Annotated in this window: 49 protein-coding genes (2 of these 49 cut by a window edge); 38 read left to right on the plus strand and 11 right to left on the minus strand. The window is 61.1% G+C overall.

The features are described from left to right. The 3 genes from BW978_RS20570 to BW978_RS20580 form a co-directional block, all read right to left on the minus strand. Positions 1 to 1,946, minus strand: the 5' portion of a protein-coding gene (locus BW978_RS20570) for a TonB-dependent siderophore receptor (protein WP_076397709.1). 541 nt of this gene lie to the left of the window's left edge; 1,946 of the gene's 2,487 nt are visible here — the first part of the coding sequence; the start codon lies at positions 1,944 to 1,946; its stop codon lies beyond the left edge, outside the window. A 139-nt stretch (positions 1,947 to 2,085) separates the two neighbouring features. Next, entirely contained in the window at positions 2,086 to 3,048 is a 963-nt protein-coding gene (locus BW978_RS20575) for a FecR family protein (protein ID WP_076397710.1), read from the minus strand. A 91-nt stretch (positions 3,049 to 3,139) separates the two neighbouring features. Beyond that, positions 3,140 to 3,643, minus strand: coding sequence for a sigma-70 family RNA polymerase sigma factor (locus BW978_RS20580; RefSeq protein WP_076397711.1), 504 nt, complete (start codon positions 3,641 to 3,643; stop codon positions 3,140 to 3,142). Positions 3,644 to 4,070: 427 nt separating this feature from the next. On the opposite strand from BW978_RS20580, the gene paoA reads away from it, so the two are divergent. From paoA to BW978_RS20660, 16 genes are all read left to right on the plus strand, one after another. Beyond that, positions 4,071 to 4,589 carry an aldehyde dehydrogenase iron-sulfur subunit PaoA gene (gene paoA, locus BW978_RS20585; protein WP_076397712.1) on the plus strand — a complete coding sequence of 173 codons (519 nt, stop codon included), beginning with the start codon at positions 4,071 to 4,073 and terminating at the stop codon, positions 4,587 to 4,589. Continuing rightward, the gene (locus tag BW978_RS20590; protein ID WP_076397713.1) at positions 4,586 to 5,536 is read left to right on the plus strand and encodes an FAD binding domain-containing protein; all 951 of its coding nucleotides are present in this window, start codon (positions 4,586 to 4,588) and stop codon (positions 5,534 to 5,536) included. Before paoA ends, BW978_RS20590 begins: the two co-directional genes overlap by 4 nt. A 5-nt stretch (positions 5,537 to 5,541) precedes the next feature. After that, positions 5,542 to 7,740 carry an aldehyde oxidoreductase molybdenum-binding subunit PaoC gene (gene paoC, locus BW978_RS20595; RefSeq protein WP_076397714.1) on the plus strand — a complete coding sequence of 733 codons (2,199 nt, stop codon included), beginning with the start codon at positions 5,542 to 5,544 and terminating at the stop codon, positions 7,738 to 7,740. Between the two features lie 356 nt (positions 7,741 to 8,096). Further along, a complete protein-coding gene (locus tag BW978_RS20600) occupies positions 8,097 to 8,804 on the plus strand; it encodes a L,D-transpeptidase (protein ID WP_083697665.1) in 708 nt (235 codons plus the stop codon). A 183-nt stretch (positions 8,805 to 8,987) separates the two neighbouring features. Beyond that, positions 8,988 to 10,268, plus strand: a complete 1,281-nt coding sequence (locus BW978_RS20605) for a glycerate kinase type-2 family protein (protein WP_076397830.1) — start codon at positions 8,988 to 8,990, stop codon at positions 10,266 to 10,268. A gap of 177 nt (positions 10,269 to 10,445) precedes the next feature. Further along, entirely contained in the window at positions 10,446 to 12,011 is a 1,566-nt protein-coding gene (locus BW978_RS20610) for an ABC transporter substrate-binding protein (RefSeq protein WP_076397715.1), read from the plus strand. Positions 12,012 to 12,081: 70 nt separating this feature from the next. Further along, a complete protein-coding gene (locus tag BW978_RS20615) occupies positions 12,082 to 13,029 on the plus strand; it encodes an ABC transporter permease (protein WP_076397716.1) in 948 nt (315 codons plus the stop codon). Continuing rightward, on the plus strand, positions 13,026 to 14,825 hold the full coding sequence (locus BW978_RS20620; protein WP_076397717.1) for a dipeptide/oligopeptide/nickel ABC transporter permease/ATP-binding protein: 1,800 nt from the start codon (positions 13,026 to 13,028) through the stop codon (positions 14,823 to 14,825). Before BW978_RS20615 ends, BW978_RS20620 begins: the two co-directional genes overlap by 4 nt. Further along, entirely contained in the window at positions 14,822 to 15,619 is a 798-nt protein-coding gene (locus BW978_RS20625; RefSeq protein ID WP_076397718.1) for an ATP-binding cassette domain-containing protein, read from the plus strand. Before BW978_RS20620 ends, BW978_RS20625 begins: the two co-directional genes overlap by 4 nt. Before the next feature lie 6 nt (positions 15,620 to 15,625). Further along, on the plus strand, positions 15,626 to 16,408 hold the full coding sequence (locus tag BW978_RS20630) for a FadR/GntR family transcriptional regulator (protein ID WP_076397719.1): 783 nt from the start codon (positions 15,626 to 15,628) through the stop codon (positions 16,406 to 16,408). Positions 16,409 to 16,627: 219 nt separating this feature from the next. After that, positions 16,628 to 18,409: an SLC13 family permease gene (locus tag BW978_RS20635; RefSeq protein ID WP_076397720.1), complete on the plus strand. Its 1,782-nt coding sequence runs from the start codon at positions 16,628 to 16,630 to the stop codon at positions 18,407 to 18,409. Positions 18,410 to 18,420: 11 nt separating this feature from the next. Beyond that, positions 18,421 to 19,884 (plus strand): alanine/glycine:cation symporter family protein, encoded by a 1,464-nt coding sequence (locus BW978_RS20640; protein ID WP_076397721.1) that lies wholly within the window; start codon positions 18,421 to 18,423, stop codon positions 19,882 to 19,884. A 208-nt stretch (positions 19,885 to 20,092) separates the two neighbouring features. Beyond that, positions 20,093 to 20,917: a class I fructose-bisphosphate aldolase gene (locus BW978_RS20645; RefSeq protein ID WP_076397722.1), complete on the plus strand. Its 825-nt coding sequence runs from the start codon at positions 20,093 to 20,095 to the stop codon at positions 20,915 to 20,917. Positions 20,918 to 20,942: 25 nt separating this feature from the next. Continuing rightward, entirely contained in the window at positions 20,943 to 22,082 is a 1,140-nt protein-coding gene (locus BW978_RS20650) for a Gfo/Idh/MocA family protein (RefSeq protein ID WP_076397723.1), read from the plus strand. A gap of 9 nt (positions 22,083 to 22,091) precedes the next feature. Next, on the plus strand, positions 22,092 to 22,763 hold the full coding sequence (locus BW978_RS20655) for a D-lyxose/D-mannose family sugar isomerase (protein ID WP_076397724.1): 672 nt from the start codon (positions 22,092 to 22,094) through the stop codon (positions 22,761 to 22,763). Continuing rightward, positions 22,763 to 23,800 (plus strand): carbohydrate kinase family protein, encoded by a 1,038-nt coding sequence (locus tag BW978_RS20660; protein ID WP_076397725.1) that lies wholly within the window; start codon positions 22,763 to 22,765, stop codon positions 23,798 to 23,800. The genes BW978_RS20655 and BW978_RS20660 overlap by 1 nt, the downstream gene beginning before the upstream one ends. 10 nt (positions 23,801 to 23,810) lie before the next feature. Here BW978_RS20660 and BW978_RS20665 read toward each other — a convergent pair whose 3' ends face one another. After that, positions 23,811 to 24,836 carry a LacI family DNA-binding transcriptional regulator gene (locus BW978_RS20665; RefSeq protein ID WP_076397726.1) on the minus strand — a complete coding sequence of 342 codons (1,026 nt, stop codon included), beginning with the start codon at positions 24,834 to 24,836 and terminating at the stop codon, positions 23,811 to 23,813. A gap of 324 nt (positions 24,837 to 25,160) precedes the next feature. On the opposite strand from BW978_RS20665, the gene BW978_RS20670 reads away from it, so the two are divergent. From BW978_RS20670 to BW978_RS20725, 12 genes are all read left to right on the plus strand, one after another. Next, positions 25,161 to 26,336 carry a GNAT family N-acetyltransferase gene (locus tag BW978_RS20670; RefSeq protein ID WP_076397727.1) on the plus strand — a complete coding sequence of 392 codons (1,176 nt, stop codon included), beginning with the start codon at positions 25,161 to 25,163 and terminating at the stop codon, positions 26,334 to 26,336. Next, positions 26,333 to 27,220: a hypothetical protein gene (locus BW978_RS20675; protein ID WP_076397728.1), complete on the plus strand. Its 888-nt coding sequence runs from the start codon at positions 26,333 to 26,335 to the stop codon at positions 27,218 to 27,220. The genes BW978_RS20670 and BW978_RS20675 overlap by 4 nt, the downstream gene beginning before the upstream one ends. Before the next feature lie 80 nt (positions 27,221 to 27,300). Continuing rightward, on the plus strand, positions 27,301 to 28,869 hold the full coding sequence (locus tag BW978_RS20680) for an AMP-binding protein (protein WP_076397729.1): 1,569 nt from the start codon (positions 27,301 to 27,303) through the stop codon (positions 28,867 to 28,869). Continuing rightward, on the plus strand, positions 28,866 to 30,350 hold the full coding sequence (locus tag BW978_RS20685; RefSeq protein WP_076397730.1) for a hypothetical protein: 1,485 nt from the start codon (positions 28,866 to 28,868) through the stop codon (positions 30,348 to 30,350). The genes BW978_RS20680 and BW978_RS20685 overlap by 4 nt, the downstream gene beginning before the upstream one ends. Before the next feature lie 6 nt (positions 30,351 to 30,356). Continuing rightward, entirely contained in the window at positions 30,357 to 30,608 is a 252-nt protein-coding gene (locus BW978_RS20690; protein WP_076397731.1) for an acyl carrier protein, read from the plus strand. Between the two features lie 183 nt (positions 30,609 to 30,791). Next, complete coding sequence (locus BW978_RS20695) at positions 30,792 to 31,862, plus strand: LacI family DNA-binding transcriptional regulator (protein WP_076397831.1); 1,071 nt, start codon at positions 30,792 to 30,794, stop codon at positions 31,860 to 31,862. Between the two features lie 153 nt (positions 31,863 to 32,015). Further along, positions 32,016 to 33,284, plus strand: coding sequence for an ABC transporter substrate-binding protein (locus tag BW978_RS20700; protein WP_076397732.1), 1,269 nt, complete (start codon positions 32,016 to 32,018; stop codon positions 33,282 to 33,284). Between the two features lie 129 nt (positions 33,285 to 33,413). Continuing rightward, a complete protein-coding gene (locus BW978_RS20705) occupies positions 33,414 to 34,310 on the plus strand; it encodes a carbohydrate ABC transporter permease (protein WP_076397733.1) in 897 nt (298 codons plus the stop codon). Continuing rightward, complete coding sequence (locus BW978_RS20710) at positions 34,307 to 35,128, plus strand: carbohydrate ABC transporter permease (RefSeq protein ID WP_083697668.1); 822 nt, start codon at positions 34,307 to 34,309, stop codon at positions 35,126 to 35,128. Before BW978_RS20705 ends, BW978_RS20710 begins: the two co-directional genes overlap by 4 nt. Positions 35,129 to 35,137: 9 nt before the next feature. Further along, on the plus strand, positions 35,138 to 37,381 hold the full coding sequence (locus tag BW978_RS20715; RefSeq protein ID WP_076397734.1) for a glycoside hydrolase family 2 protein: 2,244 nt from the start codon (positions 35,138 to 35,140) through the stop codon (positions 37,379 to 37,381). Positions 37,382 to 37,392: 11 nt separating this feature from the next. Then, positions 37,393 to 38,484, plus strand: a complete 1,092-nt coding sequence (gene ugpC / locus BW978_RS20720) for an ABC transporter ATP-binding protein (RefSeq protein ID WP_076397735.1) — start codon at positions 37,393 to 37,395, stop codon at positions 38,482 to 38,484. Between the two features lie 88 nt (positions 38,485 to 38,572). Next, entirely contained in the window at positions 38,573 to 38,962 is a 390-nt protein-coding gene (locus tag BW978_RS20725; protein WP_076397736.1) for a RidA family protein, read from the plus strand. A 13-nt stretch (positions 38,963 to 38,975) separates the two neighbouring features. Here BW978_RS20725 and BW978_RS20730 read toward each other — a convergent pair whose 3' ends face one another. The 6 genes from BW978_RS20730 to BW978_RS20755 form a co-directional block, all read right to left on the minus strand. Beyond that, the gene (locus BW978_RS20730) at positions 38,976 to 39,557 is read right to left on the minus strand and encodes an NAD(P)H-dependent oxidoreductase (RefSeq protein WP_076397737.1); all 582 of its coding nucleotides are present in this window, start codon (positions 39,555 to 39,557) and stop codon (positions 38,976 to 38,978) included. Positions 39,558 to 39,791: 234 nt separating this feature from the next. Then, positions 39,792 to 41,201 (minus strand): FAD-binding oxidoreductase, encoded by a 1,410-nt coding sequence (locus BW978_RS20735; protein ID WP_076397738.1) that lies wholly within the window; start codon positions 41,199 to 41,201, stop codon positions 39,792 to 39,794. Between the two features lie 2 nt (positions 41,202 to 41,203). Continuing rightward, on the minus strand, positions 41,204 to 42,517 hold the full coding sequence (locus BW978_RS20740; RefSeq protein ID WP_076397739.1) for a cytosine deaminase: 1,314 nt from the start codon (positions 42,515 to 42,517) through the stop codon (positions 41,204 to 41,206). Next, complete coding sequence (locus tag BW978_RS20745; protein ID WP_076397740.1) at positions 42,517 to 43,311, minus strand: ABC transporter permease; 795 nt, start codon at positions 43,309 to 43,311, stop codon at positions 42,517 to 42,519. Before BW978_RS20745 ends, BW978_RS20740 begins: the two co-directional genes overlap by 1 nt. Further along, complete coding sequence (locus BW978_RS20750; protein ID WP_076397741.1) at positions 43,311 to 44,141, minus strand: ABC transporter ATP-binding protein; 831 nt, start codon at positions 44,139 to 44,141, stop codon at positions 43,311 to 43,313. Before BW978_RS20750 ends, BW978_RS20745 begins: the two co-directional genes overlap by 1 nt. 261 nt (positions 44,142 to 44,402) lie before the next feature. Further along, the gene (locus BW978_RS20755; RefSeq protein WP_076397742.1) at positions 44,403 to 45,419 is read right to left on the minus strand and encodes an ABC transporter substrate-binding protein; all 1,017 of its coding nucleotides are present in this window, start codon (positions 45,417 to 45,419) and stop codon (positions 44,403 to 44,405) included. Positions 45,420 to 45,597: 178 nt separating this feature from the next. Here BW978_RS20755 and BW978_RS20760 point away from each other — a divergent pair, with 178 nt between their 5' ends. Further along, entirely contained in the window at positions 45,598 to 46,551 is a 954-nt protein-coding gene (locus BW978_RS20760) for a LysR family transcriptional regulator (protein ID WP_076397743.1), read from the plus strand. Positions 46,552 to 46,566: 15 nt separating this feature from the next. Here BW978_RS20760 and BW978_RS20765 read toward each other — a convergent pair whose 3' ends face one another. Further along, positions 46,567 to 47,367, minus strand: a complete 801-nt coding sequence (locus BW978_RS20765; protein WP_076397833.1) for a creatininase family protein — start codon at positions 47,365 to 47,367, stop codon at positions 46,567 to 46,569. 238 nt (positions 47,368 to 47,605) lie between these two features. Here BW978_RS20765 and BW978_RS20770 point away from each other — a divergent pair, with 238 nt between their 5' ends. The 9 genes from BW978_RS20770 to BW978_RS20810 all read left to right on the plus strand — a co-directional run. After that, complete coding sequence (locus tag BW978_RS20770; protein WP_076397744.1) at positions 47,606 to 47,968, plus strand: thiol-disulfide oxidoreductase DCC family protein; 363 nt, start codon at positions 47,606 to 47,608, stop codon at positions 47,966 to 47,968. A gap of 308 nt (positions 47,969 to 48,276) precedes the next feature. After that, positions 48,277 to 48,537, plus strand: a complete 261-nt coding sequence (locus tag BW978_RS20775; RefSeq protein WP_076397745.1) for a DUF4212 domain-containing protein — start codon at positions 48,277 to 48,279, stop codon at positions 48,535 to 48,537. A gap of 12 nt (positions 48,538 to 48,549) precedes the next feature. After that, complete coding sequence (locus BW978_RS20780) at positions 48,550 to 50,316, plus strand: sodium:solute symporter family protein (RefSeq protein ID WP_076397746.1); 1,767 nt, start codon at positions 48,550 to 48,552, stop codon at positions 50,314 to 50,316. Positions 50,317 to 50,403: 87 nt separating this feature from the next. After that, complete coding sequence (locus tag BW978_RS20785; RefSeq protein ID WP_076397747.1) at positions 50,404 to 52,230, plus strand: DUF294 nucleotidyltransferase-like domain-containing protein; 1,827 nt, start codon at positions 50,404 to 50,406, stop codon at positions 52,228 to 52,230. A gap of 11 nt (positions 52,231 to 52,241) precedes the next feature. Further along, positions 52,242 to 52,763 carry a hypothetical protein gene (locus tag BW978_RS20790; RefSeq protein ID WP_076397748.1) on the plus strand — a complete coding sequence of 174 codons (522 nt, stop codon included), beginning with the start codon at positions 52,242 to 52,244 and terminating at the stop codon, positions 52,761 to 52,763. 7 nt (positions 52,764 to 52,770) lie between these two features. Continuing rightward, positions 52,771 to 54,840, plus strand: coding sequence for a 3'-5' exonuclease (locus BW978_RS20795; RefSeq protein WP_076397749.1), 2,070 nt, complete (start codon positions 52,771 to 52,773; stop codon positions 54,838 to 54,840). Between the two features lie 258 nt (positions 54,841 to 55,098). Next, entirely contained in the window at positions 55,099 to 56,043 is a 945-nt protein-coding gene (locus BW978_RS20800; protein ID WP_076397750.1) for a Bug family tripartite tricarboxylate transporter substrate binding protein, read from the plus strand. A gap of 2 nt (positions 56,044 to 56,045) precedes the next feature. Further along, positions 56,046 to 56,534 (plus strand): tripartite tricarboxylate transporter TctB family protein, encoded by a 489-nt coding sequence (locus BW978_RS20805; protein ID WP_175616925.1) that lies wholly within the window; start codon positions 56,046 to 56,048, stop codon positions 56,532 to 56,534. A 10-nt stretch (positions 56,535 to 56,544) separates the two neighbouring features. Beyond that, positions 56,545 to 57,671 carry the 5' portion of a tripartite tricarboxylate transporter permease gene (locus BW978_RS20810; RefSeq protein WP_076397752.1) on the plus strand. Its footprint extends 391 nt past the window's final position, so the window shows 1,127 of its 1,518 coding nt (coding positions 1-1,127); it begins with the start codon at positions 56,545 to 56,547; its stop codon lies off the right edge, out of view.

Consider the following 57,671-nt stretch of genomic DNA (forward strand, 5'->3'; position numbering starts at 1 on the left):
GTCAGCTGGTAGGCCGACAGGGAAATGAAGCTGTTCATGCCTTCGGGCTGGTACCTCAGGCCGACTTCGAACTGCTCGCCGGTGGTTGGATCGAACGGGACGGCCAGCCTGCTCGTACCGCTCGCCGGATTGAACGAGGTCGAATAACTCGCATAGGGAGAGAAACCGTTGTCGAAATTGTAGACAAGACCTGTTCTCCAGGTGAACTTGCCATCCTTCTGCTCGACGGTCGCATCTTTGCTGCTGGTACGTTCGCGCGTTTCCGTGTTGGCCCAGTCATAGCGGCCGCCCAGCGAAAAGACTGCATTGCCCCATTCGATCTGGTCTTGCGCGTAAAGGCCTGCCTGTGAACGATCCTGGTCGATGCGGAGCGATGTTGCAGGCCGCGTGATGCTGGTTGCACCGTAAACCGGATCGTAGACGTTGAAGGGCCGCGTGATCACCGACAGGGCCGACTCTTCGAAGCGGCTATCCTCGAAGGAATAGTCCAGGCCGAAGATCGCCGTATGGGATACCTCACCAGTCGAGAAACGGGCAATCGCCTGATTGTCGACGGTGAAGAGGCGCGAAGTTTCCGGGAAGGCCCAGGCGTAGCGCAACAGAGACGACGGGTTGCACGACGCAGCGGAGGCGCAATAGGCCTGAACGCGCTGGGTGTCGGTGTCGACATAGCCGTAGCGCAGGTTCTGTTTGAAGGTCCATGTCTCGTCGAATTCATGGGCGAACTCGTAACCGACGAAGGCCTGTTTGCTCCTGAAGCGGTCGTAGCCGGGTTCTCCGAGGAAGGCATCGCGCGGCAGTTCGGCGTAGCCATTCAGGTTGAGCGTACCGTTCGCGGTCAGCGCCGGGGCGCCACCGCCACCGGGAGAATCGATGTTCTGGTATTCGCCGAGGATGGTTAGCGACGTTCCTTCATCGGACTGGAAGGTAAACGACGGCGCAATGTAGCCCTTACGCTCTTCGACATAGTCGTATTGCGTGTCGCTCAGCCGGCCGACGCCGACCATGCGATAGAGCAACGTTCCTTCTTCATCGAGCTTTCCGCCGACATCAAAGGCTGCCTGGAAGCGATCATGACTGCCATATTGTAGTTCGACTTCCCGGATTTCCTCGTTTCGAGGACGCTTGCTCACCATGTTGAGCATACCGCCTGGCAGGCCCTGACCGTAAAGCACGGAAGCCGGGCCCTTCAGGATCTCGGTACGCTCCAGACCATAGGGCTCGATCTTCGGCTGGGAGTATCCGCGTGCACCGAAGGGAAGCCGCAATCCATCGCGGTATCGGCCCGGCACGAAACCGCGAACGGTCAACCAGTCATGCCGAACATCTGTATCAGAATACTGCGCCACGACGCCCGGGGTGTAGCGCAAGACCTGGGTGACGGTCGATGCACCCTGCGCCTCCATCTGCTCTCGGGTCACCACGTTGACGGCCTGCGGCGTGTTCTTCAGCGGTGTGCCGGTCTTCGTGCCGGTCGCACTTTGGGTGGCCACGATGCCATCTACGGGCCCCCAGGCGTTTTCTCCCTGGACCTCGATCGTGTTCAACTGCGTCGAGCCGTCAGCTGCAACATTGCCAGCACCTGACGCCGGTGCCGAAATTGCCACCGTGCCGGCATTCGGGAAGGAATAGATGAGGCCGGAGCCAGCAAGGATCTCGGCAAGCGCCTGTTCGCGCGTTGCCGCGCCGGAAAAACCGGGAGACGTCTTGCCCGTCGCTGCGGCCGACAGATAGGTGACCTGCAAGCCAGCCTGCCGACCGAAGACGGTCAAGGCATTGTGCAGCGGACCGGCCGGTACGGAAAAAGACGACTGCGCGCTGCTTTGCGCGAAGGCCTGATTGGCCGGGGCGGTCAGACCTGCACCGATTGCCGTCGAAACCAGAAGCGCGGTCGCCAGCGCCCTTACCTTGCCTTTGAAAACTTGACGACGAATCCCGTGCCCCATAGCCTTTAGACCTCTCCAATTCTGCAACGCTTGTGCAGGGACAGGCCGTGCCTGAGCATTATCCGATTTCTGTCCCTGAGACTGTTACAGTCGGGCTCCAGAAATTTTCACTCTTTTTCTCAAGTTTTTTCGGGCGGCTTCACAGTGGCGAGATCACCGTGACAAAGGACGTGACCTGCCGAACACGCGAGCCCGTCGGATGCACCACTGCTTCGAGTGTGCGAAGCGGGTCTGTGAGGTCGAAAATGCCGCTGACGCGTTGGGCGCCGACGGAGGGATCGGCGATGACAATGCGTCCCGGTATCCAGCGGCCGATGCGCGAGACGAGCGCGTCGACCCTTTCTTCTTCTGCAATGATCAAGTTGTCGCGCCATGTGGCGATCTGACCGCTTTCCTTTTGGCCACGATCGATCCGGCCTGAGTCCGCATCCATGGTCAGCCATTGCCCGTCTTCGAGCTGGACACCGGCTTGGAGCAGCGCATTCGAGGTCTGCACATCCACGAGGCCATGATCCACGGCAACCGTCACGCTGTCATTGTCGTTCGAGACGTCGAAGGCGGTCCCAAGAGCCGTGGCGCGCAAATCTGCGCAGACGACCGAAAACGGTCGGTTCAACTCCCTGGCCACCTCAAAAAAGCACATGCCGGCCAAGAGTTCGATCTCGCGCCGCTCTGCGCCAAAGTTCACGGCGATGGCGCTTTCGGGACCGAGTGTCGCAATGCTGCCGTCGGGAAGTGTGACGCGGCGGATTTCTCCCTTGTCGCTCCTGTGGTCCGCACGGGCTTCCATCAGCATGCCGGGGGCGAAGGAATAGGCGGCCGATCCGAGCCCCAGGATGGTCAGGCCGCCAACCATGAAATTACGGCGTGTCAGGCCGAGGCTCTCGCTGCGGTCGATGCGTCGCTTTTCATTCAGAAGCGTGCCAGATGCGCCATGAACCCGGGACACGCGCGCCCAGATATCCTGATGGTGCGGGCTGCGGCCGCGCCACGCCCGGATCAACTCCTCGGAAACGGGATTGTCCGGATCGTTTTGCTGACGGATGATCAGATCGATCGCTTCATCCAGCAATCGTTGCTGATCGGGTATCGTCTCGGTCATCTGATCTCTTCCGCCGGGCGTGGCAGTCTCGGCCGCCTCTGATACTCAATACAATCGAGCATTGCGAATTTTCCGCCTTTTGGTCGAGAAATCAGAGCACGTCCACGCGAAGGACGAGATGACGGTAGGCGTCGCGGATCAGGGACCAGGCTCTTGTCGTCGATATGCCGAGTTCTTCTGCCACTTCGGCGATCGTCCTTTCGCCAAGCCGGTGCATCTCGAAGGCCTGTCGGGTCCGTTCCGGCAATTCGGACAGTGCCTGATGCGTTTGCACGAGGCATTGACGAGAATAGACTATTCTCTCCGGGGACGGGGCCGGATCGGCAATGTTGATTGCCTCTTCGTCATCGAGTGGCACCGTCTGGATCAGTGCTTCGCGTCGCTTGTGGTTGATCCCGAGATTGCGGGCCGCTCGGTAAAGATAGGCGCCCGGATTGTGGTTTTCCGCAGCTTGCCCGGGTGGCTTTGCGATCACGCGCACGAAGGCGTCCTGCGTCAGATCCGCCGCGATATCAGGATTGATACCGTTGCGCTGCAACGATCTGGTCATTCCCGGCGCGTGACGCCGAAACAGATTGTGGATGTCCCAAGTCAATTGCTGCCTGCCTTTCGCAACGATGCATTTCGACAGAGGCGGGACACGGCATCATGGCGGCTGCACACCCGCCCGTAATCCTGGCGCGGGTTCAGCATCGGTCGGAGGACAAGCGAGGTGGTTGGAAGAGGCACGGGACAACACTCATGGCAGTGCGGATCGCAAAGAAACATGTCTTGAAAACTCATGTTAAACTTTTGTGGCCGCTGCATGCAAGCACAAAGCCCAAGCCGCGAGCCGGTATCGCCCAAAGGGGTTAGCGTGAGCCATTGTCGATACTCTGGCAAGCAGACAGCGAACGCCCAGCAGGATCTGATATCGGTTGGAACAAAGTCGGGTCGGTTGGCTTTTGCAAACTTGGCGCGGGCAACAGATGGTCGAATGTTGGTCGCATTCCGGCGGCTGTGTTCGAGAACGAGGTGAGTTGATGAATGAGACTAGCAAGGTTCGCCTGACGGTGAACCGGACATCCCGCGAGATCGACGTCGACAACCGAACCACATTGCTCGACCTCTTGCGAGAAAACCTGCAGCTCACGGGCACCAAGAAAGGCTGCGACCATGGCCAGTGCGGCGCCTGCACCGTGATCATCGACGGACGTCGGGTCAATTCGTGCCTGACGCTTGCCGTCATGAACGAGGGCTCTGAGGTCACCACGATCGAGGGGCTGGGCGCACCCGGCGATCTGCACCCGATGCAGGCCGCTTTCGTCAAGCATGACGGTTTTCAGTGCGGTTACTGCACGCCCGGCCAGATCTGTTCCTCCGTCGCGATGCTCGAGGAGATCGCGGCCGACATCCCCAGCCACGTTACCGATGACCTGATGAACAAGGCACGACCGACCGCCGAGGAGATCCGCGAGCGGATGAGCGGCAATATCTGTCGCTGCGGTGCCTATTCCAACATCGTCGATGCCATTACCGAGGTCGCGGAAACACGCTCATGAAAGCCTTCACCTATGAACGCGCGGCCTCGGCCGAAGCGGCAGCGCAAATTGCCGCGTCAAATCCGCATGCAAAGTTTATTGCAGGCGGTACCAATCTTCTTGATCTGATGAAGCTCCAAATCGAGACGCCGACCCATCTGATCGATGTCAACGGACTCGGGTTTAACGAGATCGAACCGACGGCCGAAGGAGGCCTGCGGATCGGCGCCATGGTGCGCAATACCGATCTGGCCGCCCATGAGATTGTCCGTCGAGACTATCCGCTGCTTGCGCGGGCGCTGCTTTCCGGTGCGTCCGGGCAATTGCGCAACCGCGCCACGACCGGCGGAAACCTGCTGCAGCGAACCCGCTGTCCCTACTTCTACGACACCAATCAACCCTGCAACAAGCGGCAGCCGGGCAGCGGATGTTCGGCCATCGGCGGCTTCAGTCGGCAGCATGCGGTCCTCGGGGTGAGCGACGCCTGCATCGCGACCCATCCGAGCGACATGGCCGTTGCCATGCGCGCGCTTGATGCCGTCGTCGAGACTGTGAAGGCCGATGGCAGCCGTCGCGCCATTCCACTCGCCGACTTTCACCGTCTGCCGGGAGACACGCCGCATATCGAAACGGTGCTGGAGCAGGGCGAGATCATCACGGCGGTCTGTCTGCCGCCGCCGATCGGCGGTACCCAGATCTATCGCAAGGTTCGCGACCGCGCATCCTATGCCTTCGCGCTTGTCTCTGTCGCAGCCGTGATCCAGCCGGATGGGTCTGGGCGGATTGCACTGGGAGGCGTTGCGCACAAGCCCTGGCGGAGCGAGGACGCGGAGGCGCAATTGCCCAACGGTGCTCAAGCGACGGCGGCAGTACTGCTCGCTGACGCCCGACCGACGGATCAGAACCGTTTCAAGCTCGCTCTCGTGGAGCGCTTGCTGAGCGCCGTCATTGCGCAAGCCAAGGATTAAAGCTCATGAAGTTCGACAGGCCAGAAACCACCAATCCCATCGACAATCTGAAGGTGATCGGCCGCCCGACGCACCGGATCGACGGCGAGCTCAAGACGACGGGTCGCGCCAACTATGCCTATGAGCATTGGGATCTCGGTCTCAAGATCGCCTATGGCTATCCGGTGGCTGCCGGCATTGCCAAGGGGCGCATCATCGAGATCGACAGCGAGAGCGCCCGGCAGGCACCCGGCGTTCTTGCGGTGGTCACCACACTTGACGTTGGAAACCGCGAGAAGGGCGAACACAATACGGCGACCCTCTTTGGCGGAGATGTCGTGCAGCATTATCATCAGGCAATCGCCCTTGTCGTTGCCGAGACATTCGAACAGGCGCGGGCGGCGGCTTCGCTGATCGATGTGTCCTACGAGCGCGAGGACGGCTCCTTCGACCTGTCCAAGGCCATGAAAACGGCAGAAAAGCCTTCGGAAGATGAGAAGCCCGACACGGCCTTCGGCGACTTCGATGATGCCTATGCTCGGGCGTCTGTGACGCTCGATGCCGATTACAGCACGCCAGACCAGTCGCATGCGGCGATGGAGCCGCATGCCTCAATGGCATTCTGGGACGGCGATGAACTGAAGATCTGGACCTCGAGCCAGATGATCGACTGGTGGCGGACGGATCTTGCGACCTTCCTTGGCATGGACAAGGAGAAGATCCGGCTGATGTCGCCCTTCATCGGCGGTGGATTCGGCGGCAAGCTGTTCCTCAGGGCGGATGCGGTGCTTGCCGCGCTGGGTGCCAAGGCTGCTCGATGCGCGGTCAAGGTGACCTTGCCGAGGCCGGTGATCATGAACAATACCACCCATCGGCCGGCGACGATCCAGCGTGTCCGGATCGGTGCCGATACAGATGGCAAGATCGAAGCGATCGCACATGAGAGCTGGTCCGGCAACTTGCCGGAGGGAAGCCTCGAAACGGCGGTCAACCAGACGCGCCTTCTCTACGCGGGCGCCAACCGCATGACCGCCATGCGCCTGGCCTCGCTCGACCTGCCCGAGGGCAATGCGATGCGCGCGCCGGGCGAGGCGCCGGGCCTTATGGCGCTCGAAATTGCCATGGACGAGATGGCCGAAAAGCTTGGTATCGATCCTGTCGACTTCAGGATCATCAACGACACGCAGGTCGATCCGGAGAACCCGGATCGACCCTTCTCGAAACGCGACCTGATCGGTTGTCTACGGCTCGGTGCGGAACGCTTCGGATGGAGCGATCGAGGCCAGCCGGGAGCCCGGCGTGACGGCAACTGGCTTGTCGGAACCGGTGTGGCCGCTGCCTATCGCGACAACTTGCTCGTTGAGTCCGGTGCCCGTGTCCGTCTCGAAAGCAATGGTCGGATTACTGTCGAGACTGACATGACCGATATCGGCACGGGCAGTTACACCATCATCGCGCAGACCGCTGCCGAAATGCTGGGGGTAACGTTGGAGGACGTCGACGTCCGGCTCGGCGATTCCAGCTTTCCGGTATCCGCCGGCTCCGGCGGTCAGTTCGGCGCCAATTGTTCGACAGCTGGCGTCTATGCCGCCTGCGTCAAGCTGCGCGAGGCCGTTATCCAGAAACTCGGTCTCAATGCTCAGGACGTTCGATTCGATGGCGGTCAGGTCCGCTCGGGCAATCATGCGATCCCGCTGTCGGATGCCGTCCGTGCTGATGCTCTGATCGGCGAGGACACGATCGAATGGGGTGATCTCTCCAAGACCCATCAGCAATCGACCTTCGGCGCGCATTTCGTCGAAGTGGGTGTGGATGTCGTCACCGGAGAATGCCGCGTTCGCCGTATGTTGGCCGTGTGTGCCGCCGGTCGCATTCTTAACCCGATCACTGCCCGGAGCCAGGTGATCGGTGCGATGACCATGGGCATTGGGGCTGCGCTTTCGGAAGAACTTTTCGTCGATACGAAGAAGGGCTTTTTCGTCAACCACGACCTCGCCGGATATGAAGTGCCGGTGCATGCTGATATCCCGAGCCAAGACGTGATCTTCCTGGACGAAACGGATCCGATGTCTTCACCGATGAAGGCCAAGGGTGTCGGCGAACTGGGCCTGTGTGGCGTGTCGGCTGCGATTGCCAATGCCATCTACAACGCCACGGGTGCTCGCGTCCGCGACTACCCGGTTACGCTGGACAAGCTGATCGAACATCTGCCGGACGATTTCTGATCTCGGATCTCTAAAGGGTGGGCGCGGCATCAATGTCGGGCACGTCTTCACGGGCGTGTCTATTGTGGCGCCGTTGACCAGGTCGGAAGGCTTGGTGAATGGCGTTGCTGCACGATGACGTTGCGTCCATCACTTCCGATTGCCGCCTCCTTAGCCCCCATTTTCCCAACCAGAAACACTGTCATCACGCCTCCGTGAGAAAATGTCGTTTTATGGCCTCGTCCGGCCAGCTTAAGGCTTGCCGGAAATGCGGCTCTGAAAGGGGCGCGGCCAAAACCCAGTGCGGTGAGATTTCGCGCGAGGCGTTTCATATTGCCATCGCCAGATCGCTCCCGCAGACAAGGACCAACAAGTCGATGAGATTTATCAACGTGATGCCGGCAGTCCGGATCCTGAAACGCCTATGCGCGGCAGCGGGCCTCGCATTGCTGCTGACCGCCTGCTCGCAAACCTCGGGTGTGCAGCGCCAGCCGGCTGCGCCGCCGGTCGACCCCGCGCTGCAGGCGATGTATGCCGAGGTGCAGGATGGTGGACAGATCATTCCGGCGGTCGATGTATCGAAGATGGATCCCCGGAATGTCCGCCAGGTCGTCAATTATCGGACATCCTATCTGCCTGGCACGATCGTGGTCGATCCGCATGCTCGCTTCCTCTATCTCGTCATGGAGGGCGACAAGGCGATGCGCTACGGCATCGGTGTCGCCAAGGCCGGTCTGGAATTCCAGGGCGTAGGCGATATCAATCGCAAGGCTCGCTGGCCGGGGTGGGTGCCGACGCAGAACATGATTGCTCGCGAGCCTGATCGTTACGGTCCGCTCGCGCAGGGTCTGCCGGGTGGTATCGACAATCCGCTCGGTGCGCGCGCCCTCTATCTCTACCAGAACGGACGGGACACGCTCTACCGGATTCATGGGACCAATGAGGCGTGGTCGATCGGTCAATCCGTCTCGTCGGGATGTATTCGCCTGCTCAACCAGGACATCATCGATCTCCACGCTCGTGTTCCGGTCGGATCGCAGATGGTGGTCCTGCCTCTCGAAGAATCCGGTAGAGGCGAGTTCTGATCAGCTAAAACCTTCTCCGTCTTATGGCGTGGTCTGTGACAGACGGAGCGTTGCGACAAGACGGAGTTTGGCGGTAGCATCGCAGCCATAGAACCGGCGTGCTTCATAACGGTACGCCGGCAGACGGCGATGCCGACGTTGCGGGACCGCTTTGTCGGGAATGACTTCGAGAGGGCCAAGTGCATGATCGAAAGACCAGAACTTTTCCTGCGCCAGCTGTTCGACCGTGCCGTCGAGGTGGCGGACCCGATGCGGACGCTCAAGGATTTCCTGCCTGAAAAGCCAAAGGGTCGGGTGATCGTCGTCGGTGCGGGCAAGGCGAGTGCGCGGATGGCGGAAGCGGTCGAGGCGGCATGGGGTCCCTGCGAAGGTATCGTCATCACGCGCTATGGTTATGGCCGGCCATGTCGCGGTATCGAGATCGTCGAGGCGGCCCATCCGGTTCCCGACGAGGCGGGCCTGAAAGCGACGGCGCGTCTGCTGGCTCTCGTTGAAAGTGCCGGCGAAGGCGATTTCGTGCTGGCGCTGATCTCGGGGGGAGCCTCGGCGCTGCTGGTCCAGCCGGTGCCGGGCGTCTCGCTTGCAGAGAAGCAGGCGGTCAATCAAGCGCTGCTCGCGTCAGGCGCGCCGATCGACCGGATGAATACGGTCCGAAAACATCTCAGCCGGGTGAAGGGTGGACAACTGGCCGCCGCAGCCTGGCCGGCTGAGCTCCTCGCCTTGATGATCTCGGATGTGCCGGGAGACGATCCGGCCTTTATCGGCTCCGGTCCGACGGTTGGCGATCCGTCGAGCCCGGACGACGCTCTGGCCGTGATCGATCAATGGAAGATCGCGCTTCCTGGTGGGGTTCGCGAGGCATTGGCACGGGGCTCCGGGGTCGTCAGACCCGGCGACCCGCGCCTCGCCCGCGTGCGCAACGTCATCTACGCTGCACCCCGGCAATCGCTGGAGGCCGCTGCGGAGCTGGCCCGAGAGGCCGGTTGCGACGCGCGCGTTCTCGGTGATGACCTGGAAGGCGAGGCGAGGGTTGTCGCTGAGACCCAGGCGAGAGAGGCGCTTGCCGTGCAGCACTCCCTGCGCGCCGAGGATCCGCCGATCCTTCTCCTCTCCGGCGGCGAGTTGACGGTTACCCGACGCGGCGATGGCATCGGCGGACCCAATGCCGAATTCTGCCTCGCGCTTGCAGTGGCTCTGGATGGCGCTGAAGGTATCCATGCGCTTTCTTGCGACACGGATGGCGTCGATGGTGCAGCCGAAGTCGCCGGCGCCGTCATCGGTCCCGAACTTCTGAAGAAGGCTGCCGAACTGCGTTGCGACCCAGAGGTCGCTCTGCAACGAAACGACGCTCATTCGTTCTTCGCAGCGTTGGACGCGCAGGTTGTCGCCGGCCCCACCCTGACCAACGTCAACGATTTCCGCGCGATCCTCGTGCAGCCGCGTCCGACCCCATCAAGGCATTAGCCGAAATTTCCGTTCACTGACGAAACCCGACACGTGATGGGGGGGCTGGTGCTCGCTGCATTGGTGTGCCTGCGAGAAATCCTGTGGTTGATATCTATCATGATAAATTATTGCATTCGAGTTATCTATGTGAATTAATGGCGCGCATACAGGATGCCAAATCGAAAGGATTTCCCCATGAAGAGGCTGTTCCGGAGCGCATTTGCTGCTGCCGCCTTGAGTGCCGCCATGATCGCCGCCCAGCCAGCGAGCGCGCAGACCCCGCCCAATGTTCTTGTCGTCGGGCAGATCGCCGAACCCAAGTCTCTCGATCCGCATACGGTCACCGCCACCAATGATTTCCGCATTCTGGTGAACGTCTACGATGGTCTTGTGCGCTTCAAGGACGGCACGCTGGAGATCGAGCCGGCACTTGCCGAGAGCTGGGATATTTCTGAGGACGGCAAGACCTATACGTTCAAGCTGCGTCAGGGCGTGAAGTTTCACGACGGTTCGGACTTCACCGCCGAGGCCGTCAAGTTCAACTTCGACCGGATGCTGAAAGAGGACCACCCATTCTACAATACCGGCCCTTTTCCCCTGTCGTTTAACTTCGCCTCTGTCGAGGCCGTCAACGTGATTGACGGCCAGACTGTCGAGTTCAAGCTGAGCGAGGCTTTTGCGCCCTTCCTGTCCAATCTCGCTTATCCCACGGGGCTGATCGTTTCCCCGGCTGCCGTGGAGCAGCATGGCGCCGACTATGGCCGGAACCCGTCGGGCACCGGACCCTTCAAGTTTGCCGAATGGCTGTCCAACCAACGTGTGGTCGTCGAGCGCAACCCGGACTACTGGGGTGAGGCTGCGGCCCTCGAAGCCGTCGTCTTTCGACCAGTGACGGATGCAAACACGCGTGTGGCCGAAATGCTTTCCGGAGGCATCGACGTAATGGTCGAGGTGCCGCCGGACAATCTCACCACATTTCAGCAGGATGCCGCGTTTTCCGTTGCCGAGCAGGCAGGACCGCATGTCTGGTTCGGCATCCTGAACACGAAGAGTGGTCCGTTCGCCGACAAGCGCGTTCGTCAGGCCGCCAACTACGCCGTCAACAAGGAAACGCTGGTCAACGATGTGCTTCAAGGCACGGCAACCGTGGCCGCTGGTCCGATCCCGCCTGCCTTCAACTGGGTGGAAAGCTCGGTCGAGCCCTATGCCTACGATCCAGAGAAGGCCAAGGCCTTGCTGGCCGAGGCAGGTGTCGAGGCGCCGGAACTGACATTCTATGTCACTGAAGGCGGTTCGGGTATGCTCGATCCGGTGACGATGGGCGCGGCCATCCAGGCCGATCTGCAGGCCGTCGGCTTCAATGTGAAGATCGAGACCTATGAGTGGAATACCTTCCTCGGCCGCGTCAACCAGGGTCTCGACGGTCAGGCTGATATGGCCGAAATGGCCTGGATGACGAATGATCCCGACACCGTGCCCTATCTCACGCTGCGCAGCGATGCGATGCCGGACAAAGGTGGCTTCAACTCGGGCTATTATTCCAACCCTGAGGTCGACGCGTTGCTGGAGAAGGCACGCACATCGACCGATCAGGCTGAACGCGGCAAGCTTTACGCCCAGGTCCAGGAGATCGTGCATGACGATGCCCCCTGGCTATTTGTCGCCAACTGGAAGCAGAACGCGGTCACGACGGCCAATGTCCAGGGCTTCAAGCTGCAGCCCTCGTTCCTTCTCAACCTGCACGGTGTGACGAAGCAGTAATCCTCCTGCGGCTGACGCCGGCGGGTAATCCGCTCGCCGACGTCAGCCTTGGACGCTCCTGGAGGTTGCCATGCCGGCCTATATTCTCAAACGTCTGATCGCGGTCGTGCCCGTGCTGTTCGGCCTGTCGATCATCGTCTTTCTGGTGATGGCCCTCATTCCCGGGGATACGGCGACCGCCATTCTCGGCGCCTATGCAACGCCTGAAAACGTTGAGCGGATCAATCGTGACCTCGGTCTCGACCAGCCTCTTATTCAGCAATACGTGGTCTGGATCGGCAATGTGCTGCAGGGTGATTTCGGTCGCTCTTATGCCCTGAACCGACCCGTTCTGGACGAGGTCCTCGAGCGTTTCGGCGCCACCCTCATCCTTGCCGGCGTCTCTCTCGTCCTGTGTACGGTCATCGGCCTTCTCGCCGGTGTTGTCTCCGCTGTCCGGCAATTCGGATGGGCGGACCGTGCGATCACCTTCTTCGTGCTGGCCGGGATATCCATGCCCTCCTTCTGGCTGGGGCTCCTTCTCATCTACCTCTTCGCGGTCAAGTGGCGCATGCTTCCGGCCTCGGGCATGTATGCCGTCTATGGGGGAGGGGACCTTAAGGACCTTCTGCTCCATCTGGTGCTGCCCGCCGTCACGCTGTCGGTCGTCGCGGCAGGCGTGGTCGCGCGTCTCACGCGGGGCGCCATGCTCGAAGTGCTTCGGCAGGACTTTGTCCGCACAGCCCGCGCCAAGGGACTTTCGGAACGGCGGGTCATTTATGGTCACGCGTTTCGGTCGGCATTGGTCAGCATCATTCCGGTGATCGGCATCCAGTCCGGCTTCGTGCTCGGTGGCGCCGTCTATATCGAGACCGTGTTCCAGTGGCCGGGCGTCGGCGCCATGCTGGTACAGGCCATCTCCAGCCGTGACATCCTGCTGGTCCAGGGTGGTGTGCTCGTCGTTGCCGCGAGCTACGTGCTCTTCAACCTCGTCGCCGATGTTCTCCAATCCATGCTCGACCCGAGGATCCGCACGTGAGTACTGTTTCTGCTGTTGCCCAGCCCAAGGTCGCGTCGGGGCGGATCACGTCCTGGCGGCTGCTTCTCAACAACCGTCTCGCGGCAGCAGGTCTCCTGCTGATCGGGTTGATCGCTCTTTTGATCCTGCTCGTGCCGATCTTGCCTCTGCCCGATCCCGATGCCACCGCGCCCGCAGATCGGCTGAAGCCGGTTCTGACGGCCGGACACCTTCTCGGTACGGATCAGCTTGGCCGCGATATCCTGAGCCGGCTTTTGTGGGGCGCGCGTCTGTCCGTTACGGTTGGCTTCACGGCGACGCTGATCGCCGCGCTGATCGGGTCGGTCATCGGCATCGTCGCCGGCTATGTCGGGGGACGTACGGACAATGCCATCATGCGTGGCATCGACATGCTGATGGCCTTTCCCTACATCCTGCTGGCGCTGGCGATCGTTGCCGCTCTCGGGCCAGGCCTGATGAATGCGCTCTATGCCATCGCCATCGTCAACATCCCCTTCTTTGCACGCAATGTGCGCGGCGTGACGCTTGGATACGCCCATCGCGAATTCGTCGATGCTGCGCGCCTCTCCGGCAAGGGGCACCTGTCCGTCATGTTCACAGAGGTCTTGCCGAATGTGGCGCCGGTCATCGTCATCACGATGTCGACGACAGCCGGCTGGATGATCCTGGAAACGGCGGGCCTCAGCTTCCTCGGCCTCGGCGCCCAGCCGCCTCAAGCCGATCTCGGGTCGATGCTGGGTGAGGGACGGGCGCAACTCTTCACCGCTCCGCATGTTTCGATCGTGCCGGGCGTCATGATCTTTCTCATCGTCATCAGCCTCAATGTGCTGGGTGACGGCATTCGCGACGTTCTCGATCCGCGCCTGCGCTCCGGGGCGCTGGCGCGCCCGGGGCCTGTCACGGAAATTGCGACCGATCGAAGCGTTCCGGAGAACTCAGCCCAGGACTCTGCTCATTCCATCGAAGGTCTGGAGACCGGTTTCCGCAGCGGAGACAACATCATTCCGGCCGTGCGTGGGGTTTCCCTGCATGTGAAGCGCGGCGAATGCCTCGGGCTGATCGGTGAAAGCGGGTCAGGGAAGAGCGTTACGGCACTATCTGTGATGGGGCTCGTTGCTTCCCCACCGGGCATCATCCAGAACGGCGCCATCTATGTGGGCAATGAAGACGTGCTGGCGATGCCGCAGACACGACTGATCTCCCTGCGAGGCAGCCGCGTCGCCTATGTGTTTCAGGATCCCCTGACCACCCTGCACCCCATGTATCCCGTCGGACGGCAAGTCGAGGAAGCGATCGCCGCGCATCAGTCGCTCGGTGCACGTGAGCGACGTGAACGGGCGATCGCGCTGCTCGAAAAGGTTGGCATACCGGAGGCCCGGGAAAGGGCGAAACACTATCCGCATCAGCTCTCGGGCGGTCAGCGCCAGCGTATCGGCATTGCCATGGCGCTTGCTAACGATCCTGATGTGATCATTGCCGACGAACCGACAACCGCTCTCGACGTGACCGTGCAGGCCCGCATCCTGGAGCTCCTGCGTGATCTGCAGCGTGAGCGCGGGATGGCGCTTCTCTTCATCACCCATGATTTCGGCGTCGTATCGGAGATCTGTGACCGCGTCGCGGTGATGAAGGACGGTCAGATCGTCGAGACCGGTGAAACGCGCGCGGTTCTCGCCAACCCGCAGCATGACTACACGAAGCGGCTGATCGCCTGTGTGCCCGAACTCGGGACCGGGGCGCAATTCCTGGAGCGTGTCGCCCGGCTCTTCCCTAAGCAGAACGCGGAGGTGTCATGACGAAGTCTGCGATCCAGATCCGAGATCTTACCAAGTCCTTCGGTGGCGGGCGCAGCCTGTTCGGCAAGGAACGGCACGAGGTCAAGGCCGTGAAATCCGTGTCGCTGGATCTGATGCGCGGTGAAACGCTTGCCGTGGTCGGGGAAAGCGGATCGGGAAAGAGCACGCTTGCCCGCATGCTGGTCGGGCTCGAGACGCCTACCTCCGGCAGTATGCTGATCGGGGGCAAGGATGCGGAGGCGCTTCGGCGGGAAGGGCCGCGCGCCTTTGGCAAGACGATCCAGTATGTCTTTCAGGACCCTGTTGCCTCGCTGAACCCGCGCAAGACAATCAGCAGCATCCTCGAGACCCCGCTCAAGCTGCTGTGTGGATACGAGGCGCCCAAGCGGCGCGAACGGATGAAGGAACTGCTGGACGCGGTCCAGATGCCGGAGAACACGCTCTCGCGCTATCCGCACGAATTCTCCGGCGGTCAGGCGCAACGGATTGCGATCGCCCGGGCACTCGCCGCAGAAGCGGAGATCCTGGTGTTCGACGAGCCGGTGAGCGCGCTTGACGTCGGGGTTCAGGCGCAGGTCCTATTGCTTCTCAGCGATCTCAAAGCGCGGTTTGACTTGTCCTATCTGTTCATCAGTCATGACCTTGCTGTCGTCGAGGCGATCTGTGACCGCGTCGCTGTCATGTATTTCGGTGAGATTGTCGAGCTGGCACCCGCTGCAAGGCTTTTTGCCGATCCTGAACACGCCTATACAAGGCGGCTCGTGGCCAGTGCGCCCCGCATCAGGAGAGAATGACGCGCGATGACCGATACTGAGGAGAGGGAGAAAACAGGTAGCGAAGACGGCAAGCGCCTGTTCACCCCGGCGGGAAAGCCGAAGCGCCGACCTGATGCCATCGCTGATCTGATGAAGGACTTCATCCGTTCGCAGGGTCTCCAGCCCGGCGATCGCCTGCCGCAGGAACGCGAGTTGATGGACCGCTTCAAGGCCGCCAAGGGGACGGTGCGCGAGGCGATGAAGGCGCTGGAAACCCAGGGCCTGATCTTTACGCGCAGCGGCCCCGGCGGCGGTGCCTTCGTCGCCGCGCCTTCCGCCCGGCACGCCATGGAGCTCTTGTCCACGCACTTCTTCTTCAACACGCCGACCCTCTCCGACATCTATGCAATCCGCAAGGCGCTGGAGCCTGAGGTTGCCGTTTCGCTTGCGGGACGGATTTCGGGCCAGCAACTGGCGCTGCTCGAACGGACGATCCGCCTCTACGATCACCCTCCGGTCGATCCGGACGATCAATACCGTCAACGCGTTGCCGAACTCGATTTCCACTCGCAGCTGGCTCAGTTCTGTCCCAACCCGCTTCTCGGGTTTCTCTGCGGCCTGATGCACAATCTGTTGCGTGATCTGCCTCTGGCCCGGCAGATCTATGCCGACCCTGCGCCCAGCTCGCGAGAGGAGGGGCTTTCCTACCAGTACCGGCTCATGGCGGCCATGAAGGATGGACGGACAGAGGATGCGCGCTCGATCGCGGCCGAACATATGGCATTCGCCGAGGCCTATATGCTCGCGCGGGCACAGACGATCGGATGATCGAGGCGGCACAATCGAGTGTCGGTTCGAGATCTGCATCGCCTTGTCTGCCGATATCGGATAGTGGCGGGGCAGGCGAGGAGATCAGGCTATGGTTTGTGCGTGTCACATGCAAAGTGCAGTGAGTCTCTTCGCCTTCGATATTTTTGCGAGCCGGTGGAGCCAGATCGCGTGTCGCGCGTTTATTCCCGCGGTCAGTCGGGGGCTTTTCGAAATAACATGATGCAATTCTTCTCGGGCTACGAGGCTCAGATCGCTCTGGGTCTGGTGATCTTGCTGTTTGGCCTGTTCGTTTGGGAGAAATATCCCGCTGAGGTGACCGCATCCGCGGGGGCTGCAGTCTTCATCGTGCTCGGATTCGTGCCGACCGACAAGGCGATGGCAGTGTTTTCCAATTCCGCGCCGCTGACGATTGGCGCGATGTTCGTTCTCACCGGTGCCCTGGTGCGCACGGGGGTCCTCGAACGCGTGGCAGCCGTGGTTCTCGAGAGGTCGAAGAAGCGGCCGCAACTGGCGCTTGCCGTGTTCCTGCTGACGGCGCTTGTCGCGTCGGCCTTCATGAACAACACGCCGGTGGTGCTTGTCCTGATACCGATCGTGATCCGGCTCGCCGCCTCGCTCGACATCGCCGCGACACGGCTTCTCATTCCGGTGTCCTACGCCGCCATTCTGGGCGGAACCTTGACGCTGATCGGGACGTCGACAAACCTGCTCGTTGATGGCGTCGCGCGCGGGCAGGGCCTTGAGCCCTTTTCGCTTTTCGAGATCACACCGATTGGTCTTGCGGCAGCAATCACCGGCGTGCTCACCATGCTCGTGCTCGGAAAGTTTCTTTTGCCGGATCGCCGCGAGGAAGGTGGCGAGCTGGATGACCAGGAGGACGCCGAATTTCTCTCTGAGATCACCGTGCTCGCGGATGGTCCCTTCACTGAAAAGGCCATCGGCGACATTGCGGAATTCAAGCAGCCGGGGCTGCGCATCGTCGGTTTGCACGTCAATGGCGAGGTGATCCGCAAGGATATCGAGACCATGACCCTGAAGAAGGGCGACGGGCTTATCATTCTCGCAAGATCGGCCGATCTCTTGACCCTGAACGACAAGGAAGGGTTGCGTGTCGGCCAGAGACGCGGAGCCGCCCCCAAGGGCGACGTCATCGTGGTCGAGGCGGTCGTTGCGCCCGGGCGCTACGGCTATCGGACGCGTCTTTCCAGCCTGACTCTCGGGCGCCGCTTTGGCGTGCGCATCATCGGTGCCCATCGACATCGGCATGTGCCGGGTCCTGACCTCGACAATGTCCGTCTTCGGCCGGCAGACAAGCTGCTCATCGAGGGGACCGCCGAGGCGCTGGACGAACTCTCGCAGCAGAATGAGCTGATATCCGTCACCCGTTCGTCCGCCCGTGCCTTCAGGCCGACCAAGGCGCCTTTGGCGTTGCTTGCTCTCGGTCTCGTGGTGGTGCTTGCCGCATTCAATGTCATGGACATCGGTATTCTGGCGATGATCGCCGTGCCGGCTATCCTGATCTTGCGCTGTATCGACGCCGATGAAGCCTGGGGCTCGATCGAAGGTGGTATTCTGATTCTGATCTTTGCGATGCTGATTGTGGGGCAAGGATTGCAGGAAACCGGAGCTGTTGCACTCGTTGTTGAGACGGCAATGCCTCTGATGTCGACCGTCTCTCCCTTTGTGCTGGTCCTCCTGGTCTACACGCTGTCGTCGACGCTCACCGAATGCGTGACCAACAACGCGGTGGCGGTCATCCTGACGCCAATCGTCATCGGTCTCGGTCAGCAATTGGGTATTGATCCTAGGGCCCTTGTGGTGGCGGTCATGTTTGGTGCAAGTGCAAGCTTCGCCACGCCCATCGGCTATCAGACAAACACGCTGGTCTATGGTGCCGGGAATTACCGCTTCAGCGATTTCGTCAAGATCGGCTTGCCGATGAACATCATCGTGGGCTTGGCGTCCTGTTACGCTATCTATCTTTATTATGGTCTTTGAGGAGTAGACGCATGGATATCATCACCGGATTTTTCGGACTGGTCGAGGATCTCACATGGGGATGGGCTTTGATCCCGATGCTCGTTGTCTTCGGCGTGTTCATCACGGTGATGACCGGGTTCGTGCAGATTAGGTTCTTCAAGCGCATGTTCCGCGTGCTTTTTGCGAAGAACCAGACCGGCGATCCGAATGCGATCAGCGCACGCGAGGCTCTGCTCGTGTCGGTCGGTGGACGCGTCGGTGGCGGTAACATTGCAGGTGTTGCGGTCGCGATCACGCTCGGAGGGCCGGGTGCCGTCTTCTGGATGTGGGCGATTGCAATCATCGGCATGGCGACGAGCTTGGTCGAATCGACGCTTGCCCAGCTTTACAAGCGTTCCAACGGCGACGGCACCTATCAGGGCGGGCCTGCCGGCTACATCATCTATGGGCTCGGTGCGAAGCACAAATGGCTGGCCGTGGTCTATGCCGTCTGCCTGATGCTGGCATTCGCTTTTGGTTTCAACGCCTTCCAGGGCAATACCTTTGCCGGTGCCGTCTATGACAGCCTCGGCGTCGAGCGTGTCTGGAGCGGCATCGGTCTTGCGATCATCACCGGCTTCATCGTCTATGGCGGCATCCGCCGTATCGCGAAGGTCGCGGACGTGATCATTCCGATCATGGCCTTCATCTATATCGGCCTGACACTGCTGGTGATCCTGTCCAATATCACGGAGATTCCGGGCGTCATCTGGTCGATCATTGCCAATGCCTTTGGCCTGGAAGAGGTTGTCGGCGGCGGCTTCGGCGCTGCCCTGGCGCAAGGACTTCGCCGCGGACTGTTCTCAAACGAGGCGGGCCTCGGCTCCACCCCGAACGTGGCGGCGACGGCCGATGTCCGCCACCCGATCAGCCAAGGCATCACTCAGTCCTTCTCGGTGTTCATCGACACCATCGTGATCTGCACCTGCACGGCCTTCATCATCCTGCTCAGCCCCGTCTATCAGCCGGGCGTGGAAGGCATCGACGGCATCGTGCTCACCCAGCAATCGCTGGTCAGCCAGGTCGGCGAGTGGTCGCAGTATTTCCTGACTTTCGCCATCCTGCTCTTCGCCTTCAGTTCGATCATTTACAACTACTATCTCGGTGAGACGGCCCTGAAGGTCATGACCTCACGGCCGGGCGCCTTGCATGTGTTGCGGTTTGCCATCGTCATCGTCGTCTTCTTAGGCGCAACGGCTCCGGGCGCAACGGCGGTCTTCTTCTTCTCCGATCCGCTGATGGGCGTGCTCGCGGTGGTCAACCTCACCGTCATCCTGATGCTCTTCCCCGTCGCCTTGCGGATCCTCGACGATTTCCGCGCGCAGCTGAAGGCCGGTGTGGAGCGGCCGGTCTTTGAACCGACGGCGTTTCCCGATCTCGATCTTGATCACTCCGCCTGGCCGCATGCGCAAAGCGTGGCAGGGCCGAACGGGGGCGCTCTCGCCAAGGCTTGAGCGTGTTTGTGGGGCGGCGCTAAAGCGGCCCAAGTAAACATCTCGAAGCGATTGATGACATTGTCGGCTGATTGATGCCGCCTCGGTTTTCCGGGGCGGCATTTTTGTGCTCGCCTCGCTAGGGGAGCGTCCCCATCATTTCCGTTGACACGCTATGGGCACGCTACTAGCCTGTGTGGAAACGTTACCACATCGGGAGGAGATAACCATGAAACAGGCGCGGTTGAACCGCCTTTTCGGCACGTCTGGAAACTGCTTCGACGTGGCCATCGATCATGGCATGTTCAATGAACGCACGTTTCTCGCCGGTATCGAGAACATGCGCAAAGCCATCGAGGTCATCGCTGCGGCAGGCCCTGATGCGATCCAACTGCCGCCGGGTACGGCGCCCATGCTGCAGTCGATCCCGGGCAAGGCTCGCCCCGCCCTCGTGCTGCGTACCGATATTGCCAACATCTATGGCAACCCGCTGCCGAGTGCGCTGTTCTCCGAGGTGATCGATCGTCCGGTCGAGCAGGCAATCGCGCTTGATGCCGCCTGTGTCGTGGTCAATCTGCTGATGCTGCCCAACCAGCCCGAGGTCTATCGGGCCTGCGTGCGCAACGTGAACAGCCTCAAACGCGAATGCGAGATCTACGGCATGCCGCTGATGGTGGAGCCGCTGGTCATGCAGGACAATTCCAAGGGCGCCTATATGGTTGATGGCGCAATCGACAAGATCCTGCCGCTGGTCCGCCAGGCCGCCGAACTCGGCGCCGACATCATCAAGGCCGACCCCTGCGACGACGTTGCGGAATATCATCGGGTGATCGAGATCGCTCAAGGGTTGCCGGTGCTCGTGCGCGGCGGGGGCAGGGTCTCCGATGAGGAAATTCTATCGCGTACCAAAGTACTGATGGAACAGGGAGCCCGCGGCATCGTCTACGGCCGCAATGTCATCCAGCATGCCAATCCGGGCGGCATGACGCGGGCGCTGATGGCGATCGTGCATGACGGCGTAACGGCGGAGGAAGCGTCGCGCCATCTCGCCTGAGATTGCGTGACGGGAGGAGGAACCCATGAAGACCTTTCGTTTCGGCGTCATCGGCTGCGGCCTGATGGGACGCGAATTTGCCAGCGCCGCTGCGCGCTGGATGCATCTGACTGACGCCAAGGCTAGGCCAGAGATCGTCGCCGTCTGTGACACCAATACGGAACTGATGGCGTGGTTCCAGACCCACGTTCCCTCCGTTCGACAGGCAACCACTGACTACCGCGAACTTCTCGCCAATCCGGAAGTCGACGCCATCTACTGCGCCGTTCCGCATGTCCTGCACGCCGACTTCTACACGGACATTCTCAAGGCCGGAAAACATCTGCTGGGTGAAAAGCCTTTCGGGATGGATCTGGCACAGAACAGGGCGATCATGGCTGTTCTTGCCGAGCATCCGGAACTCATCGTCCGCTGCTCGTCAGAAATGCCTTTCTTCCCCGGCGCGCAGAAGGTCATTGCCATGGCGGCGAGTGGCGAGATGGGCGACATTCTCGAGGTCGAAGCCGGCTTTCTGCATTCCTCCGACATCGACCCCAACAAGCCGATCAACTGGAAGCGCATGGAGCATGTCAACGGCGCCTATGGCTGCATGGGGGATCTGGGCATGCATGTCCTGCATGTTCCCTTGCGGCTTGGCTGGCGGCCGGACACGTTGCATGCCAATCTCGTCAAGCGGATCACCGAGCGCCCGGATGGCAAGGGCAACCGGGTGCCTTGCACGACCTGGGACAATGCGACGATCAGCAGCCGCGTGCGCACCGCCGACCAGGATTTTCCTCTGGTTCTCAAGACCTGGCGCATCGCACCCGGCGAATCCAACACCTGGTACATCCGTATCCTCGGCATGAAGAAGAGCGCCTTCTTTTCGACCAAGCAGCCGCGCCAGTGGCAGTGGATGGATTACCAGGGCAGCACCCAGTCCTGGAACACGGAAGACCTTGGCTATGGCTCGGTCTTCCCCGCCATCACCGGCAAGATCTTCGAATTCGGCTTCGCCGATGCAATCCAGCAAATGTGGGCGGCCTTCGTCGACGAACTGGCGGGTGGTACGGCGAACGGCTTCCCCTGTGCAAGCCCCGCAGAAGCGGCTGCCCACCACGCCGTGCTGACGGCGGCGCTGCAATCCGGTCTGGAAAACCGGGTCGTTTCTGTCGACTATGATTGAGGCGGGGCCATGAGACGCTCCGAGATCAACGAAGCCCTGCAGTTCGCCATCGGAATGCTCGAGACTTGGCGCTGGTCCCTGCCCGTCTGGGGGCAGTGGGGCGCTGCCGACTTTGCAGCCCATCCCGAGGCCTCGCGCTATCTGGCCAGCCGACAGCTCGGCTGGGACGTTACCGACTTTGGCTCCGGCCGCTTTGTCGAGCAGGGGCTCGTGCTCTTTTGCCTGCGCAATGGCATCCTCGGTATGGAGGGCGAGCGCAGCTATGCGGAAAAGCTGCTCTTCATCCAGGAAGGCCAGTTGACCCCGGCCCATCTGCACAAGGCGAAGCAAGAGGACATCATCAACCGGGCGGGTGGCGATCTCGTCATCGAATTCTGTGCGGCTGATGCGACGGGCAAGGTCACCGAATCCGAGGTCTCTGTCTTGGTCGACGGCATCGAGCAGCGTCTCCAGACCTGGGAGCCTCTGGGTCTGTGTCCTGGCCAGAGCGTCACCATTCCCACGGGTCTCTACCACCGCTTCTATGGCGCCACGGGCAAGGGCCCGGTGCTGGTCGGCGAGGTCAGCCAGGTCAACGACGACAGGACCGACAACTACTTCCTCGAACCCATCGGCCGTTTCGCCGAGATCGAGGAGGATGAGCCAGCGTTCAGACCTCTCTGGAACGAGGGGACTGTCTGATGAGAGCCGGGGAGGAGGTTCAAATCAGACAAGACACCGGAACGGCTGGTGGCATCGTCTGCGTCGGCAACTTCATCGTCGATCGTATCCACACTTTGTCCTACTGGCCGGAACAGGGCAGCCTTGCGCATATTCTGCACCAGGACATGGGCGTCGGCGGCGGTGCGGCCAATGTGGTGACCGACCTCGCTTCGCTTGGGTTCAAGGGACGACTTTCGGTGGCGGGTGCCTTGGGAGACGATCGGGACGGCGCGTATGTCCGGGATCGTCATGCGGCCCTCGGCATCGACATTGCCGGTCTCCGTGTTCTCGATGGCCAGGCGACTGCACATACCCATGTCATGAACGTGCCGGGCCAAAGCCGCACCTTCTTCTATCACGGCGGCTCCAACGACCTGCTGACGGACGATCTCATCGACCCTGCCGCTTTTGCAGCCAGTGGACACAGGATCTTCTATCTCGGCTATCTCATGCTCCTGCCGGCTCTCGACCGGAAGGATGCAAGCGGCTCTTCCGGGGCGGCGCGGCTTTTGAAGGCGGCACGCGAAGCGGGGCTGACGACTTGCGTCGATTTCGTCTCCAGCGAGGATCCCGCCTTTGCCGACCAGGTCGCCGTTGCACTGCCCCATTGCGATTATGTGATCGTCAACGAGACCGAAGCCGGACGCGCAACGGGTGTGGCCGTCCGCGACAAGTCGGGCACTCTGCTGCTGTCAGCTGTGGAAGAGGCCGGTCAGCGGCTTCTGGACGGCGGGGTGGCGCAAGGTGTTGTCATTCATGCACCGGAGCTCTCCATCTGGCTTTCGCCCGACAAGGCTCCGGTTGTTACCCCCGCACTTGCCGTCGATCCGGCCGCCATCGTCAGCCCCGTCGGGGCGGGAGATGCCTTCTGCGCGGCGGTCCTTTACGGTCTGCACGAGGGCTGGCCGATTGAGACCATTCCTGCTGTCGCCCATCGCGCGGCGGTCCATTGTCTCGGCGGCGCGTCCGCCACCGACGGCATACCCGACATGTCGGTCCTGCTCGCAGAAATCTGAACGCCTGATATCACCTGTCTGCAGAGGCTGGCCCGGTCGATTCCCGGATGACCAGGTCAACGGGCATGCGCGTGAGCGATGCGGGCCGGCGTTCCAGATCCTGCCTATGGTCCTGCAGGCGTTCTTCGAGCCTGCGGGTCGCTTCGAGTGCGACAGCGCGGATCGGCTGAGCCACCGTTGTCAGCTGCGGCAGGACATAGGCTGCCTCCGGCAGGTCGTCGAAGCCGATGACAGAGCAATCGTTCGGTACCTTGCGGCCGCTGTCACGCACGGCGTGGATCGCTGCGATTGCTGCAATATCCGTGGTTCCTATGATCGCGGTGATGTCGGCGTGATCTAGCAGAACGGATTGCGCCAGCGCGTAGGTGGCGGCGAAGCTGTGATCCTCGCCGATCGCTTCGATGGCCGGTGCAAGTCTATGTTCGCGCAGCACGGCCCGAATGCCTTCCATGCGAAGCCGGATCGGCTGGCTGTGTCCCGGCGCCCCGACAACGGCGATCTTCTGATGGCCGAGATCCACGAGGTGCCGGGTCATCATGCGTCCGCCTTCGACATGGTCGGCCATCACGGTATCGTCCGATATGCCGACGAGTTCGCGGTCGATCGCGATCACGGGGATCCCGGAACTGACCAGCGGCTGGAGATGCGCGGTGCCGCCATAGGCGCTGGCGACAATGACACCCTCCACCCTTTGCGCGCGCAGCATCGCGACATAGCGGGCCTCGTGCTCTTCGTTTTCCGCCGAACTGCAGATCAGGGTGTGATAGCCGCGTTCGAAAAGTTCGCGCTCGATGGTGTTTGCAAGAATGCCGAAGAAGGGGACATCGATGGAGGGCAGCATAAGGCCGATCATCCGGCTCGCTTCGCCGCGCAGCATGCGAGCGCCCTTGCTGGGCGCATAGTTGAGGTCCCTGATCGCGGCTTCCACGCGCTGGCGCACCTCTGGGGAGACATAGCCACTGTTGTTCAGGACGCGCGAGACTGATGATACCGACGTTTCGGCAACCTTCGCGATCGTCCTGATACTGGCAGCCATTCCGGTATTCCCGCATCCGTTATGGTGATCGGAGTACGCAGAATTGCGGGCCCCGGCAAGTCGCGATTGTATCATCGGCCAAGACTAGCGGAGAGGGGCGCTCGCCTCGTCTTCGAGTATGCTGTCTCTTCAGCTATCGCTTGGGCGCCGCACCAGTGTCTCGAAGAGCGTTTGCCTGATCATTCGCTTGCGGCCGCGTGCTCTCACGCTATGTCGTCCCGTTGCTTTGCAAAGAGAGGTGCATTTTACTTAAGATTCACGATAATTCCGAACGTTCGCTTGCCGTTAATCTGCCTTTCGTGGCTGTTTGATAGGGATCGGTGCATGGTTATTGCAAGCGATCCACGTCTGACTGAGGCAGGCCACGCCTATACGGGGGCAGAAACGTCGTTCGTCGTCGAGGCCGTGACGGAAGCCTTCTTCCAGTCTGCCGACTATGCGGCACTGCATGCGCGCTCGAATGCGTCGGCTTTCCAGCATCCGCTCTGGCTCCAGGCCTTCCACCGTCATCTTGCCCCGGCGCGGCGCGCGCGATGCGTGACGCTCGTCGGACGGCCGGGGCCTGGCGAGCCTCCGTGTTTCGTCCTTCCGATGATTGCCCGGAAGCTCTCCGGCGTGACGATCCTTGAAAGTGCGGATCTCGGCGTTAGTGACTATGCGGCGCCGGTGGTTGATCCCGACTGGTGGGAGAGGCAGAATGATCATGCTGCGCTCCGCGCATGTGTTGCCGCTGCCTTGCCATCACATGACATCTTGCGGGTGAAACCGATCCGCGATGAGCATCTTGCGCTATGGCAGGCGTTCCTGCCGGGCAGCACGAAGACACTCGGCTTTTCGGCGCATGCCACGGCACTCCTGGCGCCGATGGAGCAGTGGCGAGAAGAGGCGCTGACCGACAGTTTCGCGCGCTATCTTGCCCGCAAACGCAAGCGCTTCTTCAAGACGGAAGGGGCAAGGCTTGTTGTCGTTCAGGGAGCGCAGGCGATCGCCCGCGCGATGGAGCGGCTGGCTCAGCTGCGCGAGGGCCGTTTCGAGCAGGACGTGATTGCCGCGCCCGCAGCGCAAGCTTTCTACAGCGCCGTTGCGCAATCCGGGGAGCAGGCAGGTTTTGCCCGAGTCTATGCGCTCGAACTCGGCCGCGAGGCGATCGGTTATACCTTCTGTCTCGCGTTTGGCGGACGGCTCCACTACCTGCTGATCGGCTGCGATTACCAGACCCATGGGCGCCATTCGCCGGGCCTGCTGCTCTATGATGGGATGATCGGCGACTGGATCGAGGCCGGTGGCGAGATCTTCGACTTCACCATTGGCGATGAGCCCTTCAAGGCAGATTTCGGCACGGTGGCCACCCCCCTTCATGTGTTGACCCATACGCCGACCGTGCGCGGCGCATTGGCGTTGGCCGCGATGCGTTGGCGCGAGCGGTGGCGCGAGGCTTCTGCTGCCACAACCACGACACCTTTTGCCCGCCGCCAGACATCCGGGGAGGACATTGGATGAACGCGCGCCCAGCATTCCTCGAGAATTCGGTCATCGTTGCGGCGCATCCGGACGATGAACTGCTGTGGTTCAATGCCATTCTGCACGACGTCGATGAGGTGATCATCGTCTACAGGGATTTCTGGGCCCAGCCGGGACTCGGCGAAAAGCGAGCTGCCGCTCTTGACGATTTTCCCCGCGCGGGCGTCAGCTGCCTCAATATCGCGGAATCCGGTGCTGCCGGCTGCGCCAACTGGGATGACCCGCGAGAAAGCCCGGATGGTCTCGTCCTCAGCTTCGAAAGCCAGCGACGGGAACTGACGCGCATGTCGCGCCTTGCGCTTGGCAAGGTCGGCATGGGTGAGCGGCGCGTGGCCGAATATAGTGTGCTGACGGCCTATCAGAACAACTTCGTGAAGATACAAACCTTGCTGCGTGAGCGCCTGCGTCCGGGCATGAATGTTTTCACCCATAATCCCTGGGGCGAATACGGACATGAGGAACATGTCCAGCTCTTCCGCGTGCTCCAAGGGCTGAGGGATGAGATCGGCTTCAATCTCTGGATGTCGAATTATTGCACCAATCGGTCGCTGCCTCTGGCGATGCGATACTTCCAGACATCGCCCGGACAGCCGATCCGTCTGCCGACCAACAAAGCATTCGCGGAAGAGGTGGCCTCTGTCTACAAGCGGCATGATTGCTGGACCTGGGCGGATGATTGGCAGTGGTTCGATGACGAGTGGTATCTGCCGGCACCCCGTCAGGGCGCGACGCCACAGCCACATCAGCACCTGTTTCCGCTCAATCTTTTCACCATCGATGTCGCGCAGAAGCGACCCTGGCTCTCGATGGCCGTCGGCTCGGCTGCGGCGGCCTCGGCGCTCATGGTTGCCGCCGACTTCTAGCTGTGCGCGGAAGGGTAACGATCAACGCCGGCAGAATAACAAACGTCAGTGACACGGGCTTAATCTTGAACGGTGTTCCAGTGCAAACAACGCATGAAAACTTCAACATCGCCGCACCCTTCTGGCAAGGCGCGCATGCTCATCCCGGTGCGACTGCCCTGGTCGTTGCGCGGCGCGAGTTTACCTATGAGGCCCTCGCGCAAAAGGTTGCGCGCCTCGCCGGCCATCTGGCGCCGCGTTTGAAGCAACGGCGCGTCGGGATTTTCGCCACCCGAAGCCTCGAGGGTTATGTCGGCATACTCGGCGCCTGCATGGCGGGTGCGACCTATGTGCCGCTTAACCAGAAATGGCCGCCGGAGCGGCTGGTCACGCTGCTGGGGCTGCTCGAGCTCGATGCGCTGATCGTCGATCGCAATGGGATCGGCCTTCTGACGCCGGAGGTCCTGGCTGCCGCGCCCGCCATCATCATCGGACCGGAGCAGGCCGATATGCCGGCAACGGCGGATGCCGCGATCACGCCGCTCGACGCCCTGACTGACCCGCCGCTTGGCGAACCCGCGATAGTGGGGCCGGATCATGAGGCCTATATCATCTTCACCTCCGGCACGACCGGGCTTCCCAAGGGCGTGGTGATCTCGGCCGCTTCTCTTGCGTCCTATCTGGTGCAGGCGCGCCCATGGACGACGCTTGGGAAAGAAGACCGGGTCGCCGAAGCGCATGACCTTACCTTCGACCTCAGTGTCCACAATCTGTTCCTGACACTGGAATCGGGCGCCGCACTGCATGTGATGTCGGCGCTTGAGCTATCGGCACCGCAGCATTTCATTCGCAGCCATGGCATCACGGCCTGGATGTCGGTGCCGACGATCGTCAACATGATGCGTACGGCGGGTTCACTGAAGCCCGGACTGTTCGAGACGATTCGCCTGTCGGTCTTTTGCGGTGAGCCGCTGCCGGGCATGACGGTCGAGGCCTGGAAGGTTGCCGCGCCAAACAGCGCCGTCGAGAATATCTATGGGCCAACGGAATGCACCGTCGTCATGCTCAGGCAAAGCGTGGGTGCCGAGATGCCGCTGACGCCAGAGCGCGGGGTGGTGGCGATTGGAACCCCCTTCAGCGACGGCAAGATCGCCATCCTCGGTCCTGACCTGCAGCCGGTGGCCCCGGGTATGCCGGGAGAAATCGCGCTGGGCGGGCCGCAAGTCGGTATTGGTTATTTTGCGTCGCCGGAACAGACGGCGGACCGTTTCCGCGACATGAATGGTGAGCGCTGGTACCTGACGGGGGACCTCGGCCTGTGCGATGCCGAGGGCATCTACCACCATCTTGGCCGGACGGATAACCAGGTCAAGGTCAAGGGTAACCGGATCGAGCTGGAAGAGGTCGAGGCGCATCTGCGGCTGGCGGCGGACAGCACGGTCGTTGCGGTCGTGGCCTGGCCCCATGTCGATGGCGCTGCCACCGGGCTGGTCGGATTCGTCGCCGGCAGTGATGAAACGGCTGCATCGATCCAGGCGAAGATGTTGCGGTCGCTGCCGCGCTACATGGTTCCGGAAGCCATTCATCTCCAGGATACGCTACCCGTCAACATCAACGGCAAGGTGGATCGGCGCGCATTGCGTGACTTCCTCGAAGGGGGCGCGTCTTGAGCATCGTTTTCGAGCAGGAGCCACTCCGCCCGTTCAGCCGCCTCATGCAGTGGCGGCGTGCCTGGTTGACGATCGACGTCAATCCGGCAGCGCGCAGCTTTGCCGGGACCATCCGCGGGCTGGTTCTTATCCATGCACTCTTCCTTGCGGCTCTTGCCGTGAGCCTGCAGATCAGTCTGTCGGCACTTGCACTGATCGGATTGACCCTTCTTGCTGCCGCGCGCTGGCCCGAGCGCCGGCTCACCATTCTGATCACGTCGAGCCTGGTCTTCCTGTTGCTGCGGCCTTTCCGAACGGCCGACATGAACACGCTGGTCGTTGACTTGGCGGCAGCGGTCGGTAACGGCGTGTCCGTGCCTCCGCTCGCCCTCCAGGTGGCCGGTGTCGTCCTTTTCCTCGGTTTTGCGCAGCTGATGATCGCAGGCCAGCGGAAGAGCCGCGGCATCTGGTCCCGCCGTCCTGTGTTGGTGCAGCTTGTCGGCTTCCTCGCGGTGCTTGCTGTTGCCGCCTTTGTGCCGCCGGGGGACTACGGGCATGCCATGCTCTGGGCTTTCCTCGCTGTCTGGGCATCCTGCTTCTGGTTTCTCGCCTATGCGGCCGTTGACCTGAAGGCCAAGGCTGCAGCACCGGACGGCGTGCGGGCGCTCTACATGCGTCCGGTCTGGGGCGGTGATGTCGCGCCGTTCGGCAAGGGCCTGTCCTTCCTCAAGCGCTTCGAGGCGAAGGATGATGAAGCCCTGGCGGTGACGCGTCTGAAGGCACTGAAACTCGCCGTCTGGACGGCTATCCTCAGCTGGACCGCGCTTGCGGCCACGACACTGTTTCATGAGATGCTGGGTGTGCCGAAACTCGGCTTCATGATCCTTAATCCCGAAGATACGGCGGCCATGCCCCTTGGCCTGCAATGGGCAGGTTTGATCGTCAATTACGGTGTGGATCTGCTGATCATTGCCGCTTGGGGGCATGCGATCGTCGCTGTGGCGCGCATGATGGGCTACAACATTCCGCGCAATACGGTGAACCCGCTGGCATCCCGCTCGATCGCCGAGTTCTGGAACCGCTACTACTATTACTTCAAGGAGGTTCTGGTCGATTTCTTCTTCTATCCGGCCTTCATGCGCTGGTTCAAGACGTCGCCACGCCTCCGGATCGCGTTCGCGACCTTCTGTGCGGCCGGGTTCGGCAATTTCCTCTACCACCTGATCTTCGTCTCCCATGTCTTCGCAGACGGGACGCCGTTCGACGAACTCGATCGTTTTGTGACGCTGGCCTTTTATGTCGGTCTGCTCTCGGCGGGTCTGATCATCTCGCAGATCTGGGGCCGCAAGACCTCGCCGGCGGATGGTCTCTGGCGTCACGAGGTTCTGCCCCGGATCAATGTGGCGCTGTTCTTCTGCTTTCTGAAAATCTTCGACAGCGTCTGGCTCGAAGGCCAGCTGTCGCATCGCTTCCACTTCCTGTTTGGCCTGTTTGGAGTTTGACCTGCCATGACCACCGACAAGATTGCATCCATCCGTGCTCGTGTTCAGGGACTGCTCGAAGAGCGCGGCGACAGGCAGCCGCTTCTGGATACGGATTCGCTCTTCTTCAGCGGACGGCTGGATTCGCTCGCGGCCACGCATCTGATGATGCTGCTCGAGGAGACTTTCGGGATCGATCTGGCTGCCGCCGATTTCGACGTGACCCGTCTCGACAGTCTCGCCGAGATCGAAGCCTTTGTCAGCGAGGCGCAAGGATAAGGCTTCACGGCGGATCAGATTTCCCGGCAATCCACTTCGTCGTGTCTCGTCAGGACGGCGCTCTACGTAGGTCCGGTCCGTCTTCAAGGAAGTGCTTGTATCGATCTCCGCAGTGGCCTAGTAAATATTTTCCTGAGGTTTACCAATTTCCTCGGGAAACAGGTGGAGGAGGGACAGGCCGCCGTGGTGACGATCAAGGAAATCGCGAAGGCCGTCGGCGTTTCGTCGGGGACCGTCTCCCGTGTCTTGAACTACGACCAGACGCTGTCGGTCTCCGAGGCCAAGCGGCAGGCGATCATCGAAACGGCCGAAGCGCTGAACTATGCAACGCCACGCGCGCGCAAGAGCGCTCATCTTCCTCCGCTCAATATTCCGATGGCCAGCCATGCGGACGTGTCGGCGCATGTCGCCATCGTTCACTTCCTGGCGCCGCAGGAGGAGCTCGTCGATCCCTATTATGTCGGTGTGCGGCTCGGCATCGAGGCCCGCTGCCGCGAGTACAAGATCGAGATCGCACGGGTGTTCAATCCCGATGTGCCCGTCGATCTTGCGATGTTGACGGGCATCTCCGCAGCGATCGTGGTCGGGCATCATCCCAAGGCCGAGATCGAGGCGATGGCCAAGGTCTGTCCGCATCTGATCATGGCCGACTACAATCCCCGTATGCCGCAATTCGACTGCGTTCGCGCCGATTTGGGCGAGGCGACGACCATTATCCTCGACAGTCTGGAACAGGCGGGATATCGCCGGATCGGCTTTGTCGGCGGCTACGAGCTGATGGACAATGATGCACTGATGCATGGAGAGCAGCGCTGCAAGGCCTTTATCGAATGGCACGAGGCGCGCGGGAGCTACCAGCCCGAGCTCATGGCGCTTGGGCAAAGCGAGCGCTTCGGCCAGAACCTCCGGCTTGAGACCGGCTATCAGCAGGCGAGATCGCTGCTGGCACTCGATACGCCCCCTGATGCCATCGTGGCGGCAAACGACAATATGGCGATCGGTACCTACAGGGCCATCCAGGAGGCTGGGATGTCCATACCGGATGATGTCGCGGTGGTGGCCTTCAACGACATTCCTGTGGCGCAATTTCTCAACCCGCCGCTGTCGACCATGCGCATTCCCGGCGAGCTGATCGGCGAAGTGGCTGTCGACCTGCTTGTCGAGCGGCTGAACGGGCGCGACTATTCCAAGCATGTCACCCTGCCGACCGAAATGGTCTGGCGCGGCAGCGCGAGAAAGCCCGCGCGCACTTAACTCTTCGTGGAAAGGTTGTGAGATCCTCGTGACTTACTGCAGTGCACAAAATATTTAGTAAAAATTTTCTTGGCTGTCTTCCGATTTTCAGGGATAGTGACCGTCAGGCAGGGGATGGAGCTGCCGCGTTCAACGAGATCTTGGGAGGAAGACATGGATTATTCTCGCGCATTCAAGCGCTCGATTTCGGCCACAGTCGCCGGCGCAGCACTTCTTTGCAGCACGGCCGCCTTTGCCGGTGAAGTCACCATCTGGTGCTGGGACCCGAACTTCAACGTCGCGATCATGAAGGAAGCCGCAGCGCGCTATACCGCGAAGAACCCCGACACGACCTTCAACATCGTCGACTTCGCAAAGGCCGATGTCGAGCAGAAGCTGCAGACCGGTCTGGCCTCCGGCATGACCGACACGCTGCCGGATATCGTTCTCATCGAGGATTACGGCGCGCAGAAATATCTGCAGTCCTTCCCCGGCTCCTTTGCCGCGCTGACTGACAAGATCGACTATTCCGGCTTTGCCAAATACAAGGTCGACCTGATGACGCTCGAGGGCGAGGTCTATGGCGTGCCCTTCGATTCCGGTGTCACCGGCCTTTACTATCGCACGGATTATCTGGAGCAGGCCGGCTACAAGCCTTCCGACATGGAGAACCTGACCTGGGACCGCTTCATCGAGATCGGCAAGGACGTGAAGGCCAAGACCGGCCATGAGATGATGGCGCTCGACAGTAATGACGGCGGCCTGATCCGCATCATGATGCAGTCCGGCGGCCAGTGGTATTTCAATGAGGACGGCAGTCTCAACATCACGGGTAACGCCGCGCTGAAGGCAGCACTCGAAACCCAGGCCCGGATCGTCAACGAAGGTGTGGCCAAGCCGACCAGCGGCTGGAATGACGGTATCAGCGCGCTGACATCGGGCGATGTTGCCTCGGTGCTGATGGGCGTGTGGATCACCGGAACGGTCAAGTCGCAGGCCGACCAGGCCGGAAAATGGGCGCTGACGGCGATCCCGAAGCTCAATATCGAGGGTGCGACAGCTGCATCGAACCTCGGTGGTTCAAGCTGGTATGTGCTGGAAGCGTCCGCCGAGAAGGATGAAGCGATCGACTTCCTCAATGAGGTCTATGCCAAGGATCTCGACTTCTACCAGAAGATCCTGACCGAACGCGGCGCCGTCGGTTCGCTGCTCGCTGCCCGCACCGGTGAAGCCTATCAGAAGCCGGATGATTTCTTCAGTGGTCAGACGGTTTGGCAGAATTTCGCCGACTGGCTCGAGCAGGTGCCGGCTGTGAATTACGGCATCTTCACCAATGAGCTCGATACGGCTGTCACCGCCAATTTCCCCGCGCTGCTCAAGGGAACACCGGTCGATGATGTCCTGAAGGCGATTGAAAGCCAGGCCGCCACTCAGATCCAGTAAGCTATCCCGCAGGGGTTTTCTCTCAGGAGCGGACCCCTGTCCTCCCGGAGACGCGCGGCGGAAACGTCGCGCGGCTTCCCTTCGCATAACAAGGTTCAGTGACCACTGATCGGGTTCGGGGATAACCGCATGGCCACCACATCCAGATCCAGCTTGAAGCGCTATTACGACGTCAACGGATGGCTGTTCGTGGCGCCCGCCATCGCGCTGATCTCGCTCTTCATGCTCTATCCGATTGCCCGCTCGCTCGTTCTCTCCCTGTATTCGGGACGTGGAATGATGCTGAAGTTCTCCGGCACGGGTAACCTCGTGCGTCTCTGGAACGATCCCGTCTTCTGGCAGGCGCTGCAAAACACTGTCATCTTCTTCATCATTCAGGTGCCGATCATGATCACCATGGCGCTGATCCTGGCGGCCATGTTGAACAATCCGAAGCTGCGCTTTTCCGGCCTCTTCCGGACGATGATCTTCCTGCCCTGCGTTGCCTCGCTGGTCGCCTATTCCATCCTGTTCAAGAGCATGTTTTCGCTCGACGGCGTGGTGAATAACACGCTGCTCGCCATCGGCATCATCGGGGAGCCTATCGGCTGGCTCACCGACCCCTTCTGGGCCAAGGTGCTGATCATCATCGCCATTACCTGGCGCTGGACCGGCTACAACATGATCTTCTATCTGGCCGCACTTCAGAATATCGACCGCTCGATCTATGAGGCGGCGAAGATCGACGGCGTGCCGTCCTGGGGGCGCTTTGCGTTTCTCACCGTGCCGATGCTGAAACCGGTGATCCTGTTCACCACCATCACGTCAACGATCGGCACGCTGCAGCTGTTCGACGAGGTCTACAACTTCACCGAAGGCACGGGCGGGCCGGCCAATTCGACGCTGACCTTGTCGCTTTACATCTACAATCTGACCTTCCGCTTCATGCCGAGCTTCGGTTATGCGGCGACCGTCTCCTATGTCATCGTGCTGATGGTGGCGGTGCTCTCTTTCCTGCAATTCTATGCCGCGAGGGAACGTCGATGATGACAACACTTCGCCGCCGCCTGCCCGACATCGTGCAGTATAGCGTGTTGTCGCTTGCCGCCTTCCTTTCGATCTTCCCCTTCATCTGGATGGTGATCGGGGCGACCAATACGACGAGCCAAATCATCCGGGGCAAAGTTACCTTCGGCACGGCGCTCTTCGATAACATCGCGTCCTTCTTCGCGCAGGTGGATGTGCCGCTGGTGTTCTGGAACTCAGTAAAGATCGCGCTTGTTGGAACGGCGCTGACGCTGCTCGTCTCGTCGCTGGCCGGTTACGGTTTCGAAATGTTCCGCTCCAAGCTGCGGGAGCGCGTCTATACCGTGATCCTGCTGACGCTGATGGTGCCGTTTGCTGCGCTGATGATCCCGCTCTTCATGCTGATGGGGCAGGCGGGGCTGTTGAATACCCATATCGCCATCATGCTGCCGATGATCGCGTCTGCCTTCATCATCTTCTACTTCCGCCAGGCCTCAAAAGCCTTTCCGACCGAGCTTCGCGATGCGGCCAAGGTGGATGGGCTGAAGGAGTGGCAGATCTTCTTCTACATCTATGTGCCGGTCATGCGCTCCACCTATGCGGCAGCCTTCGTCATCGTCTTCATGCTGAACTGGAATAACTACCTCTGGCCGCTGATCGTGCTGCAGTCGAACGACACCAAGACGATCACGCTGGTGGTCTCGTCGCTCGCTTCCGCCTATTCGCCCGAATACGGCACCGTGATGATCGGCACGATCCTCGCCACCCTTCCAACCCTCCTCGTCTTCTTCGCCATGCAACGACAATTCGTTCAGGGCATGCTCGGCTCCGTGAAATAGGACTTTGAAATGCGCATTATCGAGAATTTCAACCGAGACTGGACTTTTCGCGCCGGATTCGAACCGGCTTTCGCCTCGGCTTCGCAGCCGGGTGAAGAGGTCCAGCTTCCCCATACGGCGGTAGAGCTCCCCTACAACTATTTCGATGAGAAGAGCTATCAGAAGGCCTTTACCTATCAGAAGATCGTGGCTTGGGATCCGCGTTTCGAGGGTCGTGAAGTCTCGCTGGTTTTCGATGCGGCCATGGCGGACAGCGTTGTCTATCTGAACGGTGCGGAAATCACCGCGCACAAGGATGGCTACACGCCGTTCGAAGCCCGGCTCACGCCGCATCTGGAGGCCGGCGACAACCTGCTGACGGTGAAGATCGACGGTTCGGAAAATCCTGAAATCCCGCCCTTTGGCGGCGTGATCGACTATCTCACCTATGCCGGGATCTATCGTGATGTCTGGCTCAAGGTGACGGCGCCGGTTTCGATCAAGAATGTGAAGATCGAGACGCCGGATGTGTTCGCCGAGACCAAGCAGGTGACGGCGAAAGTCTGGATTTCCAATCCGAACGATCAGTCGCTTTCCGGCAAGGTCACGGCGGTTCTGAAGGATGGTGCAGGTCAGCAGATAGCGCGGACCGAGGCGACCGTGTCAGGTGCAGAGGTGTCGCTCGGCCTCTCCGGGCTGAAGGGCATCACGCTCTGGGATATCGACAATCCTGCTCTGTATCACCTCACCGTTACGCTTGAGACCGCTGCCGGTACCGATGAGACGACGAGCCGCTTCGGCTTTCGCTCTGCCGAGTACACGATTGAGGGCTTCAAGCTGAACGGTCGCGTCGTGAAGCTGCGCGGCCTCAACCGCCATCAGGCCTGGCCGCATCTTGGCTATGCCATGGGCCGTCGCGGTCAGGAGAAGGATGCCGATATCCTGAAGTTCGATCTGGCCTGCAACATCGCCCGCACCTCGCATTATCCGCAATCGAAATACTTCCTCGACCGCTGCGACGAGATCGGTCTTTTGGTCTTCGAGGAAATTCCCGGCTGGCAGCATATCGGCGGTGATGCCTGGAAGGCGGAGAGCGTTCAAAATGTTCGCCGGATGATCGAGCGCGACTGGAACCATCCCTCGATCATTATCTGGGGTGTGCGTATCAACGAGAGCCAGGACGATCACGACTTCTATGTCGCGACCAATGCCATGGCGCGTTCGCTCGACACGACCCGCCAGACCGGCGGCGTGCGCTACATCACCGAAAGCGAGCTGCTCGAAGACGTTTACACCATGAACGACTTCATTCTCGGCATGGAGGAATTGCCGGGCCACAATCGCGAGCGGCTGGTGCTGCGCGACCAGCGCGAGGTGACAGGGCTCGACCGCAAGGTGCCCTACATGATCACCGAATATGGCGGGCACATGTATCCGACCAAGCGCTTCGACCAGGAGCAGCGGCAGGCCGAGCATGTCGGCCGGCATCTGGCGATCCTGAATGCGGCCGCAGGCGACCCGTCGATCTCGGGCTCCACCGGCTGGTGCATGTTCGACTACAACACCCACAAGGATTTCGGCTCCGGCGATCGCATCTGCTATCACGGCGTCACCGACATGTATCGCGAGCCGAAATTCGCCGGTTACGCCTATGCCTCGCAGGGCGATCCTAAGGATGGCGTGGTCTTGCAGCCGGTGAGTTTCTGGGCGCGTGGCGAGCGCAATATCGGCGGCGTGCTGCCGCTGATATTGCTCACCAATTGTGACTATGTCGAAATCCGCATGGACCAGATCGTCAAGCGGATCGAGCCTGACAGGAAGACCTATCCGCATCTGCCGCATCCGCCCTGCATTCTCGACCACAGCATGGTCACGCCGGAAGAATTCGGCGAATGGGGCATGACCTGGCGGGATGGAGAACTCGTCGGCTTCATCAACGGCGAGGAAGTAGTCCGCCGCCATCTGCCGGCCGATCCGCTGCCGACCACGCTGGAAATCGCGGCTGACGACACCGAGCTTAGGGCAGGCGAGAAGGACACGGTGCGCGTGATCCTGCGGGCGCTCGACCAGGGTGGCAATGTCATGGGCTTCTTTGATGATCCGGTCGAGGTCAGCTTGCAAGGTCCGGGCCGCATCGTCGGACCCTCGCTTCTCTCCTTCAAGGGTGGCGCCGTGGGCGTCTATGTTGAAGCCGGAAACGAAGCCGGTCACTTGACGCTGACTGCGACTTGCCGTCCCTTCGGGACCAAGCGCATCACCTTGAACGTCACCTGAGCGAGGCTTAAATGGCAGAGGTCCGGCTCACCGATATCCGTAAGTCCTACGGCTCGCTCGAGGTCATCAAGGGGGTTAATCTCGAGGTTTCCTCAGGGGAATTCGTTGTCTTCGTCGGCCCTTCCGGCTGCGGCAAGTCCACGCTGCTCCGGATGATCGCGGGGCTCGAGGACATTTCCGTAGGCGAGCTGACGATCGGCGGCAGCGTGATGAACGATGTCGATCCATCCAAGCGCGGGATTGCCATGGTGTTCCAGACCTACGCGCTCTACCCGCATATGACAGTGAGGGAAAACATGGGGTTTGCGCTTCGGTTTGCCGGCATGGCGAAGGACGAGATCAAGCAGCGCGTCAATGCCGCGGCAAAGATCCTTGAACTCGATGCGCTGATGGACCGCAAGCCGAAAGCCTTGTCGGGCGGCCAGCGCCAGCGCGTCGCCATCGGCCGCGCCATCGTGCGCCAGCCTGATGTATTCCTGTTCGATGAGCCGTTGTCGAACCTCGATGCGGAGCTGCGCGTGCACATGCGCGTCGAGATCGCCCGGCTGCACAAGGAACTGAACGCCACCATTGTCTATGTCACGCATGACCAGGTCGAGGCGATGACGCTGGCCGACAAGATCGTCGTCATGCGCGGCGGCATTGTCGAGCAGGTCGGTGCGCCGCTTGCCCTATATGATGACCCCGACAACATGTTTGTCGCCGGCTTTATCGGCTCGCCTCGAATGAACTTTCTGCCGGCCACGGTCGTCGCTCAGGCGCAGGGTGGACAGGTGACGGTGGCGCTGAAGGCGCGGCCGGATACGCAGCTGACGGTTGCCTGCGGGACCCCGCCAAAGGTCGGTGATGCCGTGACGGTCGGGGTGCGCCCCGAGCATTTCCTGCCTGATGGCAGCGGGGATACGCAGATGATGGCGCATGTCGATGTTGTCGAACATCTCGGCAATACCAGCTATGTCTACGCCCATACGGTGCCCGGCGAGCAGATCATCATCGAACAGGAAGAGCGGCGTCATGGGGCGCGCTACGGCGACGAGATCGCGGTGGGGATTTCTGCGAAAACCAGTTTTCTCTTCGATGCCTCGGGGCGGCGTATTCGCTAAACGGCAGGGCCCGATTTGCGGCGGCAAAAGGCGTGTCACACAATGCTTTGCGCTTCCTCAGCCGGCATCGTCGCGCTAGGCTAGGCCCATGAAAAAGGTCTTCAATCCCCCCTCCGTCCGCCGTCCTTTCGGGCATTACAATCACGGTCTGCTTGTGCCCCCGGGTGCGAGCCTGCTCGTCACGTCCGGTCAGCTTGGCATCCGTCCAGACGACACGATCCCGCCTGATGTGACCGGCCAGGCGGAGCTGTGCTTCGAGGCGATCAAGGGGATCCTGGAAGAGGCTGACATGACGTTCGCGGATGTGATCCGCGTCTCCGGCTTCGTGACGCGGCGGGAGGATTTTCCTGACTATATGGCGGTGCGAGATCGCTACACGCTCGATCCGAAGCCGGTCTCGACGCTGCTCGTCGTCGGCGGCTTCACGCGGCCGGAATTCCTGGTCGAAGTCGAGGTGACGGCGGCCAAGGTGGTCTGACCTCCGGCTTCTCTCAGAAGCTTTCCATCTCGCGGCGCACCTTGGCCATGAAGGTAGCGCGGGTTTCCTCCGTGCAGTTGTTCATGTCGTAATGGGCGAGGTATTTCACCGGTGCGCCGATCTTGATCTGGGCGCGGAGTACGCGATTGACGATCTTCTTCGGCGGGTTGCCAACAAGGAAGGCGCGCATCGGGGTCGCGCCATAGGTCATCACGGCGGCGAGCTTCCTGATGTGGCGCAGTGTCGGGGTGAGCTTGCCGTCCACCAGATCGAAGGAAACGCCGGGCAGCCAGACGCGGTCGAAATAGCCCTTCAGCATGGCCGGAAAGCCGAAGTTCCAGACGGGTGTGACGATGACCAGGCCCTCCGCCTTCTTTAGGCGGTCAACATAGGGCTGCACCAGCGAGAGGTTGTCGGGGATGTCGTGATAGACGCGGCGGTCATGGGCCGAGAGCACCGGGTCGAAACCCTCCTCGTAGAGATTGCAGCCGTCGACTTCGTGGCCGGCCTTTTCCAGGCTTTCGCAGGTAAGCTTGTAAAGCGCCCGGCCGAAGCTTTCATCGAGGGGGTGGGAGTGGAGAACGAGTACGCGCATGTGAAAGCTCCAGGTCGTTGCCCGCCGCTTTCGCAGTCGGGGTCCAGTTGAAAACTTCCGCGCCGTTTGTCCCAGCATCCCTGTCCTTCGCCGCCTGATGCCGAGGGATGGGGGATGCCATGTCTGATGTCGCATGGGCCGGCGAGCCGGCCGGGAGTACCTTCGGAATAAGTTCGTTCCGGCGGTTCTTCGTTGCGGCTCCGGAACGGGAAGCCGCAACGCATCTGGTGAGCCTTATGACGCTTCTGTAAATACCTCCAGGCCCGGGAACAGGTAGTTCTTGCCGGCAGAGAAATCGAAGTCCGGGTTCTCCCAGGCGATCATCTTGCCGGGGTTCAACAATCCCTTCGGATCGGTTTCCTTCTTGAAGGCGAGCTGGACCTGGTCGGTCTGCTTCATGCCGCCTTCTTCGAGCGTGTAACGGTGCGGGTTGAAGATCGGGCAGCCGTTTTCCTCGTGGATGCGGATGATCTCTTCCAGCCGCTCCTTGGTCGTGTAGCGCACCAGGGGCAGGCCGGCGCACTGGATCTGGCCGTCGAACTTGATGAATTCGAGATGGCCGATGACCTCGTCGGGGAAGAGCTCGGTCATCACGCGAACCTTCTCGACATGGTCGGGGCCGGGATACTGGACCTGGAGATAGGTGATGTTGGTGTCGAGCTTCAGCGCCCGTAGCGTCGTGTGGTTCCAGGTCAGCTCATAGGCATGCGGGATGCCCTTCATGCTTTCGACCATGTCTGAGCGGAAGCGCACATCGCCCTTCATCTTGTCGGCAAGTGCAAGGAAGGGCTCCATGGAATGCGGCGCCACCATCAGCACGACGACCGACTGGCCGTCCTTCAGCCAGGGCTTGTGGCGGGTGAAGTAGTCGTAAGGGATCGGGGCCGCGATGGGGGCAACTTCCTTCAGGAGGATGCCGTTCTTGTGGGAGAGCGCGTCGGCGAATTTCACCGCATCCATGAAGTCGTCATAGCCGACGATGACATCGACCCAGTCATAAGCAGGTGCCAGCGGCATCTCGACTTCGGTGATAATGCCGTTGGTGCCATAGGCGTGGGAAACCTTCTGCAGGTCCCAGGCGGAGAGTTCGAGAACACGCGGCTCGGCTTCCATGGTGACGACGCGCAGGCGCAGGATATTGCCGAGATCCCGCAGTCCGCCCCAGGTGATCGAGCCGACGCCGCCGGAGCCGCCGGCGATGAAGCCGGCGACGCTCGCCGTCTGCTTGGTTGACGGATGAAAGCGCAATTCCTGGCCGGAATGTTCCTTGGTCTGGCGGTCAAGCTCTGAGATGATGATGCCGGGCTCGCAGATGACGCGGCCGGGCAGGATCTCCTTCACCTTGTTCATGTTGATGAGGTTCAAGACGATGCCGCCCGAGAGCGGCATGGCCTGGCCGTAATTGCCGGTGCCGCCGCCACGCGGGGTGACCGGCACACCATGCGCATAGGCAACCTTAAGCGTTCGGATGACCTCTTCTTCCGTCGTCGGGGAAACGACGAGGTCACCGACGACATTGTCGAGTTCTTCCTTCAGGATCGGCGAATACCAGTAGAAATCGCGGCTTTTCTGTTTGACCAGAGCCGGATTGTCCTCGACGGCGATGCCTTCCAGCTCTTCGATGATTTTGGCGTAGTCGGCCATGTCTAAACTCCAAGCAACGGGTCAAGTTCGCGGTAATCCGGCAGGCTGCGGTCGATGCCCATGCCATTCCGCATCACGATGCGGTCGGCCTGCGGACGGGAAAGGAATTCGCTCCAGCGGCGGGCGCTGAAGAGGACGAGATCCGCCTTGCCTCCAACCGCGATGCGGCCATGGTCGGGGCGCTTCAGGATTTCGGCCGGCGTGCGGGTCACGACCCTCGCGGCAGTATCCAGCGGATGGTCGAGATGGATGATGCGGACAGCCTCGCGGAAGACCTCGACGGGGTCGAGGTCGCCATAGGCATAGAAGGGGTCGCGGGTGTTGTCGGAGGAGACGGCGGTGGCGACGCCGGCTGCTGACAGTTCGTGGAAGAGGGTGACGCCGCGCTGGCGGGGCGTGCGGCCCGGGTGACGGTCCTGCAGATACATGTTGCACATCGGCAGCGAGACAACCGAGAGGCCGGCCTCCGCCACCACATCGATGGTGCGTTTCGCCATGTCCTCGTCCTGCCGGGCAAGCGAGCAGCAATGACCGACGGTGACAGAACCCTCGAAGCGGTTGCGGAGCTTGGCTTCCGCAATGGTCTTCAGCGTCAGGGTTTCTTTGTCCTGCGTCTCGTCGACATGCAGGTCGATGTCGAGGCCGTTTTCGGAGGCTGTGCGGAAGAGGATGTCGAGCTTGTCGTCGAGACCCGGCATCAGATAAGTGACGCCGCCGAGCAGGCCCTTGTTGGCGACGATGACCTCGACCAGATCCTTGAAGAAGGCCTCGTCGGTGATCTGGTCGAAGGGGAAGAGGGCTGCTGCCTGCAGGTCGATCTTGCCGGCCCAGGCGTCGCGGACTTCGGCGAAGACCTCGAACGAGATGCGGTGCTGGGGCGCCAGGCTATCGAGATGGGTGCGGATCAGGCTGGTGCCGTGGGCATAGGCCGTGCGCAGGGAGAACTCCATGCGGGCCTTGACGTCTTCCGCCGACCAGCGGGCTTCGCGATCGGTTTTCACGGCTTCGAGCGCGCCGATGAAATCGCCCGAGGGGTTCGGTCGGCGATCCCAGATATGGCCCTTGTCGAGATGGGTGTGCATGTCGACGAAAGTCGGCCAGACCATGCCATTGCGGAGATCCGTCGACGGCAGGCCTGATGGGGCGGTGCCGGGTTTCAGGATGGCCTCGACCTTGCCATCTGCGACGATGATGTCGGCGCTGATCAAGCCCTCGCAGGCGGGGGCCTCGACACCATCGACGCAGATCTCGGGCAGCGTCGCATTGGCAAGGACGAAGCGCTTGGCAGCAGGAAGGTTGGCAATCGGGTTAGACATCAGTTTTCTCGTTTCAGGCTGCTCTCATGCCAGCGATGCAGCGCCAGCCAGGAAATGAAGGAGGTGATGGCGAAGATCACCACACCGAGGCAAGAGAGCAGGAAGAGGGCAGCGAAGAGGCGCGGAATGTTCAGACGGAACTGGGCCTCGAGCAGGCGGAAGGCAAGGCCCGAACCGGCACCTGCGGAACCGGCTGCAAATTCTGCGACGACGGCAGCGATGAGGGCAAGGCCGCCACCGATGCGCAAGCCTGTCATGAAGTAGGGCAGAGAAGCGGGGAGCTTCAGGTAAAGCAGGGTTTGCCAGCGCGAGGCGCCGTAGAGGTCAAATAGGTTCAAGAGGTTATGATCGACGCTTTTCAGGCCCTGGACCATGTTGGAGAGGATCGGGAAGAAGGCGACGAGGAAGGCGCAGATGAGGAGCGCCACTTGCGTCGAGGGCGAGTAGATCAGGATCAGCGGGGCGATGGCGACGATCGGGGTCACCTGCAGGATGACGGTGATCGGATAGAAGGCGATCTCGATCCATTTCGACTGGACGAGGGCAACGGCGATGCCGACGCCGCCCAACAGCGCTAGCCCAAGCGACATCAGGGTGATCTTGGTGGTGACCCAGAGGGCAGGCGACAGCGTGCCCCAGTCCTTGAAGAGGGCGCCGGAGACCGCGATCGGGCCGGGCAGGATGTATTGCGGCACACCGGAAACCCAGACGCCGACCTGCCAGACCACGATCAGCAGACAGACGACGAGGATGGGCACGAGGATCTTGGCGAGTGTTTCGGCCGGTCCGGTCATCAGTGATGCTCCCCGCCCATGGCTTCGATCAGTGTCTTGGACACGGTTTCACAGGCTTGGCGATACTCTTCAGAGGTTCGGTAGAAGGCGTCGCGTTCGAGGCTGGTCTGCAGCGGGAAGTCAGCATGCACCCGGCCGGGGCGCGCTTTCATCACGACGATGCGGCTCGAGAGGTAGGCGCTTTCGAAAACGGAATGCGTGACAAAGATGACGGTAATGCCGGTCTCTTTCCAGAGGGCCAGCACGTCATCGTTCAGCTTCTGGCGGGTGATCTCGTCGACGGCCGCGAAGGGCTCGTCCATCAGGAGCAGCTTCGGTTTGGTCACCAGCGCGCGGGCGATGGAGACGCGCATCTTCATGCCGCCGGAGAGTTCGCGCGGATAGGCGTCGACGAAATCCTTGAGGCCGACGCGGTCGAGGGCAGCCAGAATGTCATTACGGGCGGCGTGTTTCGAGATGCCGCGGAGTTTAAGCGGCAGGTAGACATTGCCGAAGACGGTTGCCCAGGGCATCAGCGTCGGTTCCTGGAAGACGAAGGAGATGTCGCCTTCGGGCAGGCCCTTGGAGTTGATGCGGGAACTTGGCCAGTCGATGGTGCCGGTCGTTGTGTCGCCCAAGCCGGCTATGATGCGCAGCGCTGTCGACTTGCCACAGCCGGAGGGCCCGAGCAGCGAGACGAACTCGCCGCCGTTTACGGTGAGCGACATGTCCGTGAGGGCGACCGTGCCGCTGGAAAAGACCTTGGACACGTCCTTCATCACCACGAGCGCTCTGCGCTGTTCGGGAGGGGGCGGAGTGATCGGGTCTTTGGTGGCTGGCGAACTGGTCATTCTGTCTCGCGATACATCCGCGTTGCATTCTGGTGTTACGGCAGGGCAGAGGCAAAGGGGTCCACATGTGCGAGTGGATCACCCCCTCTGTCCTGGCGTACATCTCCCCACAAGGGGAGCGCGGCGTGGGATGCCGCCTGACTTTACCCTCCCCTTGAGGGGGAGGGTCGGCACGCAGTGCCGGGGTGGGGTGATCTCACCGAGATAAGTCCGATCACCCCCACCCGCAGCTTTGCTTCGACCTCCCCTCGAGGGGGGAGATTACTTCTTCAGCGCCATGCCCACGCCCTTGCAGACGAACTGGGTGGTGTAGGCCTTCTTGTAGTCGAGGTCGGCCGGCTGGACGCCGATCTCAACCATCGCGTCGAAGAAGGCCTTGTACTTCTCGTCGGTCATGCAGCCGATGCCCTTGTCCATCGCTTCTGCGGATTCGACGATGCCATATTCCTTCATCTTGGCGATCGAGTATTCGATCTGGCCATCCGTCATTTCCGGATTGTCCTTCTTGATGAGGTCGTTGGCGGCCTTGTTGTCGCCGTAGAGGTAGTTGTACCAACCCTCGATGGAAGCGTCGACGAAGCGCTGGACCACATCGGGCTTGCTCTCGACCATGGTCGTCGTGGTGGTGATCATCGTCGAATAGGGGTTGTAGCCGTTGTCGGCGAGAAGGAAGACCTTCGGTGCCCAGCCGGCCTGCTTCTCGATCTCGTAGGGTTCCGACGTCAGGTAACCCTGCTGGGCCGACCTCGGATCCGCAATGAAGGGAGCCGGGTTGAAGGTGTAGGGCTTGTACTTCTCGTCGGTGAAGCCCTCGAAGTTCTTCTTCATCCACTCGTAATAGGTGACGTAGCCGTCCTTGCCCATGAAGATCGAATCGAGCTTGGCGAGGTCAGCAAAGGTCTCGATGCCCTGGTCGGGATGGGCAAGCAGGACCTGCGGATCCTTCTGGAAGATCGCCGCCACGTCGATCAGCGGGATGCCTTCTTTCACGGCGTCCATTTCGCCGAGCGGGCTGCCCATGTAAAAATCGACCCTGCCGGCGATCAACAGCGCGCGGTTGGCGGCCTGCGGGCCACCCTGCACGACCGTGACCTTCAGGCCGTATTTCTCATAGGTGCCGTCGGCCACGGCCTGGTAGAAACCGCCGTGTTCGGCCTGGGCCAGCCAGTTGGTGCCGTAGGTGACCTCGTCGAGTGCAAGAGCCGCCGAGGTGGAGCCCAGCGAGGCCGCCAGGCCTATCAGGGCAAAGAGGCTGGTCTTGGTGAGCGTGTCGCGCATTGATCGTTCCCCTGTTCGTTGCAGGACCCGTTTTCGGGCTCCCTTTTCTGCCATTTGATCGGTCGGATTGCGTCTTGAAAAGCATCAAATTTCGTCCGCATCGATGCTTTTTTTGCACTGCTCCCGAGATTGATGCATAGTGATGCGGCATGGCTAATTTTTACGCAGCGGAGGCCTCGTGCTGCACTCCAGAAAGCTCGTCTACATCAACGAAATCGTTCGTTGCGGCTCGATCCGGAAGGCGGCCCAGCGCCTCAATGTCGCATCATCTGCGGTCAACCGCCAGATCCTGGCGCTGGAAGAGGAACTGGGGGCGCCCCTTTTCGAGCGTTTGCCGAAAGGGCTGAGGCTGACCGCCGCCGGCGAGCTGTGTGTCGAGCATATTCGCGACGTGCTGAAGAATTACGAGCGGCTGGAAGGGCGCATCCGGGGCCTGAAGACACCGCATGCCGGCAAGGTCTCGCTGGTGACGACCGTCGGCCTCGCTTCCGGCCCGCTTCCAGAGATCCTTGCTGGCTTCATCGCCGAACATCCGCGCGTGCAGATCAAGCTGCGCAATGATGGTGGCTCGACCACCATCAACCCCGTTCTGACCGGTGAGGTTGATCTCGGCCTCGGCTTCAACATTCCCGCCACGCCCGGGATCCGTACGCTCGCCAATTTTGACGTACCCGTCGGCGTCGTATTGCCGCCCGGGCATCGGCTGGCGCGCGATGAGGGGCCGATCGACCTCGTCGAGGTGGTTCAGGAGCCGTTGATCCTGGCACAATCGGGCACCAGCCTGCGCAATATCATCGATCTCGCGCTCGCTCCGCTGCCACTGCTCGTCGAGCCTGTTGTCGAGACAAACTCTTCGGAATTGATGAAGCAACTGGTCAAGGCAGGCACAGGGCTTACCATGCTCAATCCGCTCGACGCCGTCGCCGAATGCCGACGCGGCGAGCTGATCTTCCGACCTCTGACCGAGGCGCATGTCCGCCACCAGCCGATGAAGCTCTTTGCCCGTGCAAGGGCGCCGCTCGATTCCGCGACCAGCCTTTTCGTCGAATATCTGATGCAGGAGCTTCTGGCGCTTGTGCAGGATCTCAAGGCGCGGGGACATATCCCTGAGACTTTCCGAGGCCAGAGCTGAGGGGTAAGTGTCCGGTCAGCCGGGCGTGTAGAGGTTCGAGAGCGGATAGGCGGCAACGTCGCGCAGTAGTTCGATGAAGCCCGCGACCTGGTGTCGGCAAATCGCGGCACCCTTTTCGGCCGTGCCCTTCGAAGCGTCGCCGACCACGCCATGCGGGTTTAGGTCATGGGCGATCCAGGCGAGCGAATGGGGTGGAAGTGGGGTGAGGAATTTCGAGCTGGCCCGCATCTCTTCGGCCTTCGAGACAAAGTTCTGTGCCTTGTCCATTCGGACAAGCTCGGGGCGGAAATGCAGCATCAGCGATGTCTCGACGTCGCCGCCATGGATGCCGTAGCGGCTCTCATGTTCGGAGATCATACCCTCCGGGTTTCCGAAGCGGCCCCATTGGGTCGAGACGACGACCATCTGGTGTCGGACCCGCAATTCACGCGCGACAATGCTCATGACATCGACATTGCCGCCATGGGAATTGACGATGATGAGCTTGCGAATGCCGGCTTCGGCGACCTTGCTGCCGATGGCCGTCCAGGCCGGGATCAGGATCTCCGGGCCGAAGGACAGGCTGCCGGGCCCGTACACATGCTCGTTGGCCTTGCCGATTTCCTGGGTGGGAAGGACGAGGAAGTCGAGATCGTCGGGACGCTGGCTCTTCAGTTCGGCCAGCATGCCGTTGGCGATGGCCACGTCGGTCGCGATGGGCAGGTGAGGGCCGTGCTGTTCTGTTGAGGCGATCGGCAGGATGGCGATTGTCGTATCCGGCGAAAGCTCTGCAAAATCCATCGTCGTCAGTTCATTCCAGAAAAATGGTCTGGTCATTGCCTCTGCCTCTGCGTCTCTGTTCACCTCGTTCGATAGGGCAAAGTTGCGGGGTGCGAAAAGCATCATATTCCGCTCGCGCTGATGCCAAATTGCGCTCGCGCGGCTTGCCGCTTTCAAGTTCCGGGTCAAAGGCGACCGGCGGCAGCAATGAGGCAGCGGCGCGACGCCGCATTGCCGGACGGCAGCTTTGGTCCCAGTTATAGGGAGACGAAAGCACTCCCGGTGAAAGGCGACCATGTCCGCGCAGGTGACCGTCTGGTTCGACAGCAGCTGTCCTCTCTGCCAACGGGAGATCGCCTTGATGCGCCGTCTCGACAGCCGCGGTGCGATCAATTTCATCGATGCGTGCGACCCTGACGGCAGCTGCCCGATCGATCGAGCCGAGCTTCTCGCCCGTTTCCATGCAGAAGAAGCGGGAAAACTCCTGTCAGGTGCTGCGGCTTTCGCGGCGATGTGGCGGGCCATTCCTGTGTTGCGACCGCTCGGTCTCCTAGCCGGATGGCAACCGTTGACGCCCATCTTCGAAGCCGCCTATCGGCGCTTTCTGCGCATCCGTCCGCGCTTGCAGCGTCTGGTGCGTTCCTCCTCAACGTCATGATTTTGTTGCGGTAAGTTTTTCAGTGAGGCTGTCTCTTCGGGAGGCTGGCCCGCATGGTCATGGCGCGTTGACGCACAGGCTCTGGATCGCCGATCTATTGATGTGTTTCCGTCCCAATTCTTGCTGCAATGCAGCAAGCTCTCCGACAATACAGTGACTCCTGCGACTAACGGAGAATGTACGATCTCCGGGGGATTCGTTACTCCTAAACAATTGTCTATTCCGCCTTGGGACAAGGATTGGCGGAGTCGACGTGGAGGCAAGGGGCGTCCCGGGGGACGTCTCATCGAGGAAAGGGAGGAGTACTCGTGACGGATAAATCTTCGTCTAACGCTTACTGGGCTGCAAACGTCCGCGTCATCTACATCTGCTTGGCGATTTGGGCCGTCGTATCCTACGGGTTCGGCATCCTGCTTCGCCCCGCTCTATCGGGTATTGCCGTCGGTGGAAGTGATCTTGGCTTCTGGTTCGCCCAGCAAGGCTCGATCGTGGTCTTCATCGTGCTGATTTTCGGCTACTCGATTTACATGAACAAGATCGACCGTGAATTCGGCGTCGACGAGCAGTAAGGCGGACCCACAATGGATCAGTATACACTCAATCTGATTATCGTAGGCGCGTCCTTCGCGCTCTACATCGGCATTGCCATCTGGGCGCGTGCCGGAACCACGGCCGAGTTCTACGCCGCTAACCGTGGCGTCAATCCCGTCATGAACGGCATGGCAACCGCGGCCGACTGGATGTCGGCGGCGTCCTTTATCTCCATGGCCGGCCTGATCGCCACCGTCGGCTACGGCAACTCCACCTACCTGATGGGCTGGACCGGCGGCTACGTGCTTCTCGCCCTCCTGCTTGCTCCCTACCTGCGCAAGTTCGGCAAATACACCGTCCCGCAGTTCATCGGTGACCGCTTCTACAGCCAGGGCGCTCGCCTGACGGCTGTCGTCTGCCTGATCATCATCTCGGTTACCTATGTTATCGGTCAGATGACCGGTGCAGGCGTCGCCTTCTCGCGCTTTCTCGAAGTCGAGGTCTCGACCGGTCTCTGGATCGCTGCTGCCGTTGTTTTCTGCTACGCCGTTCTCGGCGGCATGAAGGGTATCACCTACACCCAGGTGGCCCAGTACATCGTTCTGATCATCGCCTACACCATCCCGGCGATCTTCATCTCGCTGCAGCTGACCGGCAACCCGATCCCGTGGTTCGGCCTCTTCGGCACCCACACCGAATCCGCACTGCCGCTGCTTCAGAAGCTTGACCAGGTCGTTACCGACCTTGGCTTCAATGCCTACACCGCTCAAGGCTCCATGCTGAACATGACCCTGTTCACGCTGTCGCTGATGATCGGTACTGCCGGTCTGCCGCACGTCATCATCCGCTTCTTCACCGTTCCGAAGGTGTCGGATGCTCGTTGGTCTGCCGGTTGGGCGCTGATTTTCATCGCACTGCTCTATCTGACGGCTCCGGCTGTTGGCGCCATGGCACGCCTGAACATCATCAGCACGATCTATCCGGGTGGCACTCAGCAGGAAGCCGTTCTCTACGACGAGCGTCCCGATTGGATGCGCAACTGGGAAGTCACAGGCCTTCTGAAGTTCGAAGATAAGAATGGCGACGGTCGCATCCAGTATTACAACGATGCTGCTGCCGGCTTCACCGAAACTGCCACCCAGCGTGGCTGGACGGGCAACGAGCTGACGATCAACAACGACATCCTCGTTCTCGCCAACCCGGAAATTGCACAGCTGCCGGGCTGGGTTATCGCCCTCATCGCCGCCGGTGGTCTTGCAGCCGCTCTGTCGACTGCGGCCGGCCTGTTGCTTGCTATCTCGTCAGCAATCAGCCACGACCTGATCAAAGACTTCCTGAAGCCTGATATCTCCGAAAAGGGCGAGCTGATGGCCGCGCGTATCTCGATGGCAGGCGCGATCCTGGTTGCAACATTGCTGGGCATCAACCCTCCGGGCTTCGCGGCACAGACGGTTGCTCTCGCCTTCGGTCTTGCGGCTGCAACGATCTTCCCGGCTCTGATGATGGGCATCTTCTCGAAGCGCATCAACTCGGTCGGTGCCACGCTCGGCATGATCGTCGGCCTCGTGGTTACCTGCTTGTACCTGTTCACCTATCTGGGCTGGTTCTTCATCGCAGGTACCAACATGGTCGAAAACGTTCCGGCCAACTACATCTTCGGCATCCCGCCGACGGCGTTCGGCCCGATCGGTGCGCTGCTGAACTTCGCCACGGCCTATATCGTGTCGATGATGACCCAGGCTCCGCCGAAGCATGTACAGGATCTCGTCGAATCCATCCGCGTTCCGCGCGGTGCGGGTCAGGCGACCGGTCACTGATACCGATACACCGGGAGGGGCGAACAGATCGCCCCTCCTGTCCCTCAAACAGCCAGGGCACCTTCGTGCCGCATGAGGGCAAATCCGATGATCCAGGCACAATCCGACGTGCTGGCATTTCTCGAGACGGTCCATCCTTACGACAGTCTTCCGAGAGACGAGATCGAACGGGTCTCGACCCGCTTTCAAGAGTTTTCCTTTTCGGCTGGCGCCGAAATCTATCACCGCGGCTCTCCGCTGCCCGGCATCTTCCTCATCATGGACGGAGCCGTGGAAATCATGGATGCCACCAATACGGTGGTCTCTGAGCTCGCGCCTCGCAACTCCTTCGGTGAACGTGGCCTGCTGGCCGACGGCTTTGCGGCGACGACCGCGACGGCCCGCAGCGACTGCGCGCTGCTGATGCTGCCGAAGGACGAGTTCCGCCGCCTGATGCAGGAACAGCCGGTATTCGCCCGCTTCTTCACGCGCGGCCGGTTTGCCGATAGCCGGCGCGGCGACATGGCCATCCAGAAGGTCAGCGAGTTGATGTCGCGCCCCCCCATTGTCTGCGCGCCGACCGATACGGTGCGCTCGGCTGCCGCCCTGATGCGGGAGCGGCATGTCTCGAGCCTCGGCGTCGTCGATGGTGGACGTTTTCTTGGTATCCTCACCACCCGAGACCTTGCGGGGCGCGTGCTTGCGGAAGGGCTCGACCCCGACGCTACCCCGGTTTCTGCCGTCATGACCGCCGACCCAGTCGGATTGCCCGGAGAGGCTCTGGGCTCCGACATCCTGCATCTGATGCTCGAGCGTCGCGTCGGGCACCTGCCTGTCGTCGAGGGTGAGCGGCTTGTCGGAATGATTACGCAGACCGATCTCATCCGCTTCCATGCGATCAGTTCGGCGCAGCTGATCCGCGACATCGCGACGGCCGAAACGCCAGAGGCGATGCGTGCGATCACCACACGGATCCCGCAACTGCTCGTCCAGCTCGTCGGCAGCAACAATGCCCATGAGGTGGTGACACGTCTGATTACCGATATTGCCGATAGCGTCACCCGCCGGCTCATCATGCTAGCGGAGCGGGAGCTCGGGCCGCCTCCTGTTCCCTATGTCTGGCTTGCCTGCGGCAGTCAGGGCCGACAGGAGCAGAGCGGCGTCAGCGACCAGGACAATTGCATCTTCATCGAAGATGGCGTCGAGCCCGAGGAAATGCCCTGGTTCCAGCAACTGGCGGCCAAGGTCAGCCGTGGTCTCGACATCTGCGGTTACTTCTATTGCCCGGGCGACATGATGGCGACCAATCCGCGCTGGTGCCAGCCGGTCTCGGTCTGGCGAAGCTATTTCCGCGACTGGATCTACAAGCCCGATCCAACCGCGCAGATGCTGGCCAGCGTGATGTTCGATCTGCGGCCCATCTGTGGTGCGTCGTCACTCTTTCAGGAGTTGCAGGCAGAAACGCTGGAAGAGGCGAGCCGCAACTCGATCTTCACCGCGCACATGATCAGCAACTCGTTGAAGCACGCGCCGCCGCTTGGACTTCTCAGGGGGTTTGCCACGATCCGCAGCGGCGAACATCGCAACCAGATCGACATGAAGCACAACGGTGTGGTGCCTGTTGTCGATCTCGGACGCGTCTATTCCCTGATCGGCCGTCTTGCGCCGGTGAACACGCGGGCACGGCTACTTGCGGCGGAGGAAGCAGGGATCATCTCCGGTGCTGGAGCCCGGGATCTCGTCGCGGCCTACGATCTCATTGCAGACATGCGCCTGCGCAATCAGGTGCGGCAGGTCCGCGACGGTCGCAAGCCAGATAACTTTCTGGCACCCTACGATTTTGGTGATTTCGAGCGCTCGCATCTTCGCGATGCCTTCGTTGTTGTCAGAACCATGCAATCGGCGCTCGCCAATGGCGGACGAGCGCCCGTCTGAAGGAATGAAGAATGCTGTTTGAGTTGATCGCCGCGGTGGTGACCGGTGTTGCACTGGCGGGGGCGGCGATGCTGCTGCGCTGGATAAGCCGGGGTCTGCTGCCGAAGTGGATCGTCCCTGCCATGGCTGGCCTCGGCATGTTGAGCTATTCGATCTGGAGCGAGTACAGCTGGTTCGATCGTATGAACATCGCCTTGCCCGGCATCGCGGTCTCCTGGAAAAACGAGCAGACGGCGTTCTGGCGCCCCTGGTCCTATATCGAGCCTGTGACGACCCGGTTCACCGCGCTTGATGTCAATGGGGCAAAGCGGCACCCGAACCAGCCTGGCCTCGTCATGGTCGACGTCCTGCTTGTCGCTCGCTGGCAACCGGTGACGCCGGTCAAGGTGGTCTATGACTGCCAGAATGCCCAGCGGGCGGATCTGGTTACCCCGGATATCAGTATTGCCGATGACGGCAGCCTTCAGGGGGCAGAATGGAGCAAGGTCGAGCCTGATGATGCGGCGCTGAAGATCGCGTGTTCGGCAGGGTGAGGAAAACATGACCAGGATCAGCCTGCGCGGACGTATCCTGCTCTTCTTCGTGGCGCTGGCGGCCGGTGCTGTTGCGGCTTTGGCTGTCGGTCTGTGGTTCGGCTACCACCGCGAAGGCAGCCCGGACATGCTGAACGCCTTCATGCAGAGTGCGATCGCTGCCGGCTTTCTGATCCTTGCTCTGATCACCTGGGTCTGGTTCCTCTTCGACACCCATCTCGCTCGTCCCATCGACAAAGTGGCATCGGCCATGCGTGCCCGGGCGCATGCCGATGTGGGCAATGACTTTCAGGCAGAGGAAGCGCGTTATCTCGGTGATCTTGCCGATGCCGCCTCCGCAACCGCGGCTACCCTTGCACAGACGCGAGGCGCCCTGGCGGAACAGGTGCAGCGGGAGACCACGCGCCTGTCGTCCGACAAGAACAAGCTCGAACAGCTGCTCGCCGACGTGCCGCCTGCCGTTCTTCTCTGTACGGGCCGCCATCATCTCGTCTTCTATAATGGCGTGGCGCAGCAGATGTTGACGGGCTCGCAGCGCCCCGTCTGTCTTGATCGCAATATCTTTGACTATCTGAGCGAAGGGCCGATCCGCGACGCGCATCACCGGCTTCTGGAAAGTTCGGATCCAGACGCGGTGGTCGAGTTCATCTGTCTCAGTCCCTGTGGACGGCGCAGGCTCGCCGGGCGCATGAGGCTCGCCAGTGACAACGGCGGCGATCAGGCGGCCTATGTCATGACCCTTCGCGATGTGACGACCGAGGTTGCGGCCTATGCCAGGCGTGACGCTCTTCTCGGTGACGTGTTCCTGCAGGTCCGGCCCATTGTCTCGGATCTGCGCCATGCACTTGTTTCTCATGGTCCCGGAATGGGAGCCGATGCCCCTGTTTCGGAGCAGCTTCAGACCCTCGATGCGACGCTCGCGGATCTCGAGGCCCGCTTTGAAAGCTGTCGATCCGATGGTTGGCCGATGGCACCCACGGATGTGCGTGAGCTCGCCGGCCAACTCCGTCGCGACCTCGAAGGCCAGAAGCTCACGCTCGATGCCGAGGTCGCCGAAATCGCTGTCCGCTGCAATGCCTTCGATATCGTCAGTCTCCTGGGACACCTCGTTTCCCGTGTCAGTACGGCGACTGCTGCTTCCCATTTTCACCTCAAGGTTAGCGAAGCACAGGGGGCTGCCGAACTCACCTTGTCCTGGAAGGGCGGCGCCGTGTCTCCCAAAAACGTGGATGATTGGCTGGGGGAGACGGTCTTCGACGGTGGTGTGACCTGCGAGACGATCCTGAGGACCCACGGCATCGTCCTGGTCGTCGGGGGGGATGATGACGTGCCGTCGATTTCGACCCGGCTGCGGCCAATCGAGCGGCTGCGACCGGTTGGAGCGGACATGTCGCGGCATGTCGTCTATGACTTCGATCTTCTTTCGCGCCTGCACTACGAGAAATTATCCGACGCGCGCCTTGATGGCCTGACCTATGTGGTCTTCGATACGGAAACGACGGGCTTGCTGCCGGAGCAGGGCGATGAGATCGTCCAGATCGCGGCTGTCCGCATCGTCAATGGAAAGCGGGTCAAGAACGAGGTTTTCGACTTGCTCGTCAATCCCGGGCGGCCGATACCTCCGTCCTCATCTGCAATCCATGGCGTGACAGACGCGATGGTTGCAGATGCCGTCAGCGTTCAGGATGCCGTGCGGCAGTTTCACCGCTTTGCCGAAGGGGCCGTGCTCGTGGCACACAATGCGCCATTCGATATGGAGTTCCTAACGCGGCGGGAGAAGGAGGTCGGACTGCGCTTCACGAACCCGATCCTGGATACGGTTCTGGTCTCCGCCACCGCCTTCGGCCGCGCCGAAACACATACACTCGATGCGCTCGCCGACAGGCTGGGCGTGCACATCGATGAAAAAGACCGACACACCGCGCTCGGCGATGCGATTGCGACCGCCGACGTCTTCATCAAGCTGAAGGACATGCTGGCCGGCCGCGGCCTGGAGCGGTTTGGAGAGGTCCTGACAGAATTGCGCAGTCATCAGAAGCTCGTTCGCGATCTCAACGATCAGGTTCGCGTATCCTGAGTGTAAGTCAGTCCTGACGCAATCCCGCCAGCGACGACTCCGCATGCCCTCAGTGGCGGCCCTCCCATGGCGATGACAGGTGGGTGACAGGTTTCGCTGCTAGGTCTATGGTCACATCTTCCCGTGGAGGCGGGACCAGATGGAACTGGGAGGAGCAGGTTACGGCCTGAAGCGGCGTTGTCCGCATGCTGCGCAACCGCGCTCTCCCCACAGATCATTCGCAAGCGGCAATGACCGCATTGATGGTGGAGGACTATCTTGAAACACTTTTTCCTGGCTTCGTTCCTTGCAGGCGCTCTCGCCCTTCCGGCGGTGGCTGCCGACTATACAATCATCGCTCCGGCAGCGCCTGGCGGCGGCTGGGACCAGACGGCCCGCTCGCTGCAGCAGGTGATGCAGTCCGAAGGCATTTCGGGCAACGTCCAGGTCGTAAACGTACCTGGCGCCGGCGGCACGATCGGTCTTGCCCAGTTCGCCAGCCAGCAGAGTGGCAATCCGAACGCACTGATCGTCGGTGGTTACGTCATGGTCGGCGCGATCTTGACCAACCAGTCGCCTGTCTCTCTCTCCGACGTTACGCCGATCGCACGCCTGACCGGTGAGTACGAGGCCATCGTCGTTCCGGCCAATTCCGAAATTCAGAATATCGGCCAGCTGGTCGAAAAGCTGAAGGCCGATCCGGGTTCCGTCTCGTGGGCTGGTGGCTCGGCCGGCGGTACCGACCATATTGGTGCCGGCCTCATCGCCAAGGCTGCTGGCGTCGATCCGACCAAGATCAACTACATCGCCTATTCGGGCGGTGGTGAAGCGCTTGCAGCAATCCTCGGTGGCCAGGTTACTGTCGGCATTTCCAGCTACGGCGAGTTCCAGGCCCAGGTTGCCGCCGGCACCCTGCGTCTGCTTGCTGTTTCCAGCGCCGAACGTATCGAAGGCGCCGATGCTCCGACGCTTAAGGAAAGCGGTCTCGATGTCGTGCTGCAGAACTGGCGCATGGTTGCGGCCGCTCCGGGCCTGACCGACGAACAGAAGGCTGCCGTCACGGCTGATGTCGAAAAGCTGGCAAAGTCGGCTGGCTGGCAGGAAACGCTGAAGACCAAGAACTGGCAGGACACTTACCTTGTCGGCGCCGCTTTTGAAGAGCAGCTCGCCAAGGACATTGCTGCCACCGAAGCGATCCTCAAAGACATCGGTCTGGTGAAATGAGCATGGAAGAGCGTTCTTCCGAACAACGCACGCGCCGCCCTGATTGGGCGGCGCTGGCCATCGCAGTGGTCATGTTCGCGATTGCGGGCCTGATCTTCTACGATGTCGCGCGTCTGCAGGGCGGTAACAGCTATTCCGGGATTGGTCCTGCGACGGTGCCGAAGGGCATTGCCATCGGTCTGATCGGCCTTGGCATCTGGACGGTGTTCGCTGCGATGCGCCGCGATTTTCCGGAGCGCGAGCATCAGGAGCTACCGCCTGTGCTTTTCATCGTGGCCGGGCTCGCAGCGCAGATGCTGCTCCTGAAAACGCTGGGCTTCTCGCTTGCAACAGGTGTGTTGTTCGCTATGACCGCGGCCGGTTTCGGGAAAAGGAAGTTCTGGATCTCGCTGCCCGCAGGCATAGCTCTCTCGTTCGTCGTGTGGATCCTGTTCGCGCGTTTCCTGCAACTGTCATTGCCGGCGGGTCCACTCGAACGGCTGTTCTTCTGAGGGGAACCCCGTGAATACGTTTGATTTCCTTCTCCAGGGGCTGGCGATCGCCGCTCAGCCGATCAACCTGTTCTACGCGCTGATCGGTGTTACGCTCGGTACGCTCGTCGGCGTCCTGCCGGGCATCGGTCCTGCGCTGACCGTCGCACTCTTGCTTCCCGTGACCTATCAGCTTGACCCGGCGGGCTCGCTGATCATGTTCGCCGGCATCTATTACGGCGGCATGTATGGCGGCTCGACGACGTCGATCCTGCTCAATACGCCCGGCGAGAGTGCTTCCATCGTTACGGCGCTGGAGGGTAACAAGATGGCCCGTGCGGGCCGTGGCGGCCCTGCACTTGCGACGGCGGCCATCGGCTCCTTCGTCGCCGGCCTGCTGGCGACCATCTCGCTTGCCTTTATCGCGCCCTTCGTCGTCAAGTTCGCCCTGTCCTTCGGTCCGCGTGAATACTTCGCGCTGATGGTGCTGGCCTTCGTCACGGTCTCAGCAGCCTTCGGCGATTCCACCCTGCGAGGGCTTACGGCGCTTTTCATTGGTCTCGCCTTCTCGATTGTCGGTATCGACCAGCTCACAGGTCAGACACGTCTGAGCTTCGGTGTGCCGGACCTGCTCGACGGTCTTGAAGTGACCACGCTCGCGGTTGCCATGTTTGCCATCGGGGAGACGCTCTATGTGGCCGCACAAGGTGCGCGGGCGCCTGAGAAGGTCGAGGCGGTGCGTGGTTCGCTGTGGATGAACAAGTCTGACTGGAAGCGCTCGTGGAAGCCCTGGCTACGTGGCACCGCCATCGGTTTTCCGATCGGTGCGATGCCGGCCGGCGGTGCGGACGTATCAAGCTTCCTGTCCTATTCCGCGGAAAAAAGCTTCTCCAAGCATCCCGAGGAATTTGGCCATGGTGCGATTGAGGGCGTCGCGGGACCCGAAGCTGCCAACAATGCTTCGGCTGCGGGAACGCTCGTTCCCCTGCTGACGCTTGGTCTGCCGACGACAGCGACGGCTGCGATAATGCTGGCAGGGTTTCAGCAATTCGGTCTCCAGCCTGGGCCGCTCCTGTTTGCGACCAATCCGCAGCTCGTCTGGGGCCTTATCGCCTCCTTGCTGATAGCCAACTTCATGTTGCTGGTGCTGAACCTGCC

It is taken from the genome of Rhizobium sp. RU33A, from assembly GCF_900156055.1.
Lineage (GTDB): Bacteria > Pseudomonadota > Alphaproteobacteria > Rhizobiales > Rhizobiaceae > Allorhizobium.

What these genes read in the sequence shown, in the direction of transcription:
- BW978_RS20670 (WP_076397727.1), top strand. Translation starts at nt 25,161, where the DNA reads ATGGTTATTGCAAGCGATCCACGTCTGACTGAGGCAGGCCACGCCTAT.
- BW978_RS20655 (WP_076397724.1), top strand. Translation starts at nt 22,092, where the DNA reads ATGAGACGCTCCGAGATCAACGAAGCCCTGCAGTTCGCCATCGGAATG.
- BW978_RS20790 (WP_076397748.1), top strand. Translation starts at nt 52,242, where the DNA reads ATGCTGTTTGAGTTGATCGCCGCGGTGGTGACCGGTGTTGCACTGGCG.
- BW978_RS20805 (WP_175616925.1), top strand. Translation starts at nt 56,046, where the DNA reads ATGGAAGAGCGTTCTTCCGAACAACGCACGCGCCGCCCTGATTGGGCG.
- BW978_RS20660 (WP_076397725.1), top strand. Translation starts at nt 22,763, where the DNA reads ATGAGAGCCGGGGAGGAGGTTCAAATCAGACAAGACACCGGAACGGCT.
- BW978_RS20590 (WP_076397713.1), top strand. Translation starts at nt 4,586, where the DNA reads ATGAAAGCCTTCACCTATGAACGCGCGGCCTCGGCCGAAGCGGCAGCG.
- BW978_RS20740 (WP_076397739.1), bottom strand. Translation starts at nt 42,517, where the DNA reads ATGTCTAACCCGATTGCCAACCTTCCTGCTGCCAAGCGCTTCGTCCTT.
- BW978_RS20600 (WP_083697665.1), top strand. Translation starts at nt 8,097, where the DNA reads ATGAGATTTATCAACGTGATGCCGGCAGTCCGGATCCTGAAACGCCTA.
- BW978_RS20745 (WP_076397740.1), bottom strand. Translation starts at nt 43,311, where the DNA reads ATGACCGGACCGGCCGAAACACTCGCCAAGATCCTCGTGCCCATCCTC.
- BW978_RS20705 (WP_076397733.1), top strand. Translation starts at nt 33,414, where the DNA reads ATGGCCACCACATCCAGATCCAGCTTGAAGCGCTATTACGACGTCAAC.
- BW978_RS20795 (WP_076397749.1), top strand. Translation starts at nt 52,771, where the DNA reads ATGACCAGGATCAGCCTGCGCGGACGTATCCTGCTCTTCTTCGTGGCG.
- BW978_RS20735 (WP_076397738.1), bottom strand. Translation starts at nt 41,201, where the DNA reads ATGGCCGACTACGCCAAAATCATCGAAGAGCTGGAAGGCATCGCCGTC.
- BW978_RS20615 (WP_076397716.1), top strand. Translation starts at nt 12,082, where the DNA reads ATGCCGGCCTATATTCTCAAACGTCTGATCGCGGTCGTGCCCGTGCTG.
- BW978_RS20765 (WP_076397833.1), bottom strand. Translation starts at nt 47,367, where the DNA reads ATGACCAGACCATTTTTCTGGAATGAACTGACGACGATGGATTTTGCA.
- BW978_RS20770 (WP_076397744.1), top strand. Translation starts at nt 47,606, where the DNA reads ATGTCCGCGCAGGTGACCGTCTGGTTCGACAGCAGCTGTCCTCTCTGC.
- BW978_RS20625 (WP_076397718.1), top strand. Translation starts at nt 14,822, where the DNA reads ATGACGAAGTCTGCGATCCAGATCCGAGATCTTACCAAGTCCTTCGGT.
- BW978_RS20610 (WP_076397715.1), top strand. Translation starts at nt 10,446, where the DNA reads ATGAAGAGGCTGTTCCGGAGCGCATTTGCTGCTGCCGCCTTGAGTGCC.
- BW978_RS20630 (WP_076397719.1), top strand. Translation starts at nt 15,626, where the DNA reads ATGACCGATACTGAGGAGAGGGAGAAAACAGGTAGCGAAGACGGCAAG.
- BW978_RS20645 (WP_076397722.1), top strand. Translation starts at nt 20,093, where the DNA reads ATGAAACAGGCGCGGTTGAACCGCCTTTTCGGCACGTCTGGAAACTGC.
- BW978_RS20650 (WP_076397723.1), top strand. Translation starts at nt 20,943, where the DNA reads ATGAAGACCTTTCGTTTCGGCGTCATCGGCTGCGGCCTGATGGGACGC.
- BW978_RS20710 (WP_083697668.1), top strand. Translation starts at nt 34,307, where the DNA reads ATGATGACAACACTTCGCCGCCGCCTGCCCGACATCGTGCAGTATAGC.
- BW978_RS20715 (WP_076397734.1), top strand. Translation starts at nt 35,138, where the DNA reads ATGCGCATTATCGAGAATTTCAACCGAGACTGGACTTTTCGCGCCGGA.
- BW978_RS20730 (WP_076397737.1), bottom strand. Translation starts at nt 39,557, where the DNA reads ATGCGCGTACTCGTTCTCCACTCCCACCCCCTCGATGAAAGCTTCGGC.
- BW978_RS20605 (WP_076397830.1), top strand. Translation starts at nt 8,988, where the DNA reads ATGATCGAAAGACCAGAACTTTTCCTGCGCCAGCTGTTCGACCGTGCC.
- BW978_RS20675 (WP_076397728.1), top strand. Translation starts at nt 26,333, where the DNA reads ATGAACGCGCGCCCAGCATTCCTCGAGAATTCGGTCATCGTTGCGGCG.
- BW978_RS20690 (WP_076397731.1), top strand. Translation starts at nt 30,357, where the DNA reads ATGACCACCGACAAGATTGCATCCATCCGTGCTCGTGTTCAGGGACTG.
- ugpC (WP_076397735.1), top strand. Translation starts at nt 37,393, where the DNA reads ATGGCAGAGGTCCGGCTCACCGATATCCGTAAGTCCTACGGCTCGCTC.
- paoC (WP_076397714.1), top strand. Translation starts at nt 5,542, where the DNA reads ATGAAGTTCGACAGGCCAGAAACCACCAATCCCATCGACAATCTGAAG.
- BW978_RS20640 (WP_076397721.1), top strand. Translation starts at nt 18,421, where the DNA reads ATGGATATCATCACCGGATTTTTCGGACTGGTCGAGGATCTCACATGG.
- BW978_RS20635 (WP_076397720.1), top strand. Translation starts at nt 16,628, where the DNA reads ATGATGCAATTCTTCTCGGGCTACGAGGCTCAGATCGCTCTGGGTCTG.
- BW978_RS20780 (WP_076397746.1), top strand. Translation starts at nt 48,550, where the DNA reads ATGGATCAGTATACACTCAATCTGATTATCGTAGGCGCGTCCTTCGCG.
- BW978_RS20750 (WP_076397741.1), bottom strand. Translation starts at nt 44,141, where the DNA reads ATGACCAGTTCGCCAGCCACCAAAGACCCGATCACTCCGCCCCCTCCC.
- BW978_RS20700 (WP_076397732.1), top strand. Translation starts at nt 32,016, where the DNA reads ATGGATTATTCTCGCGCATTCAAGCGCTCGATTTCGGCCACAGTCGCC.
- BW978_RS20725 (WP_076397736.1), top strand. Translation starts at nt 38,573, where the DNA reads ATGAAAAAGGTCTTCAATCCCCCCTCCGTCCGCCGTCCTTTCGGGCAT.
- paoA (WP_076397712.1), top strand. Translation starts at nt 4,071, where the DNA reads ATGAATGAGACTAGCAAGGTTCGCCTGACGGTGAACCGGACATCCCGC.
- BW978_RS20665 (WP_076397726.1), bottom strand. Translation starts at nt 24,836, where the DNA reads ATGGCTGCCAGTATCAGGACGATCGCGAAGGTTGCCGAAACGTCGGTA.
- BW978_RS20755 (WP_076397742.1), bottom strand. Translation starts at nt 45,419, where the DNA reads ATGCGCGACACGCTCACCAAGACCAGCCTCTTTGCCCTGATAGGCCTG.
- BW978_RS20785 (WP_076397747.1), top strand. Translation starts at nt 50,404, where the DNA reads ATGATCCAGGCACAATCCGACGTGCTGGCATTTCTCGAGACGGTCCAT.
- BW978_RS20575 (WP_076397710.1), bottom strand. Translation starts at nt 3,048, where the DNA reads ATGACCGAGACGATACCCGATCAGCAACGATTGCTGGATGAAGCGATC.